Origin of the sequence: Acinetobacter colistiniresistens (genome assembly GCF_024582815.1) — a bacterium.
In the GTDB taxonomy this organism is placed as follows: domain Bacteria; phylum Pseudomonadota; class Gammaproteobacteria; order Pseudomonadales; family Moraxellaceae; genus Acinetobacter.
Genome location: NZ_CP102099.1, coordinates 2,190,907 through 2,248,577 on the forward strand (window position 1 = coordinate 2,190,907; position 57,671 = coordinate 2,248,577).

A 57,671-nucleotide genomic window follows, 5' to 3' on the forward strand; every position below is an offset into this window, starting at 1 on the left:
CCTGCCTCACTGAAGAAGCGATTAGAGCAAATCATGGGTCAATCCATCAATCGCGAAGTGCATTTGTATGTCATCCGCAATGGCCGTTTTCGGCCGAGTTGGAATCAGACCAAGAGGAAAACTTTAAGTATTGGTGGACGGGCTATTCGGGCATTGATACAAAATCAAGGCATAAGTGATGTATTGCATCTTTATCAAATTGCAAAGCAAGATCAGGTTGATTTTAATCTTGCTTATATTGATGAGGATTTTAAAGGAGAACATTTAAAACAGTTTGATACCGTTTATATGAGGAAGCTATATGAATATGGCTATCAGTTTGCAGCGACGCAACAACAATGGCATAAAGATTTACCGAATGACATTTTGATGAGATGAATTAAACGATAACGATAAAAAAATATTGGGTTAATTCATCCATGCCGTATTGATCTCATGGACTAAACGTAGGTTGAGCGCTTTTTGCTGTAATTGCCAATTCTCAATCTCAGTCACGGAGGGCTCTTGTTGTCCATCTGAGGCGGCCAAGAAGCGCTTAAAATAATTTTTATAATGATAGGCCGAGATATCACCGGTAATATCTGCAGCGATTAGTCGACCCTGACATGCCTGAATCAAACTTTGTAAATGTTGTTCGAGAAACAGACCTTGATCCCAGTTGGTCATGACCACTTCACTGGAGAGTACGTCTTTATCAATGGATAAATAAATCGGGCTATCCTGATGGCTTATTTCGGCTAAGAAACTAGCGAGCAGGTCATCTGGATGGTTGAAATTATGCCAAACACCTTTAGCACCGATAAAGCGTGTCCATGAAGCATTTTTTTGTAAGCTCCAATAATGCAATTTACCTTTGCGTAACGGGGACCAATGGTTCTCCCAAGCATGTTGCCAGCCAATGTCATTCGAATGAATTCCAATAACATCGATACGTGCAATATGGGGCAATTGGCTTGCCCAGTACACCCATGAACCACAATGAATACCAAACGGATAGCGCATGTTATCTGGGTGATTATCACAGACAATGAGATGAATGGGTCTGGTTATGACTTGTCTTGCAAGTAACAGTTGAGTGATGTGATGATAATCGCCACTTCCCATCAGCAGACATCCAAATTGTGTGGGAAGGTGTTGGTTGAGATAGTTGCCTAAGGCTTGAAATTGATTCCATTTACAGCCAAATCGAATCATTTCCTGCCACGTACTGAGGTCTAGACGTAATGCACCTTCAAATTCACCAGCGGAGTCATCGAAATTTAATACAATCGGTCTTCTGTTATCCGTCAGCGTCATAATTATTGTTCCTGTTTGCTGTGCCAGTGATGATCTGCTTCAAAAATGGGCCGCAATTTTTTTAGAATAAACCGTAAGATTGGGGAGTGCACCCATACCAAATGTCGGGTAAAGGTAAATTGAGCACCTAACTGAGCTTTCACTTCGGGGTCTGTCCAGCCAGCAATGTAGAACTTTAAATCATGCTTCAGTGCATAATCTAAATTCACAAACCAGCTGATGAAATATAAATTGTAATTTGTGGCCAAGGGATAATTTAGGCCAATATATTTATCCACCAGATTGCCTTGGTATTCATAACACAGATTGTAACCAACAAGCTGTGTGTCAGCCCAATACAAAAACACTTTGCCGCCGCTGTTCTGGTCTTGCAAAATCTGATCAAAGAATTCGGCGCTGAGTAAGTCAAAATGTATGTCGCTTTGATGATAAACCGCGAGATAAAGTTGGTAGAGCTGTGCTCTAAACTCATTATCATTGAACTGTATATCGCCCGTGGACAATTGTTCGACATTGAGTTCATCCAAGCTTTTTAATTTTCTCTTTAAATTTTTACGGCGGCTGCGAGAAAGTCTGGAAAGATAATCTTCACGGCTGCTAAAGTCGATTGGTACATAGGCCAAAGCTTGTCCTTCAACAGAGAGAAATCCTCGCTGTTCAGCGTCTTGAATAAAGTGGTGGTTATAAGTATTTTCAGCCTCGCTCAATAAAGGTGAGCTTAAAGGCAGGTCTTTAATGATTCCTAATTTGATTTTTTGGTCATTGTTTTTAAGAAAACTTGTGATGGGTTCTACAGAGAGCTGATTCGGCAGTGGGCTGTATTCAGTCACGGTTGTGCCGATAAAACAGGTCTTCAGATGCAGAAGTTTGCCCCATAGTTTATAACCAGGTAATGCTTTAACTTTTTTATGAACATCGGTATCTAGCGTCGTCAATAAGTCAAAGTCGGTATAAAAGTACGGTAGAAAGTGCTGAGGAGAATGAACCTGAAAACTGATGGGTGGATGCTGTAAAAAAGCATCCACCACGGCCTGAGGTTCTAACTGATTCAGGTTTTTGTCCATAAGTTGATTTTATAATTCCCGTTTTGCACGAACCAAGAGTTGTTCAAGCAAGACCATGGCTTGCTCAATTTCAGCACGTGAGATTTCGAGTGACGGTGCGAATGTGATCACATTCTTGTAATAACCGCCCACATCCAGAACGAGACCACATTGTTGTCCCTGATATTCAAGCGTACCAGAAAGTCCGATATCGACCATCTTGTCCAATAATTCCTTATTTGGCGTAAAGCCATCAGCTTGGCAAATTTCAGCACGTAGCGCGAGACCAAGTCCGTCTACATCACCAATTTCAGGGTGACGTGATTGCAGGTCTTTGAGTCCTTCTAGGAAATAGGCACCACTTTCCATGATCTGCTTTTCATAATCCTTTTCAGCCAACATATTCATCACTTCTAGGCCAACCGCAGTACCAAGTGGGTTAGATGCGAAGGTTGAATGTGTTGAGCCAACAGGGAATACGTCTGGGTTAATCATTTCTTCCTTGGCCCAAATCCCTGCAAGCGGGTTTAATCCATTGGTCAGTGCTTTACCAAATGCAACGACGTCAGGCGTAATATCAAAATGTTCAAATGACCATAATTTACCAGTACGGTAGAAGCCCATTTGGATTTCGTCTACAACCAGCAAAATACCGTGATCATCAAGGACTTTCTTTAAGCCTTTATAGAAATTTTTCGGTGGAATTACATAACCACCCGTACCCTGAATCGTTTCGATATAGAACGCGGCGAATTCACTTTCACGAACTTTTGGATCCCATACTCCGTGGTATTCATTTTCAAAAAGACGTGCGAACTCAGCAACTAACTTATCTGCATATTCTTCTGGTGTCATGCCTTTCGGGCGACGGAAAGGATATGGGAATGGGATGAATTGCGCTCTTTCACCAAAATGACCATAACGACGGCGATAACGATAACTTGAGGTAATCGACGATGCACCTAAGGTACGACCATGATAGCCTCCCTCGAAAGCAAACATTCGGCTTTTACCTTTGCAAAAGTTTCGAACAAGTTTTAGTGAATCTTCAATTGCCTGCGAGCCACCGACATTGTAATGAACTCGGCCTTCTACACCGGTCTTCTTGAACATGTCTTCAGCAATGACCTTACTCAGTTCAATTTTGGTTGGATGCAAGTATTGGCTGGCAATTTGAGGCAGTTTATGAATTTGATTGATTAATGCTTGATCTAAACGTGGATTTTTATAGCCAAAATTGACTGCTGAATACCACATTTGTAAATCTAAATAGGGAACGTTTTGATCATCGAAGATATAACTACCCTGACAATCGGTAAAGATTTTAGGTGGGTTAACATAATGTACGGTATCACCATGTGAACAATACTTTGCTTCATCTGCTAAAAGCTGTGCCTCATTCAGTGGAACGCTGTCATCGAAATTCTTTGCAGAAGCAGGTTCATGCGTGAATTTATGATTATTGTTCATACTTGTTTCCTTTGTGGTTGGTGTTTTCAGTATGTATGGTTTAAATACAGAGGCTGAGTGAATGGGGTGATAGATTTAAAAGTTATAGGTGATCCCGAAGGCAGGGGTGATATCTGTCCGTCGTTTAATCATCGGGCTTTTAAATTGTTCATTTGAGAGATAGTTGAATTCCACTGAGCTGAAAGCATTCCAGTGTTTAGACATTTCATAGTTAGCGGCAAAACTGACAAAGGGAAATACACTTTGGCCAGGTTGATAGGCTGAAATACCACTACGTTTGGACTCAGTTTCACTTACACCGTAGTAGTACTGATTGTATTGCGCGTTATTCCATTGAAAGCCCAATTCAGGATAGAAGGACCAATTGCCTTGATCAAATTCGGCCAGATAGGAACCTCGAAACAGGGTTCCTTTACTGCGCGATAAAGCATCTGTAGCCAAGCGTGCCTTAAATCCACCATAGGGGGTAATCCGCATGTAGCTTCCACCCGCCATAACTGACCATTTGCGTTTATCCAGTGAATGAAGTTCACCACTTGGGTCGTAGGAATTACTGTCATAGTGAACATTGAGGCGTAATTGGTTGTGATCATCCTTAAACAAATAGACGCCTGCATCGTCGCCTTCAATATAAAATTGATCATTATCATAGAAAAAAACAGGCAGTACACTCTGATAGGTTCTGTGACCTTTATACGCTTGGAAGTTTACCGAATAGTTAAAACCCATGGTTAAATCTGGTAACTCAGTGTCTTTCGCATAAGCTGGATAGTAAAAGCAGATATTGCTAGTTACTATTGCTATGGTCATTTTTTTCAATGGTTTAAGCATATTCAGTCTTTGTATATTGATGCATGACATCGTGATCTATGAAATATTTTTTTAATATAAAAGTTGATTCTTACATAAATCTTAATGAAAAATTAAAACAAGCTTTATTTTGTATTTTTTGTGAAGTTTTATGGATTTTAAGCTGGTAAACATGCTTCCCAATAAAAACAATGCTTGAATTGCAGATATTTGTTTGATTTAATCTATTGATTGTCATTAGTTTATTTTTCATTTCAGTATGGCTTTGGGGTCTTAGAATAACTTGTTATTTAGAGCAATTCGATGAAGTGCTAGAATAATATAACATTTTATTCACACAGTTTTGGTATAAATTGAGAATATTTATAATTAAAGAAATTTTAAGATTTCGGGCCTAAAGTTAGCATGTAATTTTTATAAAAAGATTTTTAAATTATCCATATGAGGCATCTTATGTTCATGGTCAACCAGCATTACGATACAGACCACACTGTACCCTGCCATATTTTATGTGACTTTGATGGAACAATTAGTTTAAAAGATACGACTGATCACTTGTTAGAGACATTTGCTAGACCAGGCTGGCAAGATATTGAGGATGAATGGGTTGCTGGAAAAATTGGTTCTAAAGTTTGTATGCAAAAACAAATTGCCTTGCTGGATGTTTCCATTGATGAGTTATATGAATGCCTAGATCATATTGAAATTGATTTAGGATTTCTGGAATTAGTCAAGATTACAGCACAATATAAAATTCCTTTAACAATCGTGAGTGATGGGCTTGATCTGGTTATTCGTCATATTTTAAAACGCTATCGTTTAGACCATTTACCCATCATTGCCAATCATTTGGCTCAGTTAGATGAGCGAAGCTGGCAGCTCGAGTTTCCCAATGAGAAGTTGAGTTGTATCAGCCAAAGTGGCACTTGTAAGTGTAGTGTTGCACAACAGTATCCGAAGCAGCATATCATCTTAATTGGTGATGGTCGTTCAGATTTCTGTCTTGCCGCTCAGGCGGATTATGTTTTTGCAAAAAAATCATTGATACAGCACTGTAAAGATCATCATATTTCTCATACGACTTTTGAGAATTTCGAAGAAATTTATCATCCTTTGGCTAAACTGCTGAATAGTGATTTAGGGCAGGATAACTCTGTTATGGTGATAACATGATAAAAGATCATTCATTTTTTCTCTCAGGCAACCGCACGGGCATTTTACTGATTCATGGATTGACTGGAACGCCGAATGAGATGAGAGGGATTGCACGAACATTTCATCAAGCGGGTTATAGTGTATCTGGTGTTCAATTGGCTGGGCATTGTGGTGATGTGCAAGATCTGGTGAATAGTCGTTGGGAGGATTGGTTTGCGAGTGTAACTGCAGCGGCAGAAAAGTTAAAACAGCATACCGATGAAATTTTTGTTGCAGGGTTATCGATGGGAGCGTTATTGGCACTAAAATACGCCTCGGTCTATCCTGTCGCAGGCGTCATTGGTTATAGTCCTACGTTTCAATACGATGGCTGGAGTATTCCATTATGGTCAAAATTGTTGGCGCCGATTGTATTGCCGAGTGTGCATTATCTCAATATTTGTCGCAACAATACCTTTGATGAAGCTGAACCATATGGCATTAAAAATAAGGTCTTGCGTTCTCGTATTGTTCAGGCAATGAATAGTGGGGAAAGCGGAGAGGCTGGCTTACCTGGAAATCCTTGGCATTCGCTGTTTCAGCTACAACGTTTGTCGCGCAATGTCCGTAAAAACTTGACAAATATTACTGCCCCGTGTCTTTTATTACATGCCTATGATGATGATATTTCTCATCGTAACAATAGCCAATTGGTTTATGACAAAGTCAAGGGACCTAAACGTTTAGTCTGGCTATATAATAGTTATCACATGATTACGATTGATAATGATCGCAAGCAAGTGATTGAAGAGTCTCTGCATTTCATTCAACAATACCAGCGTCGGCACAATAGTGCACCTAAATCGCATTCAACCTCACAAGAATTCACTACCCCCCCGATTAAGGTGGGGCTGCTTGTATGAATGCAATTGTATTTGGCGTATGGATGTTAACTATTTTAATTGATACGGTTGGGCAGTTGGCGTTTAAGGCCGCTGCTCATGAAAGCAAAACCAATCAAGGGCTTGATCATTGGTGGTTCATGTTCAAGCGTCCGTGGTTATGGCTCGGTATTTTTTGTTATATCTTTGAATTTGTGGTTTGGCTGGCTTTTCTTTCATTGGTTCCACTCTCCATCGGCGTTATGCTGGGCTGCATTAATATTGTGGTAATTATGCTTGCTGGGCGATTATTCTTTAAAGAAAAACTGACCCGAAATCGATTAATTGGTGTGGTGTTGATTGCATTAGGTGTCACCATTGTTGGGGTTGGTGCATGAAAAAGTTTTATATTATTGGCTTTCTGGTACTGATGCTGTTTGATACTTTAGCGCAGATCAGTTTTAAATTTGCGTCTGTTCATGCGATGCCTTTAACTTTTGATTGGGCATGGTTGGTTCGTGTATTTAGTCATCCTTGGATTTATGGTGCGTTCATTGGATATCTGGGGGCTTTCTTTATCTGGATGAATTTACTTAAACATGCCCCCATTGGTCCAGCTTTTGCTGCATCACATTTAGAATTAATTAGTGTGATGTTTTTGTCTATCTGGTTATTCAATGAGCCACTTACATTCACCAAAGTTGCAGGTGCCATTCTGATTTTTGCTGGAGTCTGTTTTCTAGCTAAAGATGAAGAGAGTCATAGCCAAGAAGCTGATCTCAGCAAAGAGGTTGAGAGTTAATGACTCGACCCACGGGTTGTTGATAGAACGTCATATACAAAGAAATTGCGCAAACGAATTCATAAGTTCGTCATAACCCTATGAAATAATCTGTTTTCTAAGCTAAATTTATTCAATGATAGATAGAAAAGTTGTATGACGGATGAGTTGTTTGTTGATTTTGAGAAGTCAAAGATCATAGAAAAAAATGAACATGGTTTATTGGAAGGGTATCACTTCTATTTGTTTATGGATGATCGGGCTGACGAATATATCAGTCGATTGAATTACATCAAAAAAAATATTCCTGAAACCGAGTATCTATCCTACGGCGCCGTAAATATCGACCAATTGATCATGAAGCTAGCAGAATTGTATAAGTACAAAAAATGAAGCAATGCTTTAGAGGATACGCTTAGAGCAGAACAGGGCACTAGTTTTCTTTAAACGTCTCATTCAACGCTTGTTGTACGGCATCGACTCTGGTTTTGCAGGCTTTGTAAGCTGCCATCGACTCTTCAACAATCTTCATGAGATTATCAATATCAGGCTCGTCCTGTGCTTCTAACAGCTCGGCATTCTTTTTTAACAGCTGGTAACCTTCTTGAAAGCTTAACTCTTTTTTACTCATGATGAATTACCTCACTGACATTGGCATGGATGTAGCCATCTTGCATTTCGATGGAGACAGTCGATGTCACTTGATCGACCGAGCGAATCGCTTTGTTTTCACTACGAATAATGCCATAGCCTTTGGCCAAAACATTCTTCGGATTTTGTAATAGGGTTTCCCGCATTAACGCTTCAATTTGCGTCGAAGCCAGCTTTAGTTTTTGACGGGCAAAATATTGTAGGGTTGATTTAACCACATCAAGCTGCATATGGCTGGTCATGATTTGATTCTGAGCCAGTGTCTTGATGACATTCATGAGCTGATCATTTTGACTTTGATAGGCGGTTATCTGATGTTGTGAGAGTAATTTAATGGTCTGTAGATGATCGATGACATCTTGTGAGCGCTCACTGATCAGATTGCGAATACCTGCGATGACCTTACTGGGGGTATCGAAGGAACGATGTGCAATTTCATCTAAAATGGTACGATCTTTTTCATGGCCGATTCCCACCCAAATCGGCACTTTACGTTTACACAGTAGGGCAGCAAGATCGTAGTCATTTAAGTAAGCCAGATCATTCACAGCACCACCTCCGCGAATAATCACAATAAGATCAGGAGGTAAGCTAAATGTTTTTGCCCATTGACGTAGTCCTGAGCTTAATGACTCCATAATACTGTGTGCGGCCGTATTGCCCTGAAAAGTCGCGTTATGGTAAACAAAATGGCATACACCAGCTTGATCTAAAGCATCGGCATCTTTTTTGAAATCGCCCAATCCTGCTGCATTTTCTGGTGCAATGACCAGTACATTTTCAAGATCAAAAGGTGTCGGAAGTGCTTTATTCAAATGAAGCAAACCTTCACTGCTTAATCGGGCAAGAATCTGCTGGTAGCGTTTCGCAATATCGCCCAAGGTAAAGCTTGAGTCGATGTCTTCGATATTGACTGAGAAACCGTATTGCGGATCAAAGCGAGCTTTGATTTTTATTAACACATTTAAGTCTTTTGAGAGTTCTATGCCACTTTCACGCTCAAATTTGAGCACCATTTTAGCTGCAGTAAATTTCCAAATCGTGGCTTTACAGCTTGCGATGACCTTGTCTGTGTCTTGTTCTTTTTCAGCGAGCTCAAGGTAATAATGACCAGCTTTGATATTTAAATTTCGAATTTCTGCTTTGACCCAGACTGGCTCATCAAAAGCCACGCGTATGACTTCCTGTATCGTCGATAAGTAATCGCTTAGAGAGAGTTGCAGATCAGACATGGGATCAAGTGATAACAGAGATATGCCTATAGTAGCAAATTGAGTAAGCTGATAACAAATCAGGCCTATTATGTCGGAATTTATGATTGAGATGGGGGAAGGCATCTACAGCTTTTACTGTTGAGTGCTGTAGATGCGAATGATTGATTATCCTTAAAGTGATTTATTCCATTTCAAGACTTTAAATAATCCAAACATAAACATGATCCAGACTGGAATTAAAATGACGGATTCTTTAAAGCCTTGTGTCCACATGATGTATAAAATCATGACAATAAAGGCGAGAACCAGATAGTTACTAAACGGCGAGAACAATGCTGGAAATTTAACGGCCGTACCTTCTAGTCGAACTGCACGTTTAAATTTTAAGTGGGTAAAGCTAATAATGGCCCAGTTTAAGACCAAGGCTGCAACGGCCATGTACATCAGGTGACTTAATGCCTGTTCTGGAACAAAATAGTTCAGCAATACACAGCCAAAAATAAGCACAGAAGAAAAAATTACCGCTGGTATAGGCACACCCTGTTTGCTGACTTTGGCAAAAATCTTAGGTGCATTACCCTGTACAGCAAGTCCAAACAGCATACGGCTATTGGCATACATACCACTGTTATAAACCGAGAGTGCGGCGGTTAAAATAATGAAATTCAGTAAATGTGCGGCCCAATCAATGCCCAATTGACTGAAAATCATCACGAAAGGGCTTTTATCCAAGCCACCTAAATCCAGTTGATTCCATGGAATCAATGACATGATGATGGCAAGGGACGCTACGTAGAATACCAGAATTCGGAAAATCACCTGATTAATCGCTTGCGGAATACTTTTTTCTGGGTTTTCTGCTTCAGCTGCGGTCATCCCGATCAACTCAATGCCGCCAAAGGCAAACATCAAGAACGCCAGCATATAAAACAGACCAGAAAAGCCATGTGGAAAGAATCCGCCGTGTTGCCATAAATTGGTAAAGCTTGCAGTGGAATCTGCACCGGCAGTCAGTAGTAGGTACAAACCGAACAAAATCATTGAAATCACTGCAACGACTTTAATAATAGCTAACCAGAATTCGGATTCACCATAAAATTTCACATTGCCGAGGTTTAGGCAGGTGACGAAGATGAAGAAAAATAAGGTCGAAACCCAAGCAGGAATGTGTGGCCACCAATAATGGATGTATTTGGCAATTGCTGTCAGCTCAGTCATTGCCACTAAAATATAAACTACCCAGTAGTTCCAGCCCGATAAAAATCCTGCAAACCTTCCCCAATATTTTTGTGAGAAATAACTGAAAGAACCCGCGACAGGTTCTTCTACGATCATTTCACCCATTTGACGCATAATTAAAAATGCAATTAAACCGACAATGGCATAGCCTAAGATAATCGAAGGGCCAGCCGATTGGATTACTTGAGCAGAACCTAAAAACAGTCCAGTACCCACAGCACCACCCATCGCGATTAGGTGGATATGACGATTTTTAAGCCCACGTTTTAATTGGGGAGAGGTGTTATTCAAGATAGGATGCGCTGAATATAAAAAGCTGGGGCCATTGTAAAGGATTGATTCGGGATCGCCTAGTTTGAAAATGAGATTAACGAAGACATTATGTGAGCAATTCAATGAAATAACTCTCTGAATGCTCTGGATGATTTATTGTCTTAAGTCTCTCAAGATTCAATTTGATCTTTAACTACTTACAAGACAATCAACCCTTAACTCGTCTTAACAGGGTGGAGGTAAAATAGAGTTTAAAGGTTCAATTTACATTTTTTATGATGTGCTCTGTCTATTCATTCAAAAGCCTCTGACTCCTAACTTAAATAGGGTGATCATAAGATCGGAGACAGAGGTAGCAGGGTATTGATCATATTTTTTGTTTCGTTAATGAGAAATCAATCAAGATGACCCATCTTTCACCGAGGTAGTTAAGTTGGTTGTTGGGAATCTTTTGAATCGGTGACACGTAATGGCATACAGAGGAGTGATGCATCGCAAAACTGTCTAAAATATTCTTTAAAGTGAAGTGGGTATAAATATTCTCAGCACTTACATCTTCTAAGCGTTTGTTCTTTTCGCTTGGGCTGGCAATGTAATTTTCTCCGCCAGTAATGTTGCTGCTTCGGTAGAACAGATGGGCAAAGGTAAATGGCTTACCATCCTGATGGAAACTATCAGGCATATTGATCCCTAAGTACTGTACATCTGAAGTCAATTTAACGAAATGTATGCCGACATAGATCGGCAGATAATATTCTTTTAAACCGAACGTAAGCGCATAGTCCTCAGTAATTAGTTGATTTAGATAGTGGGACAGCTTTACATTTTGGCTCAGTGCATTGAAATAGCGAATCGAATCTTGCCCAGATGTATTATTTCCCTGATCATATCCTGAGAGTTCCTGACCATCTTCAGACAAGGTTGTGGGTAACCAAATTGGTCTGATCTGTTTTTCCCAAGGGAGGATTAAGGCATTGCCATAGCGGATAAAGCGATGATTCTCAGCTGCTGAAAAGGGATCTTGTTCTAAAGCTTTGAATTCTCTTGCAATGGTTATTTTTGACTCAATATCGATGTCCGATGCTTTATATTGAATAAAGCCATTTTGCCGCAAATTCTCTTTGAGTGTTGAAAATTTAAAATCGTAGGTGAAAGGTGATTGATAACTTGAAAGTATGTCTTTAATTGCTAGATTTTCTTCTACTAACATGAGCGGACCTTTTATCAACTTGGGTATTTAATAGTCTAGATAGAGTATTTAAAATTTATTAAATCCAAATATAATTATTATTAATAATCATATGTTTTAATATAACAAACGGTTAATTTTATATGAAATACATGAGCTTGCTTGAACGTTAGGTTTTTAATAATTCTCTCAAAATATGTCGGAAGTTTTGGGGTTTGTTTTTATTTTTATTGAATGTATTTATCTGTTTTCTATGTAGGGAATATTTTATTTAGGTTATCTGGTGATTTTATCTTATTTTAATCATTTATTTAGGTATCTATTGATTAGGTTAAGGTTTGTTTTTCGATATTTATAGCGTAGTACAGTTTTCCCGTGCTATTTCAAATTTTTAATAATTTTTAGCTGATATCATTTTAATAACATAGACGCGTTCTTTGCGTTGTAAATAGCCATGCACATGTATCTTGTTTCACGAAAGCTTTTAAGCATTTGAATTAGATCAATATCGAATCATTATAATTTCTGCAAAGCTTAGCAAATAATAATATTTCATGTGAAATTTCAATCAGCATAGACTCATCCAAAGATAAGTAACAACAACGTATTTATCAAAAGAATCAATTTTTCATTCGGATGTTTTCTTTGGATTGGCAGTATATACAGAGTGTGCTGCCGCAGTTCTATGCGGCCACCCTCATGACCTTAAAAATCTCCTGTATTGGTATCGTGTTATCTATTTTACTTGGGCTGATCTGTAGTGTGATTAGCACCTATCAGGTTCGGGTATTGAATAAAATTGTCAAAGAAGGCGTGATTCATCAGGCTTATGAAAAAACCTTAAAGCCGGTCTATGGCGATGGTATTCCTGCTAAAGATCTAATTATTGAATAATCAGTAGTACTGAAGACAAAGGCGAAGCGAGATTAAATCTTGCTTCGCTTTTTATTGCTGGGGGTTTACTTAGCTTACAAAGTACAGACAGTGATCAGAAAATCGGGCCCTTGGAATGAATAAAACAAAGGGAATAGATCAAATGCAAAGTACAGAAATAGATTTTATTGTCAAAGATACCATGGCTGCCTTGGCGTTTTATGAGCGGGTTTTTGAGGTTGAAAGAATCGAAGTCGGTGATTTTGTGCTTGGACAAAATAGTGTGATTATCAGTATTCATGGTGTCCATTTTCATATGCTGGATGAAAACCCAGATTTCCAATTATTGGCGCCTACTCCAGAGAGCTATATTCCACTCTGGTTTAACATTACCGTCATGGATATTGAAAAGACTTTGCAGCAGGCTGTGGATGCAGGTGCCGCACTGGTTCAGGCGGTACAACATATGCCTAAAATGGGCATTAAAAATGCCATGTTTAAAGACCCTTTTGGCTATATGTGGTTATTACATCAGGTGCTCGAAGTGGTGGACTATGAAACACGGGCTCAGTTATTGGCGCAACAAGGCTTTCAGCGTAAATCCAGTTAGAACAAATCAGTCAAATAAATGTGATCTGAAACAGCAAGCCATAAAGTGTATTAATGCTTGCTGTATTTCAGCTATCTTTACTTTAATCTAAAAAGACTTGGTCAGACTAAACACTGCGGCGGTTTTAACACCTTTTTGATTGCTATCAGAATAACCTGTGTGATCTAGGTCGGTTCCAATCGCAGCTAATTCAGCATTTAAGTTCATGGGTTTATAATTATAATTCGCTGCAATTTTCCAGTCGAAGAAATGATCTTTGGCGGTTTCGCCATAAATAGCTTGGCTGGCTTTGGAATAGCCTAAACTTGCAACTGCAGCAAAGTTGGTCTGGGCGATCGGCGTCGTATATAAAAGATTGAAATACCAATTTTTGACATTTTCACCGACGTTTTGGCGAGTGGTTTTTCCGCCGTATTGAGGGGTATAACTTATACTTGGTGTAAAGCGATCACCATCGTTCAAGGCATTGTTTATGATCAGTTTGAGATAGTATTCGTTATAATTTAAATCGCTTTTTCCCACGTAATGATAGCGTAGCAAACCGATATCAAAGGTGGGCTGGAATTTCCCGAATGTGATTGGCGCTATATAACCAAGTGAGGGGTCAAGTTCTAAGTGCGCTTCATCACCGAAATCGACATTTGATGCAAATGCTGCGGCATAAAATCCAGAGGAATGGTTTACAACAAAGTTAGCTTGTAATGCCGCATCATTTTTAGTCTGGGTTTGTCCACGCCAGCGATAGTCACTCGCCAAAGCAACATTCCCACTCAGACTGAAATTTGCTGCAGCGGTTTGATCGGTTGCCAAAGCATAGGTTGAGCAGCACGTTGTGGTTAAAAGTAATATATGATGCAAAGCTTTCATGACATCCTTAAATGATGAGTTAATTTAGATGTCATGAATATTATGATTTAATTGATTGATAAATAATAAAATTATCGTAAATTATGCGTAAAGAAAGCATAAATTTTTACATTTATTTTATTCGCTCAATGGATTGACCTTTAGTACTTCAGTGCTTGCTGTGCTCAATACTATGCCCTCATTAGAGATGGGAGTCATCAAGGGGACAGGTTGTTTGGTACTTTTTTCAATCAGGATGGAATGGGGTTCATTGTTGTCAAAAAGAAATTGTTCCCCCCATTGGCGTAATGCCACCACGATCGGAAACAGCTGTTTGCCTTTGTCCGTCAGAATATATTCCTGATAACTTGTGCCATCGGATGCAGCACGTGTTTGCAAAATTTCAGCAGCAATTAATTTATGTAGTCTGTCTGAGAGAATATTGCGTGCCACATTTAAGTTCCGTTGCAGATCACCAAAGCGGTGTAGCCCGTCCATAATATCGCGCACAATCAGAAGTGACCAACGATCTCCAATCACTTCAACACTTCGTGCAACTGGGCAGAATTCTGGACTCGAAATTTTAGGGTTTGGCATCGCATTCTCAGCAGATTAAGATTGGCCTAGTTGCATTTTAAAACTAGATCAATTAGGATTCAACTGGTTTTAATTTGAAACTAGTTTGGGTGTATATATGAATATTCTCTGTAAATCTTCTTTACCCAAAAATGAAAAATGTTTTGTAATTCAGCCAAAAAAATTGCCGACTGGTTTGGTGTTTTTGTTTGCCATTGCAAGCGGGCTTAGTGTTGCCAATGTCTATTATGTTCAGCCATTGCTCGATGCGATTGCTCGGGATTTAGCCATCAGTTATGCCGCTGTTGGTAGTGTGATTTTAGTGACACAAATTGGCTGTGCTGTGGCGTTGTTCTTGTTGGTGCCATTGGGTGATCGAATCAATCGGCGTCGTTTGATGTTATTTCAGCTTTTGGCGCTCTGTGCTGCTTTGATTGCCGTCAGCATCACCAAGACGACTTTGAGTCTATTCGCCAGTATGTTTGCTGTAGGCTTGTTAGGGACTGCGATGACGCAGGGACTGATTGCCTATGCGGCAAGCGTGGCGGATTTGCATGAGCGTGGTTATGTCGTCGGTACAGCACAAAGTGGTGTATTTATTGGCTTGCTGCTGGCGCGTGTATTTGCTGGAGCAATCAGTGATGTTGCGGGTTGGCGAAACGTTTATTTCTGTGCAGCAATGCTTATGTTGATGATTGCCATACCGCTTTGGAAATCTCTGCCTGTGCTTGCGAATCCACAGTATAAGCTAAGCTATCCACGGTTGCTTGGGTCGATGTTGAGCTTGCTTTATCACAATCAGATATTACAAATACGTGGTCTATTGGCACTGCTGATGTTTGCCGCTTTTAATATTTTTTGGAGTGCCTTGGTCTTATTATTGAGCTCAGCGCCATATCATTATTCTCATACAGCAATTGGTGCATTTGGCTTGGTTGGGGTACTCGGTGCTTTGATGGCGACAAAAGCTGGGCAATGGGCAGATCAAGGTTTTGCGCAAAGAACCAGTGGCTTTGCCTTGCTGATTATATTGTTGTCTTGGGTTGCATTCACTCAAATTGAATATTCCATTGCTGCGTTAATCATTGGTATTTTGTTGCTGGATTTGGGTGGGCAAGCTTTACATGTCACCAATCAAAGCATGATTTTCCAAACCCAACAAGACAACCAAAGTCGCTTGGTTGGACTGTATATGCTGTTTTATGCGGCTGGGAGTGGTTTGGGAGCGATTAGTAGTACCCTGACGTATGCACGAACAGGATGGCAAGGGGTGTGTGTACTCGGCGCCTGCATCAGCATCATGGCTTTATTATTTTGGTGGATCACACGACATGTTAAACATGACAGCATGCCGGTTTAACGCACTGGAGTGAATCAGGGCTTTATTCAAATGGCCATGATTCACATCGAATAGCAGTTCCTTGTGATTTTATTCAATTCCGACAACAGTCGTAATATAGTCAGTGGTCATTAAAATCATGAAACCGAGTGACATTTCAAACAAAATGGCATAGCCGAGTTGTTTGGCAAATTTAGCCTGTTGTAAACGTGGGCTAAAGTACCATTTGTTAAAAGCGGCCAACAGTAAAATGCCGATAACCAAGACAAGCTTAATGATAAAACCTTGTCCATAAGGTGTGGCGCTGAGCACATCAAAATCTTTAAACAGGAGTAGTGCAATAGTGATACCGCATGCAATCAGAATACCGACGATAAACGTGGCAATTTGTCCAAATAAATGCATAGATTGTTTTAACGATAGCCCACTGATCATGTGGCTGGTTTTCCAAAGCGGGTAGAGCGACCCCATCCAAACAGACATTAAAAGCACATGGATCGTCAATAAAAGCTGGGCGAAAGTGGGGAGATTGGTGACATGGCCGAGTTGAGAAAAACTATAGGCGATCAGAAATATTGGGATTGGCCAAATGCATTTTTCAAAAAGAGTAATTTCTGTTCTGTGCATTTTGAGTTTAAAAATCAGCAACGCTAGAAGTAACGCAAAGCTGATCATACGAAGCAGATGGGCATGTCCGGTCGCAGTGTTGATCAGAATGTTGATATAGTTCCAGTCAAACATGCCGAGCAGGCCTGTATTGGCAAAGCTTCCAATTAAAAGCAAGAAACCCAGCGTACTGGACATAAAGCCAAGGGTGGCCCCAATGCTGATGTAATTGACCATCCCTTTTTTGATTTCAGCATAGTGTCCGAGGAGGAAGTAGCTGAATGCACCTCCAATGACAAAAGCAGTACTTAGATATAGACTGATTTTTGTTATCCAAGCGGCGAATATCCAATATTCAGACATTATTTTTATTCCTGACACCGAGCAACTGGTCAAGGGATGAGATTGGCAAGTTGCTCATCTATTTCGAGTTTGATTTGGCTTATTTCAAAGTAAAACTATATTCACCCGTCATGTTATGGCCATCTTTGCCCATGGTGCTCCAAAGTACGGTGTATTTGCCTTTTTTCAGTGAGGGTAAAGCCACATCAAAGGATTTTTTCAGGTCATGACTGACTTTATAATTCAATGGAAGCTCTCGGCGTTGTTCATCTAAAACTTGAATTTTCATTAACATCACCTCATCACCAAAATTAAGGCTTAAATTTTTAGGTTGGCTTGAAACTATGGTATTTGCTGCGGGTGTAGCACTGATCAAGCTGACATGGGCAAAAGCGGTTGATGTTGCAATCGTTAGGGTTGTACCGATGATCAGGTTGCGCAACATGGTTTTACTGTTTTGCACAAAACTCATTTTTTATCCTCTTTTAAAGCATGATGTGGGACTGAGGGCGCAATCAGCGCTCTCAGCTTTCATGGTTTATTATCCAAGCTGCATCAGTACTTCTGAACAACAGGAAAATTACGTTTTTGTTATTTTCAAGGTTGCATATTTGGTTTGAGGCTACGAATCACAATGGGCAGTGCAAGCAGATAAATCATGACCACACTCAGCCAGATTGCACCCGGCCATTCAGATTGAAATTGAAAATACAGGGTGGAAAATAGTAGAGGAGCAAACATGGAGGCCAAGCTGATGGTAGAGGCAATAATGCCTTGAAATTGACCTTGTTGTTCTGGTAAAACTTTTTGCGAAGCCAAGGCTTGTAATGAAGGGCCACCGATACTGCCTAAGGCGAAAAGCGGCATGATGGCAAAAATGATCCAGCCTTGTTGAGCAAAAGCCATGATGGATAATGCAATACAAGAGCAACTTATTCCGATAAGGACGGTGTTTCGGTCTCCAAATCGTCTGGAGGCATGCTGAGGAATAAAGGCTTGAACCAGCATTTGAGATAAACCAAAAGCAGCTAAAGATAGACCTACCCAAAAACCGTTCCATTGAAAGGTAGCATGTCCCCACAACGCCCAGCACACCGCATAAGCTTCACCTGTGCCACTCAAGATAAAAAAGGTGGCAATTAAGGGACGTATATTCGGGATCGCCCGAAGCGAAGTAAAGGCTTTAAATGGATTCAGGCTCGAAACAGTGTTATTTGAGAGTTCAGTTGTTTTTGACTCAGGCAATGCCCAATAGGCCAGTAAAAAGTTGAGACCTGAAAGAATGGCTGCAATAAAAAAGGGCAGTCTGAGCCAGTAGTCACCCAGCCAACCTCCAAGGATTGGTCCAACAATAAAACCTGCACCAAACATCGCGCTCATGAGGCCAAAGTATTTGGCACGTTGATCTGGTTTGGTCATATCGACGAGATAGGCGGAAGCAACCGACATATTGGCACTGCTCATGCCTGCAATGATTCGACCGATCACTAGCAGCACCAGACTATGTGCAAAGGTCAAGAAAGTGTAGTTGATGGTTGAACCTGCCAATGACAGCAGCAGAATCGGTCGCCGTCCAAATCGGTCACTTAATGCACCGAGTACAGGTGAAAAGAGGAATTGCATGGCGGCATAGAGACTGCCGAGCAGACCAATGTATAATGCAGTCTGATGACTATGTGTAATATCTTGAAGTAAGGCGGGTAAGATTGGAAAAATCAGCCCAATGCCAATCGCATCTAAAGCAATGGTTGAAAAAATAATAAATAGAGAGCGATTCATAAAGCGTCCTATCGAAAAAGCAGGCACAGAAATACTGTGAGAACCTGTTAACGATGCCTGATAACAACTCAAGCCCTGATGAACGCTGACCGAATCTTAATGATTGGGATATGTGTTGATGTGATATTTTTCACGAATGAAAAAACATCAGCATCAATTTTTCGCGGTTTTTATCGTAACAATGAAAACGAAGGAATCTAGCAAGTTCCAACGATGGCTAAAATTCTAGCACTTAAACGTGCAGGCAAACAAGATCATGTTGATCTATCAAAACAACTGCATCAAGCCCGTTGGTATGCTGCAGTTGTTGAGAGATGGATTATTTTTTAGTATTCGGCAAGAACGCAGTCATAAAACCTAATAAAGGCAGGAAGGAGCAGAGTTTATAGACCCAAACAATACCATGGGTATCGGCTAAATGCCCCAGTCCCGCTGCACCAATCCCGCCGATCCCGAACATCAGTCCAAACATCAAGCCAGCAACCATACCGACACGACCAGGCACGGCTTCTTGAGCATAAACCACCAAGGCAGAGAAAGCAGAGGACATGACTAAACCAATAATAATGACCAGAATTGCCGTGCCAGTTAAGCCAACATAAGGCAGCATTAAGGCAAATGGTGCAATCCCCAAGAAGGAGACCCAAATCACAGCTTTACGGCCAATCCGATCGCCCACAGGGCCGCCCGCAAAAGTACCCAGTGCTACTGCACCTAAAAATATAAATAGATATAGCTGAGAAGTTTGAATGGAAACATTAAAACGTTCAATCAGATAGAAAGTAAAATAATTGGTAATGGCCGCGATATAGATAAATTTGGCAAACATCAACACACAAATCACGGCCATGGCCTGAATCACTTGTTTACGGGTCAAGGTGGAGATGGCGGGTTGACTGGCAGCACGCTGTACAGGTGCTTGCTTGACCACCCATTTGGTGACGCGTAATAAAACAAATATGGCCAAAGCAGCAACCAAAACAAATAGGCCAATTGCCCCTTGCCCATTTGGAATAATGACAGCCGCAGCCATTAATGGCCCAATCGCAGAACCGGTATTGCCTCCAACCTGAAACATCGATTGTGCTGTACCAAAACGTCCGCCTGACGCAGTACGGGCGATGCGAGAGGCTTCAGGATGAAAAGTCGATGAACCTACCCCAATCAGTGCAGCAGCAAATAATAAGCTGTGGAAGCTTGCTGCAATTGCCATCAAGCCAATGCCAATCAGTGTCGCTGCCATACCCATCGGCAATAAATAGGGTTTTGGATGTTTATCGGTATATAGCCCAATCCGGCGTTGGGTGTTGCTGGTGGATTTCTTCAAGCAAGTTCCACCATTTGTGTAAGGGCATTCTCGGTTGATTGGCGTACTGTTGAGTAAGTTGATTGAGCTGATGACTCGAAATATTCTGTTGCTGTAAATATTTATTGATGAGTTCTAATAGAACGGATGGAATACTTGGAAGATCAGTCATAATTGCTCTGCTAATTTCGAAGCCAAATCCTTTAACCCAATTAAAGATAAATCATTGCAGCATGATGCAGTTGATTTATAAGTTATCTTAACTTATTCAATTCAATCTCTGTGTATCATCAAAGGACAGAATCATGGACTTTGGTCTCTATATCTATGGTTAAAAAATTAATCAATTAAAACATGATTTAATCATTCATTCATTTGACTTTGATTCTTTTAAGATGATATTTCAGGTCAAATTTTAGGGCTGAATGTTAATACTTTCCAGAGAGATATCTTTGCGTCGGTGTAGATAGGATTGAAACATTTAACTGAAAAGGTTTTATGATTTGAGAGTAGAAGATCTCAGCGTTAAATCAAGATTGAGCTGAAACAGCAAAAAATCAATAATTTTATTATTATTGAAAAATCAAATGAAGTGGATGGCGTTTGGCGGGAAAATACCTATCCTGGCTGTGAATGTGATGAGCCATCTTTGATTTATTCCTATTCATTTGCACCGCATCCGAACTAGTTCATATTTTCGTGAAACAAATAGAGACTTGGCAATCGTTATAGCTTTCATCGCTAAAACCTTAAAAAAGTTTATATTGATAGGGCTTCTATCTTGAATTCTGTTAAAACAAAAAAAGGCACATCATGTGCCTGGAAGTGGAAGGAATAATTGAGTGACTTAGCAAACCCGAAGTTGGGTTAGGGCTTTGACCGCAGGGGAGTTATTGATGACTTGCAAGGCTTTTAAAGTATCGCCTTCATAATATGGGTGATAGCTCGGTTTCAGCCAATGTTTTAAACTAAAGACCACCGAGAAAAAGCTTGGTACCTGTTTGCTACGGGCATTTTCAATTGCCATTTGAGCTAGGGAACGGAGCAGACCATAATTTTGATAGCGTTTGGTTTGAGTATCTTGTCGAGCAAGTTCCTTAAAGCATTGATAGATGGCAAAAGTAAATCCCGGTGCGACCGCCAGCATGATCATTTGGCGTTGTAAGTAGGCAAAGATTTTATTTTCTTCACCACATAAGTGCATATAGAGATCAAAAGCTACACTTCGATGCTCAACTTCTTCTGCCAAATGCCAAGTCATCAGATCAGACATCATTTTATCAGCAGTTTTATTTTGCCAAGGTTGGTTTTCGAGGCACCAAGTTCCCAGCATCGTTGTAAAATGTTCAGCCGCAGCTGCGATACCGATGCGCATTGTGAGCCAACGATATGCCAGAGTACTGGATAAGGTTAAGCCAAAAGGTGCAACATTAATTTGTTTAAAGATATTGTCTAAAGATACAAGAAATTCATCAATATCATAATTATAGTGACGTAAATAATCTTGAGCGACCTTGTGTGCGGAGGCATGGTGCGCTTCTTGATGGACAAAACCTTTTACATCGGCACGAAGCTTTTCATCTTTGACATAAGGTAAGGCTTCATTAAATGAGCGGCACATCCAGAGTTCGCCCACAGGTAAAATCAAATGCACTGCATTAACTAAATGAGTGGCAAAAGGATTGTCATAGATCCAATATTCTGGTGTATTGCTAAAATCGAATTGCACACGGCGCTGTTCAAGATAGTGATTTTCCAGTCGTTGTTTAGGATGCATAGTGTTCTCCCTCATTCACGGCATTGATAAAATAATGGCTAAGTTGCTCGGCATTCTGGGCAGGAATCCAATGTGTGGCATCCAGATAAATTTCCTGATATGCGCCAGTAAAAAACTGTTTATTCAACTGTACGCTTTTCTTACCAACTGCAATATCTTTATTGCCCCAGATAAATAAGGTAGGGACTTTTACCTTGTTAAAGGTCGAGTTGAAAGGTGCGAGTGGCATACTGCGATACCAGTTGATTGCTGTGCCGATGCGATTTTCTTGAATGAAATACTGCTGAAAATCCCTGATTTGTTCCGCATTCATCCCTGAGTTTTTTAGCAATAGCCGACTCAGTGATTTGGCCCGTTTAAACAGCAGTTCAGGAATAAAGGGCAATTGGAAAAAGCCAATATAGTACGAGCTAAAGATTTGCGTACTGCTAAGCATGGATTTCAGAAATGCCCCAGTATGTGGAACCGAGACCAATGTGAGATGCTTGACTAGATTGGGGAATTGCTGGGCCAATTCGCAGGCGACAATTGAACCCCAATCATGGCCAATGACGTATACCGGTTGGCCTAATAAATCGATGAAGGCTTTGACATCAGCAACCAGCTCTCCAATAGCATACTGAAAACGACCTTTGGGTGAGGCTGTTAGGCTGTAGCCTCGTTGTTCAATCGCAAACGTTCGAAAGTTTTGTTGATTGAGAATGGTGCTGGTGGCTTGCCAACTTTGTGCAGTCTCGGGGAAACCATGCAAAAGAATGACGGGTTTACCATCGATTGGACCCGAATCAATCACATTAAAAATCAGGTGATTACGATCATACTGGCGGTATCGTTTTTCTGTCTGTTTTGTCATGCTGATCTACTTGTCAAAGCTGCCTATTTCAATCGATAGTAATCAGCGCTATTGGTATAGTCTTGACAGTAAATCAGGTGTTTTAACTTTTTGTGCCATGTCATCTATTTTTGGCACATCTAGCATAAGGCTTGGCACATAATGACGCATTGCCTGAGCTGTTAGGTGATTTGAGCACAAATCATTCACGTTGTGATGCTTCAAAACGGTTGCTGAGTACGCTCGTCATTTGTGCTAAAAGATCAAACACCAGACCATCTTTATCCCAGGCATAGATCGCAACAGTCATTGCTTGAGCTTTACCCAAGGGCAAATATTCCTGTACTCGATGGCCTTTGGTGGTCGCTACAGGCAAGAGTGATAAACCCAGACCAGTTTCAACACCGACTAATACACTGGCTAAACTATTGCTGGTAAAGGCGATATAGCCATGTAGGCGCTCGCGCTCAATCCGTTCAAACATTTCATCACGATAGAGCCCACCTTGTGGGAAGGTCACCAAGGGTAGTGGATCAGACCAATCCCCGCCATGATCAATACTTTCAAACCACGCCATTTCTTCGGGGAAACAGGCATGATGATCAGAACTGGCCGCAGTTTCTTTGACAATCACAATATCAAGTTGTGCATTGCGATAACGTTCCATCAAATCGCGGCTGAGTCCTGCAGTCACATCTAGCCGTACCGTACGGTGTTGTTTGCTAAAGGCACTTAAGGCCAAAGCCATATCACTATTCATAATATCTTCAGGCAAACCAATCCGAATTGGAATCGTGCCTGATGGATCGCTCAAAATCATCTGTGCTTCTTGTTGCAGGGCTAAAATCCGCCGTGCGTAGCTAATCAGATATTCACCTGAACTGGTCAGTTGTAAGGGGCGCGCATTACGCTCAATCAAGCTCTTACCTACAGATTCCTCTAGTCGGGCGAGTTGTTGACTGATTGTAGATTGTGTCATATGCAAATGTTCAGCAGCTAAAGTAAAGCTTCCTGCTTCATAAATACTGACGAAGGCACGAAGCAAGCGTGGATCAAACATATCGACTTACCCTTGAGGCAGTGGAATTTGGTGGTGTTGTTTATATGGTATTTATAATCTTAATAGATTTTATTAAATAATTTAATTTTTAAATAGAAATGAAGCTGATTATCCTAGTCATAGTGTTTATTTGTCATCTAATAACTTCGGCTGAGCCAAGGAGGATTTTATGCACAAATCATTATTATCGGTTATTTGTACGATGGCATTGACTGCATGCAGCCATGCGAGTTCGGGAGATGCGATGCAAGAAGATGCCTTACATACGGCGGCGGCACGCAATAATGTAGCACAAATCCAGCAGTTGCTTGCTCAAAATATTCAGATTGATGCCCGTGATGCCTCTGGTTCTACCGCTTTACTGGTTGCAACGCGTGCCAATAATCTCGATGCCGCACAAGCCTTGATGAATGCAGGTGCAGATGTCAATGCCAAAGATCGAATGCAGGATAGTGCTTATCTCTATGCAGGAGCGCGTGGTTATCTAAAAATATTAAAGCTCACGTTAAAGCATGGTGCTGATTTGAAAAGTACCAACCGCTATGGTGGCACAGCATTGATTCCTGCGGCTGAACGTGGCCATGTGGATACGGTTCGTACCCTGATTGACGCGGGTGTGGATGTCGATCATATCAATAACTTAGGCTGGACCGCTTTATTGGAAGCGATCATTTTAGGCAATGGTACGCAACCTTATCAACAGATTGTCGATGTGCTGATTGCAGCAGGGGCGAATGTCAATATTCCTGATGCTGATGGGATTACGGCACTCGAACATGCGCATGCACGTGGCTATAGCCATATCGAAAAAGCGTTACTGCGTGCAGGCGCAAAAGCAAAATAATTGGAGTATAGGCGTGCAACAGAATACCGATTTTCTACGTCAGGCCATTGAACTGGCTTATCAAAATTGCGAGCAAGGTGGACGGCCGTTTGGTGCAATCTTGGTGAAAGATGGCCAAGTGATTGCGTCAGGTGTCAATGAAATATTGAAAAGTAATGATCCAACCGCACATGCAGAACTCTTGGCAATACGTGCCGCAAGCCAGCAATTGGGGACAGCCAATTTGGACGGTTGTGTTGTATTTGCCAGTGGGCAGCCTTGTCCTATGTGTATGGCAGCGATGCGTATGGCGGGCATTAGTCGCGTGACTTATGCACATTCCAATGAAGATGCTGAAGCCTATGGTTTGTCAACGGCTGCGATCTATGCTGACTTAGCCAAACCCTTTGCAGAGCAGTCGATGACAATCCGTTATGTGCCTGTACGCATTGAAACAAAGCCGGACTTGTACCGCTATTGGCAATCCATTACATGATTGATGTGCAGCTAAAACCATGAATAGGATAAATCAGCGATCTTTTTTGATTATAACCGTTGCTTTGGTGGGATTGAACCTTCGACCATTCATGACCAGTATTGGGCCCGTTGCCAATCAGATTCGAGCAACGACTGGATTGAGTTTACAAGGCATTGCACTATTAACCCTGGTGCCAATGGTGCTGATGGGGCTGATTGCTTTTATTGGTCCTGCGATACAAAGCACGATCGGTGAACGCCGTGCCATTCTCGGGGCCTTAGGGATGATTTGCTTAGGGTGTGGCTTGCGTTTCATTGTACCTAATGGATGGGCTTTAATTGGAACGGCAGCAATTATTGGTTTTGGTGTGGCGGTAGTTCAAGCAGCTTTTCCAAGTCTGATAAAAAGAGAATTCCATGCCCATCTCAGTCCGATGATGGGGCTTTATTCAGCGATGTTGATGGGCGGAGGAGCGCTTGGTGCTCTCATTGCACCAGTAGTAACAAATAGTAGCGGTAACTGGAAAATCGGGCTGGCTATTTTTGTGTTGCCTGCATTACTGGCGTTGATCTTTGCAACGTATGTTTTGACTCAGACAGTACAGCAGCACAAAAAAATGCCTTCGGTGATGCGGCTGATCAATAAGCCAAGAACATGGTTGCTGATCTGCTGTTTTGGTTTAATCAATGGCGGCTATAGCTCGATAGTGGCTTGGCTTGCACCTGCTTTTCAAGCACAAGGTTGGGCTGCAACAGCCAGTGGCAATTTGATGGCTGTGCTAACCCTGAGTCAAGCAGGGGCAGCATTGCTGTTACCGTATTTATCCCGAAAACAGCGAGATCGTCGAATCTGGGTGGGATTCACTTTAATCTTGCAACTGATTGGCTTTTCAGGCTTGGCTTTTTTTGCAGATGCTTTGCCTTACCTCTGGGCAATCACTGTAGGAGCGGGTTTAGGGGGATGCTTTGCTTTGTTGATGATCGTGGTGCTCGACCATTTACCTGATCCTACACATGCAGGACAGCTTTCAGCCTTGATGCAAGGTGGCGGATTCCTATTGGCTGCAATTGCACCTTGGTGGGTTGCGGTATTGCATGGTATGACGGACACATATCGTGCAGGATGGATTTGGCATATATTGATGGTCGTGATTGTTGCGGGGTTGATGATTCGTCTAAACCCTCGGCATTATGACAAGGTTATCCGTCTTTAGCTCAGAAAAGAAAATCAGCAGATTGCTCATTCAGCCCCAGAATAAACAGACATATCATTGATGTGTTTGTTTATTCTGTACATATGAATATTGTGGAATCAAATACTTAAATGATTTCAATATCGACATATTGCTGAATCAGGTTGTCATCCAGCATATGCACATAATCTAAAAAGGCCACATTAAAGCTGCCAACGGTTTGCGCATGCTCATAAGCCAGTTTACCAGCAATGGCAAAATGAATGTGTGAGGCAAGTGCAGCGATGGTTGGATGACTGACTGAATGATAGGCTGCGGTTAATGCGCCTAAGGCACACCCTGTTGCGGTAATTTTGGGTTGTAAATGACAGCCACCATTGACTTGAATCACCGCATCGAATTGTTTAGAGATGATGAAGTCTGATTCACCTGAAATTGCAACACATTCAGTGTGCTGCAATAGGCTTTTGGCTTGTGCATAAACCTCATGACTATTTAAAGTGCTATCGACACCTTTAGATTGGATTTGGCTGCCCGCTAAGGTACTGATCTCCGAAGCATTGCCGCGAATAATGCTGGGTTGGAATGTTAACAGTTGATCGACCGTTGCACTGCGCCATTTTAACACTGCACCATAACCGACAGGGTCAAGTACCCAAGGCACTTGCTGCTGTTGAGCCGTTTGAGCTGAAATCAACATGGCTTGGGTCTGTTCGCTGGTGGGTGTACCCAGGTTGATACTTAAGGCGGCACTGATTTTAGTGAAATCTTCGGCTTCAAATGGATTATCAATCATGGCAGGAGATGCACCTGCTGCCAGTAAGATATTTGCCACATAATTGTTGGCAACGCTATTGGTCATGCATTGCACTAAAGGCGTTTGTTGTTGTAAGGCACGCCAAGCTTCGATGACTTGATCAATCAGTTGTTGTTTGTGTGACATGACATATCCTGAATAAGGTCTTTATTAGCGAGTGAAATAATGATCTTGATGCTTACATTGACGGCAAATTAATGACACATAATCTTCGGCATCATAATCCACAATTAAGTCATTTGAACCGCAATACATGCATCGCTTAACCGAGTAGAAACTTAAGCGAGGTTCGATTTTTCGCCAAGACTTCCAGACTGGCTGAATAAAAATGCTCTCGTCATAACCCAAAAATTTAAACAGCAGCACTTCACTCATTTTACTAAATGGAATGGTGTACGGTCTGGGTAAGGTCGTGGTTTCCCAACGTTCAGTTAAGGCACGCTCACGATATTGTTCCAAGGTCTTTTTTAATAAATTGGTATTAATGAATCTATCGTTTCTTGGCTGCAAAGCATTCTGTTTATGCAGATATTCTAATGCGGTTTGAATCAAATAAAAAATTTGGCCGACAGCGAGCCCTTCCATTAAACGGTAACAAAAAGCTTGGAATGGGCGGCTACCTGCAATCTGGATGCCCCAAGTTCGACAATAGAACTGCATGAATTGTACAATTTCTTGGTAAAGCACAAGATAGAGGGCATCCTTGACCTCATCGGTGTTTTTAAAGGGAATTCCTAGACTCAGGTTTTCATAAAACCAGTGCCGCAATTGTTGGGTGACACTAAACAGACTCGGGTCAGAATAGCCATCCAGTCGAACATTCAAATAAAAATGTTCAGTTTCCAAGTTACTATCTTGTGACTTAAATACCCCGAGTTTCAGTAATTCTTGAACTAAATGATTCTGGAACAAATAGTTGGGTGTAAATTCTCGATATTTAATATTCTGCCAATGAATCAGCTCATCATGCTGTATGTCTTCGCGTGCATAGTTATCTAGCAGGCTGAGCAAAAATAATTTATGTAAAAAACTCAGTTGATTCAGACTATAAATCACTTCGTCTTTAACTTTGTTCTTGCGCTGTTCTTGTAAAATGGTTTGCTGGGTTTGTTTTTTCCGTTGAGCGGTGCATTGACTACAATGACAATTCAGTTTGCTATCACTTTTAAAGACACGGTGCTGACAATGGCTGCATTCGTGAAATTGAAATTCTTGATTGTACTGTTCTGCCTCAATCCAGAACATCGACGCGCGGCACAACGGGCAATGGCTACTTTCATCTAACTGTTTTTGTAGAATCTGTAAATCCATTGATTTTAAACCTGCGACCATTAAAAACAGAATTATACATGCTGTATCTGTAGAGTGATGCAAAGTTTACAGCGAGATCAAAATTATAGGTGAGATTGTAGACACTCAAAGAGGTGAAGCTTCATACAGTCTAGGCAATCTAATCGTTGCTGAGATGCGGAACACTGTCTGAGTTTCTGCTTAAGGTCGAATCTTAAAGTGGATTTGTATGTGTAGTGCCAAGCCATAATCATTAATTAAAAATTCTGAGAATTAATTAAAATTTTGTTTGATTTTAAGTAATTAAATGACCTTTTGTTGTGTTGACTGTTTCTGAACATTCGTATAAAAATGAAGTCATAGACGGATCGGTTTTGCATTACGGAGTTGATTATGCAAAAAAACACACTCATGAAAGGAATCATGGGCATCTCTTTCACTGTACTCACGACACTTAGTTTTGCTTCAACCCCAGAAGGATTTTGGAAAAGTATTGATGATCGTACAGGGGAGCAGCTTTCAATCGTGGAAATTAAAAAGAAACCCGATAATACCTATACAGGAACGATTGTCTATCGTTATCCCGTTCCTGGCGGTGCGACAGTATTGACCCATTGTGTTAAATGTCCTGAACCATTTAAAAATAAGCCAATTCTCGGATTGCAAATTGCGTGGGGGCTAAAAGAAGATCCGAAAAATCCGAATCAATATATTGATGGTCGAGTTCTTGAGCCTAAAACAGGTAATATTTATAAGGGTAAGGCGCAATTGAGTGCCGATGGCAAGCGTCTGCGCATGCGGGGGTATATGGGAATTTCAGCACTTGGACGTACTCAAGTCTGGATTCGAACCGACAGCGCGAATCCTTAACGGATTCAATCGTTCTTTAGAAAGCCTAAACGACCTGTTTGGGCTTTTTTATTTGTACTAAACAATAACGATTATTGTTTTAAATTTGGCAAATAGATAACTCATTTCTTATACAAATGAACGCTAGCGTACAGTGTAACTTATTAAAAAGTGTGATAATTTCCGTGCATTAAACCTATAACGATGAATAGGTTTCTTTTTTTAGACGGGGTTAATATGCTAAATCGTATGCTCATGAACGGAATCATGGGACTCACTATTGCTTGTGCAAGCGCAACGACTTTTGCAGCTTCAATTGAGGGCTACTGGAAAAGTATCGAAGAACGAACAGGTGAGCAACTCTCAATCGTAGAAATCCGTAAAGGAAATGACGGCCGTTATCATGGGAAGATTGTTTATCGTTATCCAAACTCACACGGCATTGCACTGACCAATTGTACTAAATGTGCAGCACCCAATACCAATAAACCGATTCTAGGTCTAGAGATTTTATCAGGCTTTAGGGAAGATCCAGATAAGCCGGATTCTTATATTGATGGTCGAGTATTGGAGCCGACATCTGGCCGTATCTATAAAGGCAAAGGCGTGGTAACAGGCGAAGGTAAACGTTTACGTATGCGTGGTTATATGGGCGTTTCAGCATTGGGCCGTACAGTCGTCTGGTTACGTACTGATAATGCAACACCATAATCAAATAGTTATAAAAAAACCTCGAAATCGCTTCGAGGTTTTTTGGTTAAAGTGAATGATTAAACTGGGCATGGTAAGTTTTCGTCCTCCTGACCGATTTTTTTTGCAGCAATGAGTGCTTGTACTTTTTTACTCGGTAATTTTTCTTTACCAAGCGCGTCATAGGTGTTCACGATATTGGTCACTTCTAATGCGGTCAATTCAATTCCTTCTGCAGTTAAAAAAACGGAAATGACATGATGATCCACGCCTGCTTTTGCTAGATCGTGAATCGCCTTGATATTTTCTAAACGATATAAGTGTGCTTTTAATTCCATCGTCATACCCTCACATGTTTTATTGTATTACCTACATTGGCATATAAACTTAAGCAATAACCGTGCACAAAATGTAAAACGCCAGAAAAAAATGTAAGTTGAGCGATAAAACCCCTTCGATTCTGTAGCATTTATTTAAGAATGGAAAACCATGTTGTAATTTTGTCTAAACGGCACGTGATTTGCTCAATAAATTTGAAAAGATGAAAAGTAAACCCAATAAAATTCTTAAAACTGGTATGTGACTCTAAAGACAGCTTTTGTAAGTTGGCGTATGATCGACTCATCAAGAGTCTTGCCAACAAGACCATCCGACATGATGAAAGATAAGGAATACTGATGAATATTGCGGCGCAGCCCCCTGTACAGGCAGATCAAACCATTTATTTAAAAGACTATCAAAAGCCTTCATTCTTGGTTGAATCCATCAATTTGGATATTCAGGTTTATGATGATCATACCGTTGTTGATTCTACACTGGTGATGAAACGTCAGACAGCAGGTGCATTGGTTCTGTTAGGTCGTGATCTGGAACTCAAATCAATTCAACTTAATGGTCAGACGCTGAGTGCCGAGCAATATGATCTGGACAGTGAACAATTGGTGATCACTGATGCACCAGATCAGGTCATTCTACAAACGCAAGTGATCATTCATCCTGAGTCGAACACTCAGCTTGAAGGTCTATACAAGGCAGGGGATTTATTTGTCACTCAAAATGAACCTGAAGGTTTCCGTAAAATTACCTTCTATCCAGATCGCCCAGATGTGCTTGCTGAATTTACCACACGAGTAGAAGCAGACAAGAAATATCCAGTATTGCTTGCAAACGGGAACTTATTGGAAACGGGTGAGGCTGGAGAGGGCCGTCATTTTGCGATCTGGCAAGATCCAACCAAAAAACCGAGCTATTTATTTGCCTGTGTGATTGGTGATTTAGCAGTATTGAAAGATCGTTATACAACCTCCGAAGGCCGTGATGTTGCTTTGGAGATTTATGCGATTGAAAAAGATATTCCAAAATGTCACATCGCGATGGAAGCTCTAAAGCATTCAATGCGCTGGGATGAAGAACATTACGGTCGTCCTTACGATCTCGATAACTATATGATCGTGGCAGTGAGTCAGTTCAACATGGGGGCAATGGAGAACAAAGGTTTAAATATCTTTAATACTTCTTGTGTGCTTGCCGATGAAGAATACACCACTGATGCTGCGATTATGCGAGTCCAGTCGGTGATTGCACATGAATACTTTCACAACTGGACAGGCAACCGGATTACCTGTCGTGACTGGTTCCAGTTGTGCTTAAAAGAAGGTTTAACGGTTTTTCGTGATCAGTCTTTCTCTGAAGACTTACAATCAGCGGCCGTACAACGCATAGATGATGTGGCCGTGTTAAAGTCGCATCAATTCCCGGAAGATGCAGGTCCATTGTCGCATCCACCACGCCCAGATCATTTTGTTGAAATCAACAACTTTTATACTGCTACGGTGTATGAGAAGGGTGCTGAAATCAATCGCATGATGGCCACTTTATTGGGCAAAGAAAAATACCGTCAAGGGACTGATGAATATTTCCTGCGTCATGACGGGCAAGCGGTCACAGTGGAAGACTGGGTGGCTGCATTAAGTGCAGGTTCTGGTGTGGATCTCTCTAATTTCCTGACTTGGTATAACCAGCCAGGGACGCCAAAGTTAGAAGCCAAAGGTGAATATAATGCCGCTGCACAGACTTATCGTCTAAGCTTCAAACAAAGCTTGAAAGCACATCCAAAATATCCAAATCTTAAAGCAGTGCCAATTCCTGTGGCCTTGGCTTTATTTAATGCCAATACGGGTGAGCAATATACTTTGCACAGCACAGACCTGTTTGTGAATCAGGTCAAAGATGGGGTGTATTTATTTGATCAAGATGAAGCAACAATTGAATTTACAGGGGTAACCGAGCAACCTGTCGTTTCCTTATTGCGTAATTTCTCGGCACCTGTGAATTTGGTATTTGACTATTCCGATGACGATCTGGCTTTTCTAATTCAGCATGAAACCAATGGTTTTAACCAATGGCAAGCCACACAAACCTTATTGGAACGGATTTTATTAGACGATCATAAGGCAGATATTTATATTCAGGCGATTAAAAATACCTTGCCTGAATTAGTGAATCAAGATCCGTTACTGGCATCGCGTTTATTTGATGTACCAAGTGAAAACTACTTGGGCAGCCGTATTGATCAGGACTATGAACCCGAACTGATTCGTGAAAAACGTGAAGCGGTACTGGATCGTTTAGCGCGTGAGTTGGGCTCATTCTGGAAAGACACCTATTTAGCCCTTGATCCAGCGCAACAGAAAGAGTTTTCTTTGGCAATGGGCGTGCGAGCATTGAAAAATATCATGCTCAACATGCTGGCACGTCAAGGCGATGAATCGGTCTTTGAGTTGGGTTATGCGCAATATCAACAAACGGGCAATATGTCTGAGCGTTTAGGGGCCTTACGTGTTTTGGTGTGGAACGATGCACCACAAGCGCAAGCAGCGCTCGCTGATTTCTATAACCGTTTTAAAGATGAAGCCTTATCTTTAGACCAATGGTTTAGTATCCAGGCATCGAACCCGTGTGCAACAGCAGAAACAATTGAGTATCTGACCAAACATGCCGATTATGATTTGGGAACACCGAATCGTATCCGTGCAGTGAGTGGTGGTTTGGCAGCAAACCCAGTCAATACCTGGAGTTTTGGTGTTGATCATTTCATCGAGCTTGCCACTTATCTGGATGAGAAAAATCCAATTTTGGGTTCTCGATTATTGCAAGTATTGTCACGTTGGTACACCTTGGCTGAACCACAACGTAGCCAAGTGCAACAGGCACTTAAAGGCCTACAGCCTCAAGTAAAATCGAAAAATGTGGCAGAGACTTTGAACAGTTTATTAAGTATTTAACCAGCTGATTGAATGAATGCAAAAAGGATGTCGTCAGACATCCTTTTTTATTTGACAATTGATATTGTCACAAATAGGATGAAAATCATTCGAACGCAACGGATGACTGCAATGGAAATAAAAACAATCACATTACCGACACGTCAAATTGAAGTTGAAGTGTATGCACCTGCTCAAACCTTAGAAAAAGCACCTGCCATATTATTGCTGCATGAGTTATTCGGTATTTTAGATGTCTATCGAGAAGATGCCCAAGATTTGGCGGATCGTGGCTATTTGGTCTATGTCCCTAACTTATTTAGTGGTGGCGCAGTCAAATATTGTATTCGTGCTATGGTAAATAAGGCAGGACGAACCAATGCTGCGGATAGTGGGGTGAATCAGGAAATTCATGTATTACTGGATGCATTAAAAGCAGATCCACGGTCAAATGGACGTTTGGGGATGTTGGGGCAATGTCTTACAGGCGGCTATGTCATTCAGATGGCCAAACGAGACGATATGTTGGCGCCTGTGGTGTATCACCACTCATTAGGGATTGAAGGAGCAGGCGTACCGAAAAAAGAATCTTTAGATCAAGTTCGTATTTTACAAGGACATTGGTCTACGGTTGATCCATTTTGTCCAGCGACCAAACGCAATCAACTTATTCAACAATTGGGTGATCGTGTGGAAGCCTATACCTATAATATGCCGCATGGTTTTCGTAGCGTGAGTCGCGGTATGCCGGAAGCACAAGTGGTTTGGCAACGAACTATTGATTTTTTTGAGCGAGAATTACAACAAAAGATAATATAAATAAATGCTGCAACAGGTTATTATTTATTAATATTTTATAGAAATAATCAAAGAGAGGGAAATATGTCTCAACAATATGAGTATGCGGGTTTCTGGATACGTGTTGGCGCAGCAATTATTGATTCGATCATTATCATTGTCGCATTAATTCCTTTAACCATGATCTTTGGGGGTGGTGATACTACTGTTGCCTCAGATGGGTTCTCATCATTCCAGTTTATGTCTACATGGGATTGGGTGTGGCAAATCATCACAGCAGCTTTTTACATTTTTTGCTGGATTAAATTCGCAGGAACGCCAGGTAAACGTTTACTTCGATTAAAAGTCTTGGATGAAAAAACAGGAGAAAAGATTAGTGTTGGGCAAGGGATTATTCGCTACATTGGTTATATTCCAGCTACATTAGTATTTTTTATTGGTTTAATTTGGGTTGCATTTGACTCCAAGAAACAGGGTTGGCATGACAAAATGGCCAAAACAGTAGTAGTGAGAGAGCTTTAAGCAATAAAACCTTGTCGCACTGAATTGTGTGTTGCAATAAAAAATTCATGAAAAGGGGCTTGTTAATCTAATAACTTCCCCTATAATGCCGATGAGTTTATTCAACGGAGATCCTAAATGGGAAGTTGTTCGAGGTTCGAGTTTAATTATCTTTTAAACCAAAGCGAATACTGAGCAAGTTAGCCTTTTAGGTCGGCTATCTTGCAAGGAGATAGCTTTGATAAAATGTATATAATTATTCCCTGACTTATAAAATTTTTACGTATTAGCAAAAATTTATTGTATTGACTACAGCCCGTTTAGTTTCCCACCTAAAAATGGGGAGAAGCCTATGTTTTTACACGCTTCCATTCAATGGTATTATACCCTCAGCGTATTTTTACTCTGTGGGGTATTGCTGCTCGCTCAAAAGAGCAAAGCAGATCCACTGTTAAATACAGATGATGCTTCAATAACCGCAGCACATCATTGTCAATTAGAATCGTCATATCTATTTTTAAAGGGCGGAGCCAGTTCCTATCAGATTACGCCAGCCTGTAATCTAGGCCAAAATTTTGAAGTCTCGCTTGGCTATCATGCGACCCAAGATCTGGATAATGTGCATGGTTTTTCTGTTCAAGCGAAAACTGTCTTAAAGCCAATGAGTAACCACTGGGGTGTTGCTACCAGCCTGATGTTGTCACGTGATGAACAATCTAAACAGCGCTCCGATCTAGATTGGTTTTTCAACGTACCGATGAGTTTTAATCTGATTGATCAACGCTTGGGCCTCAATACCAATATCGGTTATCAGGATGGTCCAGATCATGTCGGTTTAATCCGTTGGGGAGTCGCGACCAATTACTCTTTATCCGACCGTTTCGCCATAAGCGCAGAAACCTATAATCAAGACCGTCAATCACCCTTTGTGCAAGCTGCTGTGAATTACAGCCTCATTCCAAATATCCTCGTATTAGAAGCTTCAATCGGCGAACGTCTAAATGCCTTTCGACAGAGATGGTTTGGGCTTGGGTTAAGTTTTACCCCTTCATTCTAAGAATGCTCAACTTCGTTATTTCCTAAATTTATATTTTTTCAATCGACTTTATTGATGAAAATAAGGTCAAGGCCTTTGCATGCCTAAAAAAGAGGATTTCAATATGAAACTCTGGCAACGACTTTTTACTGCATTTCTTAAAAGATTCCACCTCATGCGCTTTTTTGGGCGGAGTCAATCATTTAAAGAATTACATCAATCAAGCTATGCACAAGAAATTGGTAAAACATTATCTGCTCGTTTAGTGGATGCTGCACAGCTTGATTCAGCACAGTTATTACAACAATTAAATAGTTCAAATTCGGGGTTAACTGAGCAACAGGCAAACGCACAACAGAAACTTGTTGGGTTAAATGAAATTGCACATGAAAAGCCATTAACCTGGTGGCAACATCTTTGGTATTGCTATCGCAATCCATTCAATATTTTATTGAGCTTGTTAGCTTTGGTTGCCTTTCTGACAGATGACCTAACCGGTGCCAGTATTATTAGTGTGATGGTGATACTTTCAACCTTATTACGCTATTGGCAAGAGTCAAAGTCTAATCAGGCAGCAGATGCATTAAAAGCCATGGTCAGTAACACAGCAACGGTGTTACGTCATCAGGTCAGCTATGATGATCTGACATTGATGCAACAACGTTATGGAATTGATGTAAAAAATCAAAAAAATACTCAATTTGAAATGCCGATTCAGTATTTGGTTCCAGGTGATGTCATCTTGCTTTCAGCGGGAGATATGATCCCTGCAGACTGTCGCATTTTAACAGCCAAAGATTTGTTTGTGTCCCAAGCTGCAATGACGGGCGAATCGATGCCTGTAGAAAAATTTGCATTGCAAAAAAATATGCAGGAGCAAAGTGCGCTTGAGTTGGAAAATATCGTATTTATGGGGACCAATGTGGTGTCTGGCTCAGCCCAAGCTGTTGTAGTCAGTACTGGTATTCAAACTTATTTCGGTGCTTTGGCACATCGTGTGACGGCGACAGATCGGGGGACCACATCGTTTCAGATGGGGGTCAATAAAGTAAGTTGGTTACTGATTCGCTTTATGTTGGTGATGGCACCGATTGTGTTATTTATTAATGGTTTCACCAAAGGCGACTGGACAGAGGCATTTCTATTTGCACTTTCAGTTGCGGTCGGCTTAACACCTGAAATGCTACCGATGATTGTGACTTCAACCTTAGCCAAGGGCGCAGTCTTCCTCTCTAAAAAGAAAGTAATTGTCAAACGGCTGGATGCAATTCAAAATTTTGGTGCGATGGATGTACTCTGCACAGATAAAACGGGAACGTTGACACAAGATAAAATCTTTTTATCTCAGCATGTGGATGTACATGGACAAACTTCACATTATGTTTTAATGCAGGCTTTCTTAAACAGTTATTATCAAACTGGATTAAAAAATCTGCTTGATGTGGCAGTGCTGGAAGCGGTTGGCCAAGATATTAAAACGCAAAAGTTACACTATAAAAAAGTAGATGAAGTGCCATTTGACTTTGATCGTCGTCGGATGTCTGTGGTCGTGAAGACACCCGAAGATCGTGTCAGAATGATTACCAAGGGTGCGGTAGAAGAAATGCTGAAAGTTTGCCGTTATGTTGAGGTTAACGGAAAAATTGAAGCATTGACCCAGCAACGGCAAGTAGCGATTGAAGCGTTAACTCAGCGTTATAACAAGGACGGTTTGCGTGTTGTGGCGGTTGCATATCGCGAGTTTTCAAATGCACAGGAAAACTTTTCGGTCGTCGATGAAAGCGATCTTATTTTAATTGGTTATGTTGCTTTTCTTGATCCGCCAAAAGAGTCAGCAATGGCGGCAGTAAAAAGCCTACATGCACACGGTGTAACGGTGAAAGTACTGACAGGTGATAATGAATTTGTCACTCAAAAAGTATGCCGTGAAATTGGGATCGATTTTAAGCAGGTTTTATTGGGTAGTGTGATTGAAACCCTGACCGACCAACAGCTTCAAAGAGCGGTAGAGCAGTACCATATTTTTGCAAAACTCAGTCCCGTGCATAAAGAACGAATTGTTGAGCAACTTAAAGCCAATGGGCATGTGGTTGGTTTCCTGGGAGATGGTATCAATGATGCAGCTGCCATTCGTGCTGCGGATATTGGTATTTCTGTTGATACAGCGGTTGATATTGCAAAAGAATCGGCAGATTTGATTTTGCTTGAAAAAAGTCTGATGGTACTTGAGCAAGGTGTGATTGAAGGACGTAGAACATTTGCCAATATGCTGAAATATATCAAAATGACGGCAAGTTCAAATTTTGGTAATGTTTTTTCGGTATTAATAGCCAGTGCTTTTATTCCATTTCTACCAATGTTGCCTATTCACTTACTGATCCAGAACCTGCTTTACGATATCTCTCAAATTGCGATTCCATTTGACCATGTCGATGAAGAGTTGATTGCTCAGCCGCAACGTTGGCAACCTGAGGAAGTGGGGCGTTTTATGATCGTTTTTGGGCCGATTAGTTCAATTTTTGACATCCTTACATTTGCATTGATGTGGTTTGTGTTCTCTGCGAATACGCCAGAACAGCAAACTTTGTTCCAATCGGGATGGTTTGTTGTGGGATTGTTGACGCAAACATTGATTGTGCACATGATTCGTACCGCTAAAATTCCATTTATTCAAAGCCGAGCTGCAACACCATTACTGGTCATGACTGCAATCATTATGTGTATTGGTATATTCTTACCAATGGGGCCTTTAGCTAGCTATTTGAAATTGGAAGCTTTACCGCTAAGTTATTTTTTCTATCTACCTTTCATCTTGATTGCCTATATGTGTGTGACACAATGGGTCAAAACAATGTATATCCGCCGTTACGGCTGGCAATAACACAATAGGTGTATAATGCAATTAAAATTTCTACAACATATTGATTTATCTAATATCGTTGATACATTAATTAGCCTTGTTACAGCATTCGCTTTAGGTGCATTAATTGGTATAGAGCGTCAGTATCGGCAGCGGACGGCAGGGTTAAGAACCAATGTACTGGTTGCCGTTGGCGCTGCGATTTTTGTAGATATTGCAATAAATCTCACGGGGGCAGATGGAGCTGTCCGAGTGATTGCCTATGTGGTTTCAGGGATTGGCTTTTTGGGTGCTGGTGTGATTATGCGTCAAGAAGGCAATATTCATGGTTTAAATACAGCTGCTACTCTGTGGTGTTCGGCAGCTGTGGGAGCTTCTGCGGGCGCAGACCTAATCGTAGAGGCTATTATCGCCACCTTATTTATTCTGGCGGCTAATACCTTGCTGCGTCCGATCGTGCATGTGATCGATCGTCGTCCATTAGACGATGACACTGAGGTTTTGCATGTGATTTATATCATTTGTGATCGTAGCCATAGCAAAGCTGTAATGGATGAACTGAATCTCACCTTAAAACATCATAATTACCCTGCAAAAGATATTGATGTCACGCCATTTGGGGAAAAAGAAGTTGAGATTGAGGTGACGCTAATCGCAACCTCAATTGATGCTGAAGAAGCTCAGCACATGATTAATCACCTTAATGCAATGCCTCAAATTCGACAGGCTTTTTGGGATAAAAATGCAATCAATTAAGCCTTTGTTTTATTCTTGAAAAAGCAGTGATTTAAAAGCTGTTAAATGAATGAGTTGAGATACATTGTCTCATAAATGATATATAAAACGTGTAATGTTTCACATAAAATGAAAGCAGCTAGATAACAATGAGAACTGTATGAGTTCAGAAGCACATTCTATTAGTTTAATTGCACCAGTGGTGCTTCTCGCGGCAGCGGTTGTTGCCGTTCCTATTTTTAAGCGCATTGGCTTAGGTTCAGTATTAGGTTATTTAATTGCGGGTCTGATTATTGGGCCGTTCGGCTTTGCATTTTTCCATGATTCTGCCTCGATTTTGCATATTGCCGAATTAGGCATTGTGATGTATTTATTTGTGATTGGTCTGGAGATGCAGCCTTCGCATTTATGGAGTTTAAGGCGTGAAATCTTTGGTTTAGGGACTTTGCAGATTGTTGCTTGTGCCTTAGCTCTCACAGGCGTTGGTTTGCTATTTGGTTTTAGCTGGCAAGTTGCATTCATTGGTGCTGCAGGTTTTGTTTTGACCTCGACGGCCATTGTGATGCAGTTATTAGGCGATCGAGGGGATATTGCTCAACCTCAAGGTCAAAAGATCGTTGCCATTTTATTATTCGAAGATTTATTGATTGTTCCTTTATTGGCAATTGTGGCTTTTATGGCACCCAACCATGTGGTTGAAACAACCTCAACACGTTTAGAAAGTATCGGTCTTGGACTTATTGCAATAGCGGGTTTAATTGCCGCAGGTTATTGGTTACTTAATCCATTATTCAGATTGTTGGCCGCTGCCAAGGCACGTGAAGTCATGACTGCCGCAGCACTTCTTGTGGTTTTAGGTGCCGCATTGTTGATGCAAGTAAGCGGTCTATCTATGGCAATGGGTGCATTTTTGGCAGGCGTGCTGTTATCTGAATCGACCTTTAGACATCAAATTGAAGCTGATATTGAGCCTTTCCGTGGTTTACTACTGGGTTTGTTCTTCCTTGGCGTAGGCATGTCTTTAGATCTTTCCGTAGTTGCGCAAAACTGGCAGCTGATTCTCAGTGGCGTATTGGCGATGATGTTTGCTAAAGCCCTGATGATTTATATCGTAGCGCAAGTCACCAAAAGTTCGCATACGGAAGCACTGGATCGTGCACTGTTAATGGCACAAGGGGGCGAATTTGCCTTTGTACTCTTTGCTGCAGCGCTAAGTGCCCAAGTGATTGATAATTCGGTAAAGTCGAATCTTACTGCAATTGTGGTGTTGTCGATGGTGTTGACACCGATTTTAGGCATCATTTTCAAACGCTTCACGCAAGCCAAAGATCAAGTCAATTTGGACAATGTTCAGGTGGCCGAGGGTTTGAGTGGCAGTATTTTGATGATCGGTTTTGGTCGTTTTGGCCAAGTAACCAGTCAACTGTTATTAGCACGTGGCGTCGATGTCACTATTATTGACAATGACATTGATATGATTCAAAACGCAGAAAAGTTTGGTTTTAAAATTTATTATGGTGATGGTTGCCGTTTAGATATTTTGCATGCCTCTGGTGCTTCTTCGGCCCAAGCCATTGTTGTCTGTGTGGATAGTAAAGAAACGACGAATCGGATTGTGGAGTTGGTAACACACGAATTTCCATTGGCAAAGCTGTTGGTGCGTTCGTATGACCGTGAGCATTCACTCTACTTAGTGAAACAGAAAGTCGATTATATGATCCGTGAAACCTTTGAATCAGCAATCAAGTTCGGTGGTGTGATTTTACATGAATTGGGTGTTGAAGAAGACGAAGTACAACGGATTACCGATGAAATTCGAGATCGTGATGAAGAGCGTTTTGAAACTGAAATTGCAGCGGATGATGTCTATGCAGGCGTCGGCTTACAGTATACCCATACGCATCCACGACCAACGGCGCCATTAATTCGCCCTCAACAGGCTGCCCGAATCCTCAATGATGAAGAAGCGCAGAAAGATTTAGAGGAAAAGTAATCCACAATTTTCCTCTCTATTGTTGAATAAGCCTTAGGGTCTGTTGATATTTCACAGATGCTTGCGACAGAAGACATTTTTAGACGATACGAGGCATGACTTATGAGATTTAGTTATTCTAAATGAATAAGGCATAACGTAGTAGCGACAAAAAATGTCTCTGTCCCGTAGGGTTATAGCTAAAACTTCCCTAAACTGCGTTATGAAACTTGGCAAGGGGACTACCATTACCTGCGTTTCATGCCTTGTTTATGTTGTTTTAGCTAATAACGCAAGACATGGCTGAAATGTCAACAGACCCTAGTCAACTAAGGCTTATTTTTTTGCTTTAAATCTAAAGAGCAGCAATACCAAGATACCCAATAACAGGCCCCAAAATGCAGAGCCAATGCCCCAGAATTCAACACCAGAAGCGCTACATAAAAAAGTTAATAATGCTGCTTCACGCTCTTCTACATTTGAAAAAGCCACCGCAATGTTATGACTAATCGTTGCAAATAGCGCAATTCCTGCAAGTGCCACAATAAAAATCTGCGGAAATGACATTAATAAACTGACTAAGGTTGCTGCAAAAAGTCCCATCAAAATATAGAACAGACCACAACTGATACCTGCAATATAACGTTTGCTTGGATCAGGATGCACTTGATCATCTAAGCTCACTGCTGCACTAATTGCTGCGAGGTTTATTGAAAAGCAGCCAAAAGGCGCGAAAACAGTATGTGCAACACCTGTCCAACCCACCAATTGATTGACATGTGGATGGTAGCCATAACTTTTAATCATGGCGATGCCTGGTAAGTTTTGTGAGGTCATGTTGATCACAAACAGAGGCAACGCCAAACCCAAGATCGCAGACCACGAAAATGAAGGTTGCATCCATACAGGTTGAGTTAGAGACCATGTGATGGCTTGGAGTTGAAAATCAATAAACAGGGGACAAATGGCCGCACCTAAAATGACGGTCAGTACAATGCTATAACGTGGGAATAAGCGTTTTGACACCAAGTAAATCACGAGCATACTTAAAATAAAGCCGAGATGACTTTCTAAGCTGCTAAAAATCTGAATACCGAACTTTAATAGAATCCCAGCAAGCATCGCGCAAGTTAAGCTTTGTGGAATATGGGCCAATAGTTTTTGAAAAATCCCTGAAAAGCCGACCACAGCAATGGAAATACCACAGATCAGGAAGGCACCAATCGCTTCATAAAGATCGTAATGTCCAGTCGATGCAATAATCAGTGCAATACCGGGTGTAGACCATGCCGTGGCAACAGGATATTTATATTTCCAAGACAAGATTAAGCCAGAGAGGCCAATGGCAAGCCCCAGAGCCCAGAACCAAGAACTGATTTGGGCGGTATTGGCACCTAAAGACTGTGCACCTTGAATAACAAGGACGGCGGAAACACTAATCCCGATTAAGAATGTAATAAAGCCAGCGAAAACTGCTGGAATGGAAAAATCCTGAAGGAGACGTTGCATCTATGCATCTATACTTGTTTAAAATTTGTTGAAAAGTATATCGTTAATGCTTATTAAATCGTAGTTCTAAAATGATTGAATAAATTGATCATTCGGTTAAATCTAGATTAAGTTAAAGTCGAGGTAGCCAATCTTAAACCGAAACCAAAGAATAAAATGCCGACCAGACAGATACCAGCAGCTGCGAGCTTATAATTATGTTTGAAAAAGCCAGCAAGTTTTATCCCTGAAAAAATAAGGGCTGTTAAATAACTGAAACTCACGATTTGTAGAATAATTGCCAAAATTAAAAAGCTGAATGCTGGGTAAGCATAACTTGGTTCAACAAACTGAACAAAGAAGGAGAGGAAGAATAGAATCGCTTTGGGGTTTAGCAAGCTAATGCTGAGTGCGGTACGATAGGGATGAACCTGATCAAGGTTCGGCAGTTCGGCCATTTCTACATGATGCGGTGGTTTATTCCACGTTTGATAAGCGCCTTGCAGTAATTTAAAGCCTAAATAAGCGAGGTAACATGCACCTGTCAATTTGAGAATAATAAATAAGATCGGGAAGGCTTTGAGTAAAGAGGCCGCGCCCAATACGGTACACAGAATTAAAATAAAATCGCCAGTAAATACACCACATGCAGCGGCATAACCAGTGCGAATGCCATAACGCGATGCTACGGACATGACATAGAGTGAATTTGGACCAGGTAATAACACAATTAAGATTGTACCAATAATATAAGTGGTTAAATCTGTTATACCGAACACAATAAACTCATTAAAAAACCGATTTTCGCTAATATAGCAAAAATCGGTTTTTATTGGTGAAAAATCGACTAATTAGGGTTGGATTTCAGCATCAATTCCAAAAGATTGACGCAGCAATAAACTCAACTGGTCACGCGCTTTGATAAAGCCATCAATGCCGCCTTGCAGCAATTGGAAAGCCATCAGATCTTGCTCAAGCTCAGCTTTAAAACTTTCTTTTGTTTGTGCAGGACGTTCGATTTTTTCTGCTTGTCGGGCAAACTCGGTGCTGAGCTGAGCTTCAACACGCTGTTGGTCTTGCTCCAACTGTGCCAATAGATTAGGGGCAATCGTGAGTAAGTCACAACCGGCTAAACCCAGTACTTGTGCCGTACTACGGAAGCTCGCACCCATGACTTGGGTTGGGATACCATGCTGTTTGTAATAGTTATAAATTTTCTTCACCGACAGTACGCCCGGATCTTTGGTAATTGGATATTGCTCAACACCTTCGGCTTTTTTATACCAATCCAAAATACGTCCCACAAAAGGCGAGATCAGTGTGACCTTGGAATCAGCACAGGCTTGAGCTTGATGTAAACCAAACAATAAAGTCAGGTTACAAGGAATTCCTTCAGCTTCTAGAACTTTGGCTGCCTGAATCCCTTCCCAAGTGGAAGCAATTTTAATCAGGATGCGCGATTGTTCGATGCCATAACCTTGATAGAGCTGAGACAACTCACGTGCTTTACTAATTGTTGCTTCAGTATTATATGACAGAGATGCATCGACTTCAGTAGAGACACGACCATCAATCAATTTTAAAATTTCGACACCAAATTTGACCGTCAAAATATCAATGGTACGTTCAATCAGTTCATCACTTTGATAGCCTTCTTGCTTTGCTTGGGTATAGGCGTCTTCAATCAGTGTTCGGCTTTCCGGTTGTTCTGCCGCTGCTGTGATGAGTGATGGATTGGTTGTTGCATCTAAAGGACGAAACTTTTCAATTGCTTCGAGATCACTACTATCAGCAACAACAGTAGTTAAATTTTTTAATTGGTGTAATGCAGTCTGAGTCATTGATATCGCATTCTTAATAAACAATATTATTGGTAACTTCTGTTATAACACAATCTGCATGAAAGCAAAGCCCCGCTTTTGTTGGTTGTATTGTTCATCTGAGTTAAGTCTCAGGATTCATTCTGCTGACGTTGTAAGCGAATATGATCAATCAAATATTTTGCAGCCAGACCCAATTCGCTTTCACGGCTCCACACCAGATCGACATAATATTCAAATTTTGGTGTGAAATCATACATCTCCAAAATCTTAAGTTTCTTTTTAAGTTCTGGGTTTTCATTAAACATCTGTAAAGGCAGAACGCCCCAACCTAAGTTACGAATAATCATCATACAGGCGGAATGGTGATTATCAGTACGCCAATAGTCTTTTGAATAGAGTAACTCTGGCTTGATGCTGTAATCACGACTTGCTACGACAATCTGACGTGTTTGTACAATTTGCTCAAAAGACACATGAGGGAGTTGCGCTAAAGAGTGATTTTTAGCAATGACAGGGACAAGCGCCTCTCTTTTAAGTTCCACGAATTGTTCGCGGCTATCCAGTTGCTCACGTTCGAACATCAGGGCCAGCTGTGCCGATTGATCCAGCAACATTTGTAAAGCATCTTCTTGAGGAGCAGAGAAGATATTAAGGGCAAGACTCGGAAAGCGCTGTTCAAGCAGGGTAATGTAGTCGGTCCAATTGGTATAAAGCAGTTCAGATACCACTACAATATTCAGGGTTGACTCCAGGCCTGTACTCAGTGCGTGGGCATGCTGCTTCCATTGATTCATCTCAATCAATAATTGCTGGGTTTTCTCATAAAGTACGATTGCCTCGGCGGTTGGTATGGGCTCACGTCCAGATCTTTCAAATAGATTAAGATTGAGATCAATTTCCAAATTGGCAATCGACATACTTACCGCTGAAGGAACCTTGCCTAATTTACGTGCTGCGGCTGAGAAAGAGCCGGTTTCAATAACGGCTTGAAACATGATGAGTTGTTCTTGATTAATATTCATCTGTCAAAAAAACTGAAAGAACCTGATTGGATTAATCAAAATTATAAAAATAAAATAGCGACTATCCAAACAAAAGAGTGTTATTAAATGTTGATTTCCAAAAGAAGACTCATTCATGCAATTAGCTATGAAGTGATTTTATTGGTCATCATCGCAATTGCGTTAAGTTTTATTTTTAGTATGCCGCTTGAAGTGACAGGTGTTCTTGGCACGATCATGGCTGTCATTTCCGTGTTCTGGAATATGATCTTTAATCATTACTTTGAAAAAGTAGAACATAAATATCAGTGGAAAAGAACGATTCCTGTGCGTATTCTTCATGCGATAGGTTTTGAAGGCGGTTTAATGTTGGCAACAATTCCAATCATCGCTTATATGATGAAGATGAGTTTTCTTGAAGCGCTGATCCTGGATTTTGGGTTGACGATGTGTATTTTGGTTTATACATTCATTTTCCAGTGGTGTTATGACCTTATTGAAGGCCGTTTCTTCCCAAATGCAAAATTCGCATCTTAAATAATGATGAATGATGAGAAAAAGCATTTTTCGGAATTTTCTGAAGAATGCTTTTTTATTGTCTTAGCAAAAATGACTCGATTACAGTATTGATAAAGTCAGGACAATAAAGTTTATTTAATATCGTGATTGAAAATAGTAAAAATAAATAGATATCACCATGTAACATCGTAGGAGAATAACAATATGCCTAGTGTACTTATTGAGGTCAGGCAACAATATGCTGTAGATGTAGAACTTGAGATTATGGAAGCCGTTCATTCAGCACTCAGAGATGCGTTTAAAATCATGCACGGTGATCGAAATGTCCGTTTAATTGTTCATGAAGCACATCGGTTTCAATGTCCGCCAGAAAAGGCCAAACCCGAATGTTATACCTTGATCAGTATAGATGCATTTCTTGGGCGCTCTTTAGATGCAAAGCGAAAGCTGTATAAAATGATTGTGCATAATCTTGAGCCGATTGGCATACCTAAAGACCATGTGAAAATTATGCTTCGTGAACTGCCCTCGGAGAACTTCGGTGTTCGTGGAGGACAAGCGGCTTGTGATGTTAATTTAGGTTTTAAAATTGATGTATAGATTGATGTTATTCAGCAGAAGGCTCTATATGAGCTTTCTTTGCTAAATTAAATAACAAGAATAGCCTAAGTAAAATTAAATTGTTTGAATAAGGGGAATTTGCTCTTCAACTAAAAAACATCATGCTAAAATAGGGTACTTATGTTTTTAGATTGCATGATTTTCTCTATGTTTCAACAAGAAATCTCTCAATTAAACTTACAACAATTTAAAGCGGGCGAAAAACGCTGGATTGGTTCATTAATGGGCTCATCCGCAGCATTATTATTCAAAGAAATTGCTTCACAAAGTTCAAATCTATATGTCATTGTCGCAAGGAATAATCAACATCTTGCTCAGCTCGAGAGCGAACTCGAATTTTATGGTATCAAGCCGATAATTTTCCCAGATTGGGAAATCTTGCCTTATGATCGTTTATCTCCACATCAAGATATTGTTTCTGAGCGCTTGGCAATTTTATCAAATATGCCACAAAAAGGGATTTTACTGGTTTCAGCCAGTACTTTAGCGCAACGCGTTGCGCCTTATTCGTGGGTGGTGGGCGAACACTTTGATATTAAAGTAGGACAGAAACTTGACCTTGAAGCGCAAAAGAAACAATTGGTTCAAGCAGGCTATCGCTTAGTTGACACGGTTTATGATCACGGTGAATTTGCAGTTCGCGGTAGCATCATGGATATTTTTGCATCTGGACAAGATCAACCGATTCGAATCGATTTATTTGATGATGAAATTGAAAGCCTAAAATTCTTTGACCCAGAAACACAAAGAATCACAGAATCCTTAAAAAACTTTACTGTTTTACCTGCAAAAGAATTTCCACTCAAAGAAGGGCGTTCTACCTTTAGAGACCGCTATGCAGAAAGCTTCCCAACTGCAAATCCCAAGAAAAATCCGATTTATCAGGATGTATTAGAGGGAATTGCAACGCCAGGTTTAGAATTTTACTTGCCATTATTCTTTGAGAAGAAGGTGATGGAAGCACAAAGTATGTTGACGACATACTTACCAAATAATTGCGTTGTCATTACAAATAGTGAAATTGAAGATGATTTAATCAGCTTCTGGAAAGAAGTAATGCGTCGTTATGAAGATCGACGTCATAACATTGATCAACCGATTCTACCGCCAGAAGAATTATTTTTAATGCCCAACCATGTTTTACAGGCATTAAATCAATTTCCTCGAATTTTGGCTTCAGCAGAAGTTTTTGAGACCAAAGCCGGCGTACTCAATATCGCCGCTGAACAACCGCCTAAACTGGCAGTTGATCCGAAAAAAGAACAACCATTTGAAGCAGTAAAACATTACATTGATCAAGCCAAGCATCCTGTTTTATTGGTGGCTGAGAGTGCGGGTCGTCGTGAAACTTTGAAAGATGCCCTGCGTAGTGTGTTAGGTGAAATCCAGAACGTAGATAGTTTTGCCCAATTCCAAAGAGACAAGTTACAGGTTGCAATTACCAGTGCACCTCTGGATCGAGGTCTGTTACTCAGTCATCAATTATCGGTCATTTCTGAAAATCAGCTTTATGAACATCGTGTGGTGCAGCGTCGCCGTAAGCGTCAGCAAGAAGTATCTGAAGAGTTCTTGATTCGTAGTTTAACCGAGCTGAGTATTGGTGCACCTGTGGTGCATATTGATCATGGTGTTGGACGCTACGCAGGTTTAATTACTTTAGAAATCGACGAGCAGGATCATGAGTTCTTGCAGCTTGACTATGCTGATGGTGCAAAAGTTTATGTACCAGTAACCAATTTGCATCTGATCAGTCGCTACAGTGGCGGTGATCCAGATCTGGCACCATTGCATAAATTAGGCACAGATACGTGGAGTAAGGCAAAGCGTAAAGCTTTAGAGCAAATTCATGATGTGGCTGCCGAGTTATTACATATTCAGGCACGACGTCAATCAAAACCAGGTTTTGCTTTTGAACTGGATCATACAGGGTATATGCAATTCGCCAGTGGATTTGCTTATGAGGAAACGCTTGATCAGGCCAATGCCATTGAAGCGACCCTACATGATATGCAACTTGCCAAGCCAATGGACCGCTTGGTGTGTGGTGATGTGGGCTTTGGTAAAACCGAGGTTGCCATGCGAGCGGCTTTTGTTGCGGCGCAAAATAATAAACAAGTTGCAGTATTAGTCCCAACGACACTGTTAGCCCAGCAACATTATGAATCTTTTAAAGATCGTTTTGCTGATACGGCAGTACGCATTGAAGTATTGTCTCGTTTTGGCAGCAATAAGACTCATTTGAAAACCATTGAAGACTTAGCCGAAGGCAAAGTTGATATCGTGGTGGGAACCCATAAGATTCTGCAAGAAAATATACAGTTTAAAAATTTGGGTTTGATGATTGTTGATGAAGAACATCGTTTTGGGGTTCGCGATAAAGAACGGATTAAGGCACTACGTGCTGATGTAGATATGCTGACTTTAACTGCAACACCAATTCCACGGACCTTAAATATGGCATTTTCGGGGATGCGTGATCTTTCGATTATCGCAACACCGCCAGCACGTCGATTAGCGGTCAAAACCTTTGTACAAGAACATACTGATGATTCTGTTAAGGAAGCGATTCTGCGTGAGTTATTACGTGGTGGTCAGGTGTACTTATTGCATAATGAAGTCGATAGTATTGAACGTGCTGCCGAAACTATTCGCAATTTAGTTCCCGAAGCACGCGTGGCTGTGGCACATGGTCAAATGCGAGAACGTGAACTTGAGCAGGTGATGCAGCAGTTCTATCACAAGGAATATAACGTGCTAGTCTGTTCGACCATCATTGAAACAGGTATTGATGTACCCAATGCCAATACCATCATCATCGAGCGTGCAGATAAACTGGGGCTGGCGCAACTGCATCAATTGCGTGGTCGTGTTGGACGTTCGCATCATCAAGCCTATGCTTATCTATTGGTTCCATCGATCAAGCACCTCAAAGGAGATGCCGAAAAACGATTAGATGCCATTCAACGCGCTTCAACTCTGGGGGCTGGTTTTATGCTGGCGACGGAAGATTTGGAGATTCGAGGTGCGGGTGAGTTATTGGGTGAGCAACAAAGTGGTTCAATGCAGGCGATTGGTTATAGTCTGTATATGGAAATGCTAGAAAAAGCGACCAAAGCGATTCAAAAGGGCAAGACACCAAACTTTGATGCACCGCTTTCCTTAACTGCTGAAATCAACTTACATATGCCTGCCTTGATCCCAGATGATTATCTCGGTGACGTGCATCAGCGTCTGTTGTTCTACAAGCGTATCAGTAATACCGATAGTCAGGAGAAGCTTGATAATATCCGTATGGAGTTGATCGACCGTTTTGGTATTCCGCCACAACCCGTGAAGCAATTGTTTAGTGTCCATCAACTGCGTTTGCGTGCAGAGCAGTTGGGGATTACTAAGATTGATATCAATAGTAATGGCGGTTATATCGAGTTTGCTCCTGATACACCTGTGCAGGCAATTAGCATTATTCAGTTGATGCAAAAAAATCCAACCTACTATCGAATGGAAGGCGGACAACGCTTAAAAGTCATGGTGCAATTGGCCGAGTATGATAAGCGAATTCAGTTCATTGTTGAGCTATTGAATAAGTTATTGAGTGAGTTAAATTGAGGTTTTTAAGCACATAATGTGGTGATTAAATGAGCATGTACTTTTTTTTAGTAGATGTGATCATGTTTTGATCCGATGTTCATGCAATAAATGAGGAAAATCATTGTTATTTGTAAGCAAACGGGTTACTAATAATATTCACATCAAAACTGATGTGATAGTATTGATCATCATTATTCTGCATCATTTATAAAGATATGTTTAGTTTGCATCCACAACTTGCTCAAGATACATTTTTTGTAGGCGACTTTCCGCTTTCAACATGTCGTTTAATGAATGATATGCAATTTCCTTGGTTAATCCTGATTCCACGTGTTCCAGGTGTAACAGAATTATATGAATTAAGCCAAGCAGACCAAGAACAGTTTTTACGTGAGTCAAGTTGGTTATCAAGCCAGCTGTCACGTGTGTTCCGCGCTGACAAAATGAATGTTGCAGCTTTAGGCAACGTTGTTCCGCAGCTTCATTTTCATCATGTGGTGCGTTATCAAAATGATGTTGCATGGCCGAAACCTGTATGGGGAATGCCAGCTGTGCCATACAGCAATGATGTGCTTGCGCATATGCGTCAAACATTGATGTTGGCATTGCGTGGACAGGGTGATATGCCATTTGATTGGCGTATGGACTGATCCAGAAAAATAGAAGAAATACAGTATTCTATAATAACAAAAGGAGGATAGGGTGCCACTAGATAGGTTGATTGATAAAGAACCTAGACAGTTCGCTTATTTTCATCGTTTGATGGGATATTCGATTCTGTCGCTGATCTTGGTAATTTATACATTTACCTCAACCAGTGCTAGCTATCAACTCTATCTCCTTCCTCTGTTACTTGTCTATTTTTTGCTTTGTCCCCGTTTAGAAAAATGGTTGCAATATAAATTTGATAAAAAAATAGAAAAAAATGTTCTTTTTGCCAATGAGGCAGTTTTTGTAGCGCTTGTACTAGCTGCTATCCATTTAAGTTTAGTTCCTACTTTTACTATTTTATTTGGATTGCTTTACGTCGGCTTGAATAACAGAATTTCTCTACCTGTTGCATGTTTAATCGGCCTGATTGGCGTTATTATTTTCTATTTTAGTACCTTCGTAATTTTTGGCGCAGAGCAATATTTTGAGCCAACGAATCCTGAATTGACCGTGGTCAGTCTGCTTGGATTAATGATGTTTATTGTGATTGGTAATTATTACCAACACCGTCGTTTAAATATCCTCGGGCAGCAACGTCAGCATTATCATAATCAGATGACACGCTATATTGCATTTGCAAATCAGTTGAGTCGTTATGCGCCACTGCAATTGTGGCAATCGATTATGCGTGGTGAAGCAGAAGCAAAAATTGAATACAAACGCAAAAAATTAACGGTTTTTTTCTCCGATATTCAGGGTTTTACCGAACTTTCAGAAACTTTGATTCCTGATGATTTGGCTTTCTTGCTCAATGATTATTTGAGTCATATGACTGAAATTGCCAAGCAGTACGAAGCGACCGTCGATAAGTTTATGGGCGATGCGATTCTTATTTTCTTCGGCGATCCAAACTCGCAAGGCGTTGAGCAAGATGCCAAGTCTTGTGTGGAAATGGCAATTGCGATGCGTCAACAAATGAAGCTGCTGCGTGAACGTTGGAAGAAAATGGGCTATCCCGCTTTACATATTCGTATGGGCATCAGTACGGGTTATTGTCACGTAGGCAATTACGGTGCCTCACATCGTATGGCCTATACCATTGTCGGTCGCGATGTAAACTTGGCGGCACGCTTGCAATCTGCAGCTGAAGTCGATGAAATTTTAATTGCTGATGACACGCATCAATTGATTAAAAATGAGTTTTTGTGTGTGCCGAAAGTGCCTATTTATTTAAAAGGCATTCAAGGCCCGGTTAAAACATGGCAAGTGATGGAGAAATTTACAGGCAAGAAATCAGATACGCAAAAATGGTTTGATTTCGATTATAAAGGCTTCCATTTGGTTCTGAATCTGGAAGAGGTGCAGAACTATGAATATCCTGAACTGGTAGAAATTTTGGAAAACATGGTTCAGAGGATCAAGACCCAGCAAAAAATTACCAATGCACAGGGTATTCCTAAACTGACTTTAGATGATGAAGTTAGATAATCTTCAGTATAATTTTTTTAATTCAAGCTGTTATTTCTAGTGAAACAATCGTTGTATGGTTTTGGGAAACAATTGCACCGAAGTTTTGTTGATATCTTAATTCTAATAAAGAGAATAAATAAAAATGCAGCAAGTGATAGAAAACCTAAATACGGCGATGCTGGATAATTTGGATATTAAGGATTTAATCTTAAAATTACCAAAACCATTAAGACCATATTTACAGGTAGCACCTTCTATGTGGATGTATGATGATCCGCTTTATGCTCAAATCAAAGCAATGCCTATGTTATATACGACGGGTAAAATTGTCTGGGCATCATTGGTACAAGCGAATAGGAATTTATTTGAACCTGAGTGGATATCGTGTGCTGGAGAGGTTGTATTTGATCCATCGGGGAAAATGCAGCCTGTTCAACTTGTGGAAGCGGCAGAGCAATTGTTTTCCCTAAAGGGAACTACTCCAAATGTCTTGGATCAACAGAATTATGCAGCGCATTTGACCAATGAATTTACACGAGTATTTAATTATCCTTTTCCACAAAGTTTAGCGACTTTACCCTTAAAGATGTCTTCCATGTGGTTTGAGTATCGACATTTACCAGGTGGGCTTCTTGCAATGAAGGTTTTTCCAATCATTGTGTCAGAGCAAAACCCCAATTATATTATGCCTTTACCATCTTATTTTTGGCCAAATAACTTCTTTAAAGATAAGTGGCTGGAACTGGCTGCACGAGAAAATGGTGGTGGTTTATATGATGTGGAGAAAGAGGTACTTAATAAGATTACGAATAAAGTATATTTAGAAGAAATTCTACTTCAACCTAAATTACCTCAAATTTTTGAAGAACAAATACCGCGAGAATCTGCTGTTACAAGTTCATCAAAAACTAAACTTAGTTGGTTTTTCTTGCCCTTTTAGCCGTGATTTTGCTGTGTTTATTTATTTTTCTTAATAAATAAAAACTCCTCGTGAACGAAGAGTTTTTATTTGAACTTTGGAAATTAATCGATTTAGATATCTTTAATGATTTTCCGAAGCATGGTTGATGGTGTATTTAGGAATTTCGATTTCTAAATCTTCATCCACAATTTCAACTTGGCAAGACAGACGAGAATCTGGTTCTAGGCCCCATGCGCGGTCAAGCAAATCTGCTTCAACGTCATTCATTTCTTCAAGGCTGTCAAAGCCTTTGCGCACAACCACGTGACACGTGGTGCAGGCTGCAGACATGTCACAAGCATGTTCAATTTTAATGCCATTTTTTAATAAACTTTGGCATAAATTGGCGTTATGCTCGACTTCAAATTCTGCACCTTCAGGGCAAATTTGTGCATGAGGAAGAACTTTAATACGTGGCATATTGATCACCTATACCTTTAGTTTGAGTTTGACCAATCTTCAAGTTTTGTTCCTTTTAAGGCATGGTCAATATGTCGGTTCATACGCAATGCAGCAAAGGCATCGCTATGAATTTTAAGTTGCTGAACTGCATGTTCAATCGCTGCAAGCTCATCGGTTTTCAGACGGGCTTTTAATGCTTCAGCGGCAAGGATTAAATCGCGAGCCTGTTGCTGAGAAAGTAAATCCGTATCTGCTTTCAATGCTTGTTCGAGTGCTTCTAGCTCGCGTTGTGCTTCGACTTTGGTTTCTTGCAAGTGACGAAGATGTTTGTCTTCTTCGGCATATTGGAAACCTTCAACCAATAAACGCTCAGTATCTGCTGAAGATAAGCCATAAGATGGTTTAATATCGATTTGCGCCTGCACACCAGAAGTGGTTTCTTTGGCTGATACGGTCAATAAACCATCGGCATCGACTTGGAACGTCACTTCAATACGTGCTTGACCCGCAGTCATTGGTGGAATGCCATGTAATACAAAACGGCCCAATGAACGACAATGCTCGACTAAATCACGCTCACCTTGCACCACATGAATTAACATGGCGGTTTGACCATCTTGATAGGTGGTAAATTCCTGACGGCGTGCGACAGGAATAGCAGTGTTACGTGAAATCAGGCGCTCAACCAAACCACCCATGGTTTCTAGACCAAGTGAAAGTGGTGTGACATCAAGCAATAACGAGCTATCCTGACTATTACCAATCAGCTGATTTGCTGTAATTGATGCGCCAATCGCAACCACTTCATCAGGGTTGATGGTACATAATGGCTCACGTTCAAATAATTCGCGTACCGCTTTCTGTACGGCATACGAACGGGTTGAACCGCCGACCAGGACCACATGTTCAATTTCATCAAGTTCAAGTTTGGCATCGCGTAATACGCGTTTGCACACACTCATACTTTTATCGAGCGCAACTTGAATAATGGATTCAAAAGTAGGTCGATCTAGCGTTAAACGGTCATCCAGTAATTTTAATTCAGCAGATTCGTGATCTGTTAAATATTCTTTGGCTTGACGAGCTGCAATCACAAAAACGGCATACTCTTCATCGCTTAAAGTCTCGATGTTGAGCTGTTTTTTGGCCCATTTTACGATTAGGCGGTCAAGGTCATCACCCCCGAGAGCAGTGTGGCCACCAGTTGCAAGAACTTCAAAGACACCTTGCGAAAAACGTAAGATTGACACATCAAAGGTACCACCACCTAGATCGTAAATGACATAGTTACGATCTGTGCTGAGGTTGGTCTCTTGATCAAGACCATAAGCAACAGCCGCGGCTGTCGGTTCGTTCAGTAAACGTAAAACGTTCAAGCCTGCGAGTTGTGCAGCATCACGTGTTGCTTGGCGTTGTGCTTCATCAAAATAAGCTGGAACAGTGATCACCGCACCATTCACAGGATTATTCAGGCTTGCTTCAGCGCGGTCTTTTAACTGTTTTAGAATTTCTGCAGAAATTTCGACAGGTGTTTTTCGACCCGCAGCAGTTTCAAATGCTGGCATTTCATTTTCTGCACCAACAAGTGTATAGGGATGCTGGAATTTGATATCTGCTTGTGAGCGACCCATAAAGCGTTTGACTGAAACCACTGTATTTTTTGGGTCAGTCAGCATAAATGGCTTGGCTTCATAACCAAACGTGGTTGCATCCTTTGCGTAATGAACAATTGATGGAAGTAAAACCCGGTCTTTGTCATCTTGTAGAACTTTCGGTTTTCCCGATAGCACTGTCGCCACTAAAGAGTGGGTTGTCCCCAAGTCAATGCCAATCGCAATACGGTGTTGATGCGGGGCAGTAGATTGACCAGGTTCAGCAATTTGCAAAAGTGCCATGCGTGCGGTATCCCTTGAAAATAATTGGTAACAGCGGATTAGAAATCATCATCGAGGTCGAAGCTATCTTCTTCATCCAACATGCGATCTTCAGCTTTATCAATATCATTCATAACACGTTGGAAAAAACGTAACTTACGAACAGTATCACGTGCTTCAGCCCAGTCTTCATCGGCAAAATCGAGTTTAAATTCACTAATTAGACCGTCAATCCATTGCTGAATTTCAAGCTTTAATGTGCGAAGTTGCTCTGTTGAGGTCGCTTCATCTAGTTGCTCGCGCATTTCGAGTGCAGATTGAAGAAACTCAAAATCGCTAATGGATTGATCCAGATGATGATCTTGTTTTTTTAACGCAAGTAAATATGCTGCACGACTATCAACCTGTGAGAGTACTTTATACGCTTGGTTGATTTCACTTGACTTGATCAAGGCCTGATCTTTGTCAGCAGCTTTATCTGGATGATATTGCTGTTGCAAACTTAAAAACTGTTTTTTTAAAGCAGCTAAATCTATATCGAGTGCTTCGGGTAATTGGAACAACTCAAAATGATTCATGGGAGATGAATTCCGCTATTGATAAATACGTTAAAACAGTGCGGAACACACTGTTTTGACGAAAAGAAAGAGGGTGGTTGAGGTTAAACAGTAAATGATTCACCGCAACCACATTCACCTTTTTGATTTGGGTTATTAAACTCAAAGCCTTCGTTCAGACCGTTTTTCACGTAATCCATCTCTAAACCATTGAGATAAACTAGGCTTTTAGGATCAACAAAAACTTTAACACCGAGCTGTTCAAACACTTGATCATGTGCATCGATATCATCGACAAATTCAAGTACATAAGCCAACCCAGAACAACCCGAAGTTTTCACACCAATGCGAATGCCTTCACCCTTACCGCGGTTTTGCAGGTAATTGCTGATGTGAGTCGCAGCATTTTCAGTTAGATGGATCATGAAAACTCCAATGTTATTTCGGTCATCAATTAAGCTTTCGCTTTTTTACCACGATAATCTTCGATCGCAGCTTTAATTGCATCTTCAGCCAAGACAGAGCAGTGTACTTTTACTGGTGGAAGTGCAAGTTCAGTCGCAATATCAATATTCTTGATTGATTGAGCTTCATCAAGCGTCTTACCTTTTAACCATTCAGTTACCAGTGAGCTTGATGCAATTGCAGAACCACAGCCATAAGTTTTGAAGCGAGCTTCTTCAATTACGCCATTGTCATCGACTTGAATTTGCAAACGCATTACGTCGCCACACGCTGGTGCACCGACCATACCTGTACCTACGTTTTCTGCATTTTTGTCTAAAACACCTACATTACGAGGGTTTTCGTAATGATCAATTACTTTTTCGCTATAAGCCATGTCGCTTCTCCAAACCTCGGGGTCAGCCTAATATTAATATGAGGGTTAAAAACACGTTTTCAATGAACTGCTCAATTGAGCGTGCAATGAATTAGTGTTCTGCCCATTCAACTGTTGAAAGGTCGATACCTTCTTTGTACATATCCCAAAGCGGAGAAAGTTCACGTAATTTCTCAACCGCAGCTTTGGTAATTGTTAACACATGGTCAATATCAGCTTCAGTGGTGTATTTACCAAAACTGAAACGAATTGAACTATGTGCCAACTCATCAGATAAACCTAAAGCACGTAAAACGTATGAAGGTTCTAAAGTTGCAGATGTACATGCTGAACCACTTGAAACAGCAACATCTTTCAGTGCCATCATCAGTGATTCACCTTCAACAAAGTTGAAGCTGACATTTAGATAGTTTGCAACGTTTTGTGTTGGGTGGCCGTTCAAGAATACTTGTTCAAGATCTTGTAAACCATTCCAAAGTTTGTCGCGTAATTTACGGATGCGCTCTTGTTCTGCTTGCATGGTTTTGCCCGCAATTTCAAACGCTTCACCCATACCAACAATTTGATGTGTCGCTAAAGTACCAGAACGCATACCACGCTCATGACCACCACCATGCATTTGTGCTTTTAAGCGAACACGTGGG

55 protein-coding genes and 5 pseudogenes (2 of these 60 only partly in view) are annotated in these 57,671 nt (G+C 40.9%); 29 read left to right on the forward strand and 31 right to left on the reverse strand.

All coding sequences use genetic code 11. The features are described from left to right. Positions 1-378, forward strand: partial view of a patatin-like phospholipase family protein gene (locus NQU59_RS10385; protein ID WP_257063347.1) — the final stretch only. It extends 792 nt beyond the left edge of the window; the window shows 378 of its 1,170 coding nt (coding positions 793-1,170); its start codon lies beyond the left edge, outside the window; it ends in the stop codon at positions 376-378. Positions 379-408: 30 nt separating this feature from the next. Here the strand turns inward: NQU59_RS10385 and NQU59_RS10390 are convergent, their stop codons facing one another. From NQU59_RS10390 to NQU59_RS10405, 4 genes are all read right to left on the reverse strand, one after another. Then, on the reverse strand, positions 409-1,296 hold the full coding sequence (locus NQU59_RS10390; RefSeq protein ID WP_257063348.1) for an arginase family protein: 888 nt from the start codon (positions 1,294-1,296) through the stop codon (positions 409-411). 2 nt (positions 1,297-1,298) lie between these two features. Next, positions 1,299-2,360 carry a GNAT family N-acetyltransferase gene (locus tag NQU59_RS10395; protein WP_257063349.1) on the reverse strand — a complete coding sequence of 354 codons (1,062 nt, stop codon included), beginning with the start codon at positions 2,358-2,360 and terminating at the stop codon, positions 1,299-1,301. A 9-nt stretch (positions 2,361-2,369) separates the two neighbouring features. Beyond that, on the reverse strand, positions 2,370-3,809 hold the full coding sequence (locus NQU59_RS10400; RefSeq protein WP_081408431.1) for an aspartate aminotransferase family protein: 1,440 nt from the start codon (positions 3,807-3,809) through the stop codon (positions 2,370-2,372). Between the two features lie 75 nt (positions 3,810-3,884). After that, on the reverse strand, positions 3,885-4,640 hold the full coding sequence (locus NQU59_RS10405; RefSeq protein WP_043970334.1) for a MipA/OmpV family protein: 756 nt from the start codon (positions 4,638-4,640) through the stop codon (positions 3,885-3,887). 432 nt (positions 4,641-5,072) lie between these two features. Here NQU59_RS10405 and NQU59_RS10410 point away from each other — a divergent pair, with 432 nt between their 5' ends. The 5 genes from NQU59_RS10410 (at position 5,073) to NQU59_RS10430 (ending at position 7,808) form a co-directional block, all read left to right on the forward strand. Continuing rightward, on the forward strand, positions 5,073-5,792 hold the full coding sequence (locus tag NQU59_RS10410) for an MtnX-like HAD-IB family phosphatase (RefSeq protein ID WP_096911243.1): 720 nt from the start codon (positions 5,073-5,075) through the stop codon (positions 5,790-5,792). Beyond that, positions 5,789-6,676 carry an alpha/beta hydrolase gene (locus NQU59_RS10415; protein ID WP_043970330.1) on the forward strand — a complete coding sequence of 296 codons (888 nt, stop codon included), beginning with the start codon at positions 5,789-5,791 and terminating at the stop codon, positions 6,674-6,676. The genes NQU59_RS10410 and NQU59_RS10415 overlap by 4 nt, the downstream gene beginning before the upstream one ends. Next, positions 6,673-7,032 (forward strand): EamA family transporter, encoded by a 360-nt coding sequence (locus NQU59_RS10420; RefSeq protein WP_043970328.1) that lies wholly within the window; start codon positions 6,673-6,675, stop codon positions 7,030-7,032. The genes NQU59_RS10415 and NQU59_RS10420 overlap by 4 nt, the downstream gene beginning before the upstream one ends. Next, entirely contained in the window at positions 7,029-7,436 is a 408-nt protein-coding gene (locus tag NQU59_RS10425; RefSeq protein ID WP_043970325.1) for a DMT family transporter, read from the forward strand. The genes NQU59_RS10420 and NQU59_RS10425 overlap by 4 nt, the downstream gene beginning before the upstream one ends. Positions 7,437-7,571: 135 nt before the next feature. Beyond that, positions 7,572-7,808, forward strand: coding sequence for a hypothetical protein (locus tag NQU59_RS10430; RefSeq protein ID WP_111828259.1), 237 nt, complete (start codon positions 7,572-7,574; stop codon positions 7,806-7,808). A gap of 40 nt (positions 7,809-7,848) precedes the next feature. On the opposite strand, the gene xseB is transcribed toward NQU59_RS10430, so the two are convergent. The 4 genes from xseB to NQU59_RS10450 all read right to left on the reverse strand — a co-directional run bounded on the left by xseB (position 7,849) and on the right by NQU59_RS10450 (position 12,002). Then, a complete protein-coding gene (xseB, locus tag NQU59_RS10435) occupies positions 7,849-8,046 on the reverse strand; it encodes an exodeoxyribonuclease VII small subunit (protein ID WP_005271643.1) in 198 nt (65 codons plus the stop codon). Next, positions 8,039-9,298 carry an exodeoxyribonuclease VII large subunit gene (gene xseA / locus NQU59_RS10440; protein ID WP_043970322.1) on the reverse strand — a complete coding sequence of 420 codons (1,260 nt, stop codon included), beginning with the start codon at positions 9,296-9,298 and terminating at the stop codon, positions 8,039-8,041. The genes xseB and xseA overlap by 8 nt, the downstream gene beginning before the upstream one ends. Before the next feature lie 153 nt (positions 9,299-9,451). Continuing rightward, on the reverse strand, positions 9,452-10,810 hold the full coding sequence (locus NQU59_RS10445) for an amino acid permease (protein WP_257063355.1): 1,359 nt from the start codon (positions 10,808-10,810) through the stop codon (positions 9,452-9,454). Between the two features lie 349 nt (positions 10,811-11,159). Then, positions 11,160-12,002: a 2OG-Fe dioxygenase family protein gene (locus NQU59_RS10450; protein ID WP_257063356.1), complete on the reverse strand. Its 843-nt coding sequence runs from the start codon at positions 12,000-12,002 to the stop codon at positions 11,160-11,162. 615 nt (positions 12,003-12,617) lie between these two features. Between NQU59_RS10450 and NQU59_RS10455 the strand changes: the two are divergent. The 3 genes and pseudogenes from NQU59_RS10455 to NQU59_RS10465 form a co-directional block, all read left to right on the forward strand. Beyond that, positions 12,618-12,788 (forward strand): annotated as a pseudogene (locus NQU59_RS10455) (amino acid ABC transporter permease); the annotation flags it as partial. Beyond that, a pseudogene (locus tag NQU59_RS10460) lies at positions 12,771-12,875 on the forward strand (ABC transporter substrate-binding protein); the annotation flags it as partial. The pseudogenes NQU59_RS10455 and NQU59_RS10460, both read left to right, overlap by 18 nt. Positions 12,876-13,017: 142 nt before the next feature. Then, positions 13,018-13,464, forward strand: coding sequence for a VOC family protein (locus NQU59_RS10465; protein ID WP_257063357.1), 447 nt, complete (start codon positions 13,018-13,020; stop codon positions 13,462-13,464). Positions 13,465-13,551: 87 nt separating this feature from the next. Here NQU59_RS10465 and NQU59_RS10470 read toward each other — a convergent pair whose 3' ends face one another. Next, the gene (locus NQU59_RS10470; protein WP_257063358.1) at positions 13,552-14,331 is read right to left on the reverse strand and encodes a TorF family putative porin; all 780 of its coding nucleotides are present in this window, start codon (positions 14,329-14,331) and stop codon (positions 13,552-13,554) included. A gap of 117 nt (positions 14,332-14,448) precedes the next feature. Further along, positions 14,449-14,907, reverse strand: a complete 459-nt coding sequence (locus tag NQU59_RS10475) for a winged helix-turn-helix transcriptional regulator (protein ID WP_016652716.1) — start codon at positions 14,905-14,907, stop codon at positions 14,449-14,451. A gap of 97 nt (positions 14,908-15,004) precedes the next feature. On the opposite strand from NQU59_RS10475, the gene NQU59_RS10480 reads away from it, so the two are divergent. Then, complete coding sequence (locus NQU59_RS10480; protein WP_257063360.1) at positions 15,005-16,246, forward strand: MFS transporter; 1,242 nt, start codon at positions 15,005-15,007, stop codon at positions 16,244-16,246. A 69-nt stretch (positions 16,247-16,315) separates the two neighbouring features. On the opposite strand, the gene NQU59_RS10485 is transcribed toward NQU59_RS10480, so the two are convergent. The 5 genes and pseudogenes from NQU59_RS10485 to NQU59_RS10505 form a co-directional block, all read right to left on the reverse strand. Further along, positions 16,316-17,197: a copper resistance D family protein gene (locus NQU59_RS10485; protein WP_257066252.1), complete on the reverse strand. Its 882-nt coding sequence runs from the start codon at positions 17,195-17,197 to the stop codon at positions 16,316-16,318. A 76-nt stretch (positions 17,198-17,273) separates the two neighbouring features. Next, positions 17,274-17,645 carry a copper resistance CopC family protein gene (locus NQU59_RS10490; protein ID WP_005271551.1) on the reverse strand — a complete coding sequence of 124 codons (372 nt, stop codon included), beginning with the start codon at positions 17,643-17,645 and terminating at the stop codon, positions 17,274-17,276. Between the two features lie 125 nt (positions 17,646-17,770). Further along, complete coding sequence (locus NQU59_RS10495) at positions 17,771-18,952, reverse strand: TCR/Tet family MFS transporter (protein WP_257063361.1); 1,182 nt, start codon at positions 18,950-18,952, stop codon at positions 17,771-17,773. A gap of 319 nt (positions 18,953-19,271) precedes the next feature. Beyond that, positions 19,272-20,255: pseudogene (locus NQU59_RS10500) on the reverse strand (MFS transporter); the annotation flags it as partial. Next, positions 20,248-20,430, reverse strand: a pseudogene (locus NQU59_RS10505) (AraC family transcriptional regulator); the annotation flags it as partial. The pseudogenes NQU59_RS10500 and NQU59_RS10505, both read right to left, overlap by 8 nt. 363 nt (positions 20,431-20,793) lie before the next feature. Here NQU59_RS10505 and NQU59_RS10510 point away from each other — a divergent pair. Next, positions 20,794-20,981, forward strand: a pseudogene (locus NQU59_RS10510) (cyclohexanone monooxygenase); the annotation flags it as partial. Positions 20,982-21,105: 124 nt separating this feature from the next. On the opposite strand, the gene NQU59_RS10515 reads toward NQU59_RS10510, so the two are convergent. The 3 genes from NQU59_RS10515 to NQU59_RS10525 all read right to left on the reverse strand — a co-directional run bounded on the left by NQU59_RS10515 (position 21,106) and on the right by NQU59_RS10525 (position 23,927). Then, positions 21,106-22,035 carry a metal-dependent hydrolase gene (locus tag NQU59_RS10515; protein ID WP_005240803.1) on the reverse strand — a complete coding sequence of 310 codons (930 nt, stop codon included), beginning with the start codon at positions 22,033-22,035 and terminating at the stop codon, positions 21,106-21,108. Then, a complete protein-coding gene (locus NQU59_RS10520; RefSeq protein WP_005240805.1) occupies positions 22,025-22,888 on the reverse strand; it encodes an alpha/beta fold hydrolase in 864 nt (287 codons plus the stop codon). The genes NQU59_RS10515 and NQU59_RS10520 overlap by 11 nt, the downstream gene beginning before the upstream one ends. A gap of 181 nt (positions 22,889-23,069) precedes the next feature. After that, on the reverse strand, positions 23,070-23,927 hold the full coding sequence (locus tag NQU59_RS10525) for a LysR family transcriptional regulator (protein ID WP_257063363.1): 858 nt from the start codon (positions 23,925-23,927) through the stop codon (positions 23,070-23,072). Between the two features lie 169 nt (positions 23,928-24,096). On the opposite strand from NQU59_RS10525, the gene NQU59_RS10530 reads away from it, so the two are divergent. From NQU59_RS10530 to NQU59_RS10540, 3 genes are read left to right on the forward strand one after another with little or no spacing between them, the layout of a single operon-like run. Then, the gene (locus NQU59_RS10530; RefSeq protein ID WP_043970192.1) at positions 24,097-24,771 is read left to right on the forward strand and encodes an ankyrin repeat domain-containing protein; all 675 of its coding nucleotides are present in this window, start codon (positions 24,097-24,099) and stop codon (positions 24,769-24,771) included. Between the two features lie 13 nt (positions 24,772-24,784). Continuing rightward, on the forward strand, positions 24,785-25,246 hold the full coding sequence (locus NQU59_RS10535) for a nucleoside deaminase (RefSeq protein ID WP_257063365.1): 462 nt from the start codon (positions 24,785-24,787) through the stop codon (positions 25,244-25,246). 19 nt (positions 25,247-25,265) lie between these two features. Continuing rightward, a complete protein-coding gene (locus tag NQU59_RS10540; RefSeq protein ID WP_257063366.1) occupies positions 25,266-26,441 on the forward strand; it encodes a cyanate transporter in 1,176 nt (391 codons plus the stop codon). Between the two features lie 106 nt (positions 26,442-26,547). Here NQU59_RS10540 and thiM read toward each other — a convergent pair whose 3' ends face one another. After that, positions 26,548-27,363: a hydroxyethylthiazole kinase gene (thiM, locus tag NQU59_RS10545; protein WP_005240813.1), complete on the reverse strand. Its 816-nt coding sequence runs from the start codon at positions 27,361-27,363 to the stop codon at positions 26,548-26,550. 24 nt (positions 27,364-27,387) lie between these two features. Further along, a complete protein-coding gene (locus NQU59_RS10550) occupies positions 27,388-28,548 on the reverse strand; it encodes a hypothetical protein (RefSeq protein WP_257063367.1) in 1,161 nt (386 codons plus the stop codon). Positions 28,549-28,920: 372 nt separating this feature from the next. Here NQU59_RS10550 and NQU59_RS10555 point away from each other — a divergent pair, with 372 nt between their 5' ends. After that, a complete protein-coding gene (locus NQU59_RS10555; RefSeq protein ID WP_043970183.1) occupies positions 28,921-29,397 on the forward strand; it encodes a DUF2147 domain-containing protein in 477 nt (158 codons plus the stop codon). A gap of 216 nt (positions 29,398-29,613) precedes the next feature. Further along, positions 29,614-30,087 (forward strand): DUF2147 domain-containing protein, encoded by a 474-nt coding sequence (locus tag NQU59_RS10560; protein ID WP_043970181.1) that lies wholly within the window; start codon positions 29,614-29,616, stop codon positions 30,085-30,087. A 59-nt stretch (positions 30,088-30,146) separates the two neighbouring features. Here the strand turns inward: NQU59_RS10560 and NQU59_RS10565 are convergent, their stop codons facing one another. Further along, positions 30,147-30,404 carry a hypothetical protein gene (locus tag NQU59_RS10565; protein ID WP_005053401.1) on the reverse strand — a complete coding sequence of 86 codons (258 nt, stop codon included), beginning with the start codon at positions 30,402-30,404 and terminating at the stop codon, positions 30,147-30,149. Between the two features lie 339 nt (positions 30,405-30,743). Here NQU59_RS10565 and pepN point away from each other — a divergent pair, with 339 nt between their 5' ends. The 7 genes from pepN (at position 30,744) to NQU59_RS10600 (ending at position 41,252) form a co-directional block, all read left to right on the forward strand. Continuing rightward, positions 30,744-33,350 carry an aminopeptidase N gene (gene pepN, locus NQU59_RS10570; RefSeq protein WP_257063371.1) on the forward strand — a complete coding sequence of 869 codons (2,607 nt, stop codon included), beginning with the start codon at positions 30,744-30,746 and terminating at the stop codon, positions 33,348-33,350. A gap of 111 nt (positions 33,351-33,461) precedes the next feature. Then, complete coding sequence (locus NQU59_RS10575) at positions 33,462-34,148, forward strand: dienelactone hydrolase family protein (protein ID WP_043970345.1); 687 nt, start codon at positions 33,462-33,464, stop codon at positions 34,146-34,148. A 63-nt stretch (positions 34,149-34,211) separates the two neighbouring features. Next, a complete protein-coding gene (locus tag NQU59_RS10580) occupies positions 34,212-34,649 on the forward strand; it encodes an RDD family protein (protein ID WP_005240820.1) in 438 nt (145 codons plus the stop codon). Positions 34,650-34,980: 331 nt separating this feature from the next. Next, the gene (locus tag NQU59_RS10585) at positions 34,981-35,685 is read left to right on the forward strand and encodes a hypothetical protein (RefSeq protein WP_005240821.1); all 705 of its coding nucleotides are present in this window, start codon (positions 34,981-34,983) and stop codon (positions 35,683-35,685) included. A 103-nt stretch (positions 35,686-35,788) separates the two neighbouring features. Then, positions 35,789-38,545 carry a magnesium-translocating P-type ATPase gene (mgtA, locus tag NQU59_RS10590; protein WP_043970172.1) on the forward strand — a complete coding sequence of 919 codons (2,757 nt, stop codon included), beginning with the start codon at positions 35,789-35,791 and terminating at the stop codon, positions 38,543-38,545. A 15-nt stretch (positions 38,546-38,560) separates the two neighbouring features. Beyond that, a complete protein-coding gene (locus NQU59_RS10595; RefSeq protein ID WP_005240823.1) occupies positions 38,561-39,280 on the forward strand; it encodes an MgtC/SapB family protein in 720 nt (239 codons plus the stop codon). Positions 39,281-39,419: 139 nt separating this feature from the next. Next, positions 39,420-41,252 carry a monovalent cation:proton antiporter-2 (CPA2) family protein gene (locus NQU59_RS10600; RefSeq protein ID WP_257063374.1) on the forward strand — a complete coding sequence of 611 codons (1,833 nt, stop codon included), beginning with the start codon at positions 39,420-39,422 and terminating at the stop codon, positions 41,250-41,252. A gap of 315 nt (positions 41,253-41,567) precedes the next feature. Here the strand turns inward: NQU59_RS10600 and NQU59_RS10605 are convergent, their stop codons facing one another. The 4 genes from NQU59_RS10605 to NQU59_RS10620 form a co-directional block, all read right to left on the reverse strand. Continuing rightward, complete coding sequence (locus tag NQU59_RS10605; protein ID WP_257063375.1) at positions 41,568-42,740, reverse strand: benzoate/H(+) symporter BenE family transporter; 1,173 nt, start codon at positions 42,738-42,740, stop codon at positions 41,568-41,570. 107 nt (positions 42,741-42,847) lie between these two features. Then, positions 42,848-43,498: a leucine efflux protein LeuE gene (leuE, locus tag NQU59_RS10610; RefSeq protein ID WP_257063376.1), complete on the reverse strand. Its 651-nt coding sequence runs from the start codon at positions 43,496-43,498 to the stop codon at positions 42,848-42,850. Between the two features lie 72 nt (positions 43,499-43,570). Continuing rightward, entirely contained in the window at positions 43,571-44,560 is a 990-nt protein-coding gene (gene tal / locus NQU59_RS10615) for a transaldolase (RefSeq protein WP_257063377.1), read from the reverse strand. A 110-nt stretch (positions 44,561-44,670) separates the two neighbouring features. Next, entirely contained in the window at positions 44,671-45,564 is an 894-nt protein-coding gene (locus tag NQU59_RS10620; protein WP_257063378.1) for a LysR family transcriptional regulator, read from the reverse strand. 87 nt (positions 45,565-45,651) lie between these two features. On the opposite strand from NQU59_RS10620, the gene aceI reads away from it, so the two are divergent. The 6 genes from aceI to NQU59_RS10650 all read left to right on the forward strand — a co-directional run bounded on the left by aceI (position 45,652) and on the right by NQU59_RS10650 (position 53,332). Next, on the forward strand, positions 45,652-46,080 hold the full coding sequence (aceI, locus tag NQU59_RS10625) for a chlorhexidine efflux PACE transporter AceI (protein ID WP_005240838.1): 429 nt from the start codon (positions 45,652-45,654) through the stop codon (positions 46,078-46,080). Positions 46,081-46,266: 186 nt separating this feature from the next. After that, positions 46,267-46,662 carry a tautomerase family protein gene (locus tag NQU59_RS10630; RefSeq protein ID WP_005240839.1) on the forward strand — a complete coding sequence of 132 codons (396 nt, stop codon included), beginning with the start codon at positions 46,267-46,269 and terminating at the stop codon, positions 46,660-46,662. 168 nt (positions 46,663-46,830) lie between these two features. After that, the gene (gene mfd, locus NQU59_RS10635; protein WP_257063379.1) at positions 46,831-50,289 is read left to right on the forward strand and encodes a transcription-repair coupling factor; all 3,459 of its coding nucleotides are present in this window, start codon (positions 46,831-46,833) and stop codon (positions 50,287-50,289) included. 197 nt (positions 50,290-50,486) lie between these two features. Next, positions 50,487-50,921 (forward strand): HIT domain-containing protein, encoded by a 435-nt coding sequence (locus tag NQU59_RS10640; RefSeq protein ID WP_005240841.1) that lies wholly within the window; start codon positions 50,487-50,489, stop codon positions 50,919-50,921. Between the two features lie 52 nt (positions 50,922-50,973). Beyond that, positions 50,974-52,410: an adenylate/guanylate cyclase domain-containing protein gene (locus tag NQU59_RS10645; protein ID WP_257063380.1), complete on the forward strand. Its 1,437-nt coding sequence runs from the start codon at positions 50,974-50,976 to the stop codon at positions 52,408-52,410. Positions 52,411-52,534: 124 nt separating this feature from the next. Beyond that, a complete protein-coding gene (locus NQU59_RS10650) occupies positions 52,535-53,332 on the forward strand; it encodes a hypothetical protein (protein WP_257063381.1) in 798 nt (265 codons plus the stop codon). A gap of 102 nt (positions 53,333-53,434) precedes the next feature. Here NQU59_RS10650 and fdx read toward each other — a convergent pair whose 3' ends face one another. From fdx to NQU59_RS10680, 6 genes are all read right to left on the reverse strand, one after another. Further along, positions 53,435-53,773 (reverse strand): ISC system 2Fe-2S type ferredoxin, encoded by a 339-nt coding sequence (gene fdx / locus NQU59_RS10655; RefSeq protein WP_004652975.1) that lies wholly within the window; start codon positions 53,771-53,773, stop codon positions 53,435-53,437. Positions 53,774-53,790: 17 nt separating this feature from the next. After that, complete coding sequence (hscA, locus tag NQU59_RS10660) at positions 53,791-55,650, reverse strand: Fe-S protein assembly chaperone HscA (RefSeq protein WP_257063382.1); 1,860 nt, start codon at positions 55,648-55,650, stop codon at positions 53,791-53,793. 38 nt (positions 55,651-55,688) lie between these two features. Further along, on the reverse strand, positions 55,689-56,207 hold the full coding sequence (hscB, locus tag NQU59_RS10665; RefSeq protein ID WP_257063383.1) for a Fe-S protein assembly co-chaperone HscB: 519 nt from the start codon (positions 56,205-56,207) through the stop codon (positions 55,689-55,691). Between the two features lie 83 nt (positions 56,208-56,290). Next, complete coding sequence (gene iscA, locus NQU59_RS10670) at positions 56,291-56,611, reverse strand: iron-sulfur cluster assembly protein IscA (protein ID WP_005240846.1); 321 nt, start codon at positions 56,609-56,611, stop codon at positions 56,291-56,293. Between the two features lie 29 nt (positions 56,612-56,640). Continuing rightward, positions 56,641-57,027: a Fe-S cluster assembly scaffold IscU gene (gene iscU / locus NQU59_RS10675; protein WP_004652980.1), complete on the reverse strand. Its 387-nt coding sequence runs from the start codon at positions 57,025-57,027 to the stop codon at positions 56,641-56,643. A gap of 91 nt (positions 57,028-57,118) precedes the next feature. Then, positions 57,119-57,671, reverse strand: the end of a protein-coding gene (locus NQU59_RS10680; protein WP_005240848.1) for an IscS subfamily cysteine desulfurase. The gene runs 665 nt beyond the window's last position; only the last 553 of its 1,218 coding nucleotides appear in the window; the start codon falls outside the window, past its right edge; the stop codon is at positions 57,119-57,121.

Excerpts from the sequence above, each read along its gene's own strand:
- NQU59_RS10390 (WP_257063348.1), bottom strand. The coding sequence starts at position 1,296 with ATGACGCTGACGGATAACAGAAGACCGATTGTATTAAATTTCGATGAC.
- NQU59_RS10395 (WP_257063349.1), bottom strand. The coding sequence starts at position 2,360 with ATGGACAAAAACCTGAATCAGTTAGAACCTCAGGCCGTGGTGGATGCT.
- NQU59_RS10400 (WP_081408431.1), bottom strand. The coding sequence starts at position 3,809 with ATGAACAATAATCATAAATTCACGCATGAACCTGCTTCTGCAAAGAAT.
- NQU59_RS10405 (WP_043970334.1), bottom strand. The coding sequence starts at position 4,640 with ATGCTTAAACCATTGAAAAAAATGACCATAGCAATAGTAACTAGCAAT.
- NQU59_RS10410 (WP_096911243.1), top strand. The coding sequence starts at position 5,073 with ATGTTCATGGTCAACCAGCATTACGATACAGACCACACTGTACCCTGC.
- NQU59_RS10415 (WP_043970330.1), top strand. The coding sequence starts at position 5,789 with ATGATAAAAGATCATTCATTTTTTCTCTCAGGCAACCGCACGGGCATT.
- NQU59_RS10420 (WP_043970328.1), top strand. The coding sequence starts at position 6,673 with ATGAATGCAATTGTATTTGGCGTATGGATGTTAACTATTTTAATTGAT.
- NQU59_RS10425 (WP_043970325.1), top strand. The coding sequence starts at position 7,029 with ATGAAAAAGTTTTATATTATTGGCTTTCTGGTACTGATGCTGTTTGAT.
- NQU59_RS10430 (WP_111828259.1), top strand. The coding sequence starts at position 7,572 with ATGACGGATGAGTTGTTTGTTGATTTTGAGAAGTCAAAGATCATAGAA.
- xseB (WP_005271643.1), bottom strand. The coding sequence starts at position 8,046 with ATGAGTAAAAAAGAGTTAAGCTTTCAAGAAGGTTACCAGCTGTTAAAA.
- xseA (WP_043970322.1), bottom strand. The coding sequence starts at position 9,298 with ATGTCTGATCTGCAACTCTCTCTAAGCGATTACTTATCGACGATACAG.
- NQU59_RS10450 (WP_257063356.1), bottom strand. The coding sequence starts at position 12,002 with ATGTTAGTAGAAGAAAATCTAGCAATTAAAGACATACTTTCAAGTTAT.
- NQU59_RS10465 (WP_257063357.1), top strand. The coding sequence starts at position 13,018 with ATGCAAAGTACAGAAATAGATTTTATTGTCAAAGATACCATGGCTGCC.
- NQU59_RS10470 (WP_257063358.1), bottom strand. The coding sequence starts at position 14,331 with ATGAAAGCTTTGCATCATATATTACTTTTAACCACAACGTGCTGCTCA.
- NQU59_RS10475 (WP_016652716.1), bottom strand. The coding sequence starts at position 14,907 with ATGCCAAACCCTAAAATTTCGAGTCCAGAATTCTGCCCAGTTGCACGA.
- NQU59_RS10480 (WP_257063360.1), top strand. The coding sequence starts at position 15,005 with ATGAATATTCTCTGTAAATCTTCTTTACCCAAAAATGAAAAATGTTTT.
- NQU59_RS10490 (WP_005271551.1), bottom strand. The coding sequence starts at position 17,645 with ATGAGTTTTGTGCAAAACAGTAAAACCATGTTGCGCAACCTGATCATC.
- NQU59_RS10495 (WP_257063361.1), bottom strand. The coding sequence starts at position 18,952 with ATGAATCGCTCTCTATTTATTATTTTTTCAACCATTGCTTTAGATGCG.
- NQU59_RS10515 (WP_005240803.1), bottom strand. The coding sequence starts at position 22,035 with ATGCATCCTAAACAACGACTGGAAAATCACTATCTTGAACAGCGCCGT.
- NQU59_RS10520 (WP_005240805.1), bottom strand. The coding sequence starts at position 22,888 with ATGACAAAACAGACAGAAAAACGATACCGCCAGTATGATCGTAATCAC.
- NQU59_RS10525 (WP_257063363.1), bottom strand. The coding sequence starts at position 23,927 with ATGTTTGATCCACGCTTGCTTCGTGCCTTCGTCAGTATTTATGAAGCA.
- NQU59_RS10530 (WP_043970192.1), top strand. The coding sequence starts at position 24,097 with ATGCACAAATCATTATTATCGGTTATTTGTACGATGGCATTGACTGCA.
- NQU59_RS10540 (WP_257063366.1), top strand. The coding sequence starts at position 25,266 with ATGAATAGGATAAATCAGCGATCTTTTTTGATTATAACCGTTGCTTTG.
- thiM (WP_005240813.1), bottom strand. The coding sequence starts at position 27,363 with ATGTCACACAAACAACAACTGATTGATCAAGTCATCGAAGCTTGGCGT.
- NQU59_RS10550 (WP_257063367.1), bottom strand. The coding sequence starts at position 28,548 with ATGGATTTACAGATTCTACAAAAACAGTTAGATGAAAGTAGCCATTGC.
- NQU59_RS10555 (WP_043970183.1), top strand. The coding sequence starts at position 28,921 with ATGCAAAAAAACACACTCATGAAAGGAATCATGGGCATCTCTTTCACT.
- NQU59_RS10560 (WP_043970181.1), top strand. The coding sequence starts at position 29,614 with ATGCTAAATCGTATGCTCATGAACGGAATCATGGGACTCACTATTGCT.
- NQU59_RS10565 (WP_005053401.1), bottom strand. The coding sequence starts at position 30,404 with ATGGAATTAAAAGCACACTTATATCGTTTAGAAAATATCAAGGCGATT.
- pepN (WP_257063371.1), top strand. The coding sequence starts at position 30,744 with ATGAATATTGCGGCGCAGCCCCCTGTACAGGCAGATCAAACCATTTAT.
- NQU59_RS10575 (WP_043970345.1), top strand. The coding sequence starts at position 33,462 with ATGGAAATAAAAACAATCACATTACCGACACGTCAAATTGAAGTTGAA.
- NQU59_RS10580 (WP_005240820.1), top strand. The coding sequence starts at position 34,212 with ATGTCTCAACAATATGAGTATGCGGGTTTCTGGATACGTGTTGGCGCA.
- NQU59_RS10585 (WP_005240821.1), top strand. The coding sequence starts at position 34,981 with ATGTTTTTACACGCTTCCATTCAATGGTATTATACCCTCAGCGTATTT.
- mgtA (WP_043970172.1), top strand. The coding sequence starts at position 35,789 with ATGAAACTCTGGCAACGACTTTTTACTGCATTTCTTAAAAGATTCCAC.
- NQU59_RS10595 (WP_005240823.1), top strand. The coding sequence starts at position 38,561 with ATGCAATTAAAATTTCTACAACATATTGATTTATCTAATATCGTTGAT.
- NQU59_RS10600 (WP_257063374.1), top strand. The coding sequence starts at position 39,420 with ATGAGTTCAGAAGCACATTCTATTAGTTTAATTGCACCAGTGGTGCTT.
- NQU59_RS10605 (WP_257063375.1), bottom strand. The coding sequence starts at position 42,740 with ATGCAACGTCTCCTTCAGGATTTTTCCATTCCAGCAGTTTTCGCTGGC.
- tal (WP_257063377.1), bottom strand. The coding sequence starts at position 44,560 with ATGACTCAGACTGCATTACACCAATTAAAAAATTTAACTACTGTTGTT.
- NQU59_RS10620 (WP_257063378.1), bottom strand. The coding sequence starts at position 45,564 with ATGAATATTAATCAAGAACAACTCATCATGTTTCAAGCCGTTATTGAA.
- aceI (WP_005240838.1), top strand. The coding sequence starts at position 45,652 with ATGTTGATTTCCAAAAGAAGACTCATTCATGCAATTAGCTATGAAGTG.
- NQU59_RS10630 (WP_005240839.1), top strand. The coding sequence starts at position 46,267 with ATGCCTAGTGTACTTATTGAGGTCAGGCAACAATATGCTGTAGATGTA.
- mfd (WP_257063379.1), top strand. The coding sequence starts at position 46,831 with ATGTTTCAACAAGAAATCTCTCAATTAAACTTACAACAATTTAAAGCG.
- NQU59_RS10640 (WP_005240841.1), top strand. The coding sequence starts at position 50,487 with ATGTTTAGTTTGCATCCACAACTTGCTCAAGATACATTTTTTGTAGGC.
- NQU59_RS10650 (WP_257063381.1), top strand. The coding sequence starts at position 52,535 with ATGCAGCAAGTGATAGAAAACCTAAATACGGCGATGCTGGATAATTTG.
- fdx (WP_004652975.1), bottom strand. The coding sequence starts at position 53,773 with ATGCCACGTATTAAAGTTCTTCCTCATGCACAAATTTGCCCTGAAGGT.
- hscA (WP_257063382.1), bottom strand. The coding sequence starts at position 55,650 with ATGGCACTTTTGCAAATTGCTGAACCTGGTCAATCTACTGCCCCGCAT.
- hscB (WP_257063383.1), bottom strand. The coding sequence starts at position 56,207 with ATGAATCATTTTGAGTTGTTCCAATTACCCGAAGCACTCGATATAGAT.
- iscA (WP_005240846.1), bottom strand. The coding sequence starts at position 56,611 with ATGATCCATCTAACTGAAAATGCTGCGACTCACATCAGCAATTACCTG.
- iscU (WP_004652980.1), bottom strand. The coding sequence starts at position 57,027 with ATGGCTTATAGCGAAAAAGTAATTGATCATTACGAAAACCCTCGTAAT.